The organism is Actinocatenispora comari (assembly GCF_017312725.1).
Taxonomy (GTDB): Bacteria; Actinomycetota; Actinomycetes; order Mycobacteriales; family Micromonosporaceae; genus Actinocatenispora; species Actinocatenispora comari.
Window position 1 is genome coordinate 1 of the sequence record NZ_BOPO01000077.1, and the last position, 56,996, is coordinate 56,996.

Annotated in this window: 53 protein-coding genes and 1 pseudogene (1 of these 54 running past the window's edge); 22 read left to right on the top strand and 32 right to left on the bottom strand. The window is 73.4% G+C overall.

Features of this window, described 5'->3' with window-relative positions:
- The 3 genes from NUM_RS20195 to NUM_RS20205 all read left to right on the top strand — a co-directional run.
- Nucleotides 1-199: PASTA domain-containing protein (locus NUM_RS20195; RefSeq protein WP_207126464.1), on the top strand; the 199-nt coding region annotated here is incomplete at its 5' end.
- Nucleotides 187-330, top strand: a complete 144-nt coding sequence (locus NUM_RS20200) for a hypothetical protein (RefSeq protein WP_207126465.1) — start codon at nt 187-189, stop codon at nt 328-330. The genes NUM_RS20195 and NUM_RS20200, both read left to right, overlap by 13 nt.
- Nucleotides 330-1,163: a deoxyribonuclease IV gene (locus NUM_RS20205; RefSeq protein ID WP_207126466.1), complete on the top strand. Its 834-nt coding sequence runs from the start codon at nt 330-332 to the stop codon at nt 1,161-1,163. The genes NUM_RS20200 and NUM_RS20205 overlap by 1 nt, the downstream gene beginning before the upstream one ends.
- A 45-nt stretch (nt 1,164-1,208) precedes the next feature.
- On the opposite strand, the gene NUM_RS20210 is transcribed toward NUM_RS20205, so the two are convergent.
- On the bottom strand, nt 1,209-2,066 hold the full coding sequence (locus NUM_RS20210; protein ID WP_207126467.1) for an oxidoreductase: 858 nt from the start codon (nt 2,064-2,066) through the stop codon (nt 1,209-1,211).
- Between the two features lie 11 nt (nt 2,067-2,077).
- Nucleotides 2,078-2,491 (bottom strand): winged helix-turn-helix transcriptional regulator, encoded by a 414-nt coding sequence (locus NUM_RS20215; RefSeq protein WP_225918720.1) that lies wholly within the window; start codon nt 2,489-2,491, stop codon nt 2,078-2,080.
- Between the two features lie 89 nt (nt 2,492-2,580).
- On the opposite strand from NUM_RS20215, the gene NUM_RS20220 reads away from it, so the two are divergent.
- Nucleotides 2,581-3,228, top strand: coding sequence for an NAD(P)-dependent oxidoreductase (locus NUM_RS20220; protein WP_207126469.1), 648 nt, complete (start codon nt 2,581-2,583; stop codon nt 3,226-3,228).
- Between the two features lie 108 nt (nt 3,229-3,336).
- Here the strand turns inward: NUM_RS20220 and NUM_RS20225 are convergent, their stop codons facing one another.
- The 5 genes from NUM_RS20225 to NUM_RS20245 form a co-directional block, all read right to left on the bottom strand.
- Nucleotides 3,337-4,242, bottom strand: coding sequence for an arylamine N-acetyltransferase family protein (locus tag NUM_RS20225; protein ID WP_207126470.1), 906 nt, complete (start codon nt 4,240-4,242; stop codon nt 3,337-3,339).
- A 97-nt stretch (nt 4,243-4,339) separates the two neighbouring features.
- Entirely contained in the window at nt 4,340-5,329 is a 990-nt protein-coding gene (locus tag NUM_RS20230) for a threonine aldolase family protein (RefSeq protein WP_207126471.1), read from the bottom strand.
- 93 nt (nt 5,330-5,422) lie between these two features.
- Nucleotides 5,423-5,644 carry a hypothetical protein gene (locus tag NUM_RS20235; RefSeq protein WP_207126472.1) on the bottom strand — a complete coding sequence of 74 codons (222 nt, stop codon included), beginning with the start codon at nt 5,642-5,644 and terminating at the stop codon, nt 5,423-5,425.
- A 38-nt stretch (nt 5,645-5,682) separates the two neighbouring features.
- Nucleotides 5,683-5,877, bottom strand: coding sequence for a DUF397 domain-containing protein (locus tag NUM_RS20240; RefSeq protein WP_207126473.1), 195 nt, complete (start codon nt 5,875-5,877; stop codon nt 5,683-5,685).
- 1 nt (nt 5,878) lies between these two features.
- A complete protein-coding gene (locus NUM_RS20245) occupies nt 5,879-6,697 on the bottom strand; it encodes a helix-turn-helix domain-containing protein (RefSeq protein ID WP_207126474.1) in 819 nt (272 codons plus the stop codon).
- A gap of 175 nt (nt 6,698-6,872) precedes the next feature.
- Here NUM_RS20245 and NUM_RS20250 point away from each other — a divergent pair, with 175 nt between their 5' ends.
- Nucleotides 6,873-7,163, top strand: coding sequence for a hypothetical protein (locus tag NUM_RS20250; protein ID WP_207126475.1), 291 nt, complete (start codon nt 6,873-6,875; stop codon nt 7,161-7,163).
- A gap of 8 nt (nt 7,164-7,171) precedes the next feature.
- On the opposite strand, the gene NUM_RS20255 is transcribed toward NUM_RS20250, so the two are convergent.
- Nucleotides 7,172-8,122: an alkaline phosphatase family protein gene (locus NUM_RS20255; protein WP_207126476.1), complete on the bottom strand. Its 951-nt coding sequence runs from the start codon at nt 8,120-8,122 to the stop codon at nt 7,172-7,174.
- Between the two features lie 102 nt (nt 8,123-8,224).
- Between NUM_RS20255 and NUM_RS20260 the strand changes: the two genes are divergently transcribed.
- Nucleotides 8,225-8,593 carry a hypothetical protein gene (locus tag NUM_RS20260; RefSeq protein WP_207126477.1) on the top strand — a complete coding sequence of 123 codons (369 nt, stop codon included), beginning with the start codon at nt 8,225-8,227 and terminating at the stop codon, nt 8,591-8,593.
- Here NUM_RS20260 and NUM_RS20265 read toward each other — a convergent pair.
- Complete coding sequence (locus NUM_RS20265; RefSeq protein ID WP_207126478.1) at nt 8,568-9,611, bottom strand: alkaline phosphatase family protein; 1,044 nt, start codon at nt 9,609-9,611, stop codon at nt 8,568-8,570. The genes NUM_RS20260 and NUM_RS20265 overlap by 26 nt on opposite strands.
- Nucleotides 9,612-9,838: 227 nt before the next feature.
- Entirely contained in the window at nt 9,839-11,242 is a 1,404-nt protein-coding gene (locus NUM_RS20270) for a class II 3-deoxy-7-phosphoheptulonate synthase (protein WP_207126479.1), read from the bottom strand.
- A gap of 210 nt (nt 11,243-11,452) precedes the next feature.
- Here NUM_RS20270 and NUM_RS20275 point away from each other — a divergent pair, with 210 nt between their 5' ends.
- Entirely contained in the window at nt 11,453-13,765 is a 2,313-nt protein-coding gene (locus NUM_RS20275) for an MFS transporter (RefSeq protein ID WP_207126480.1), read from the top strand.
- A gap of 83 nt (nt 13,766-13,848) precedes the next feature.
- On the opposite strand, the gene NUM_RS20280 is transcribed toward NUM_RS20275, so the two are convergent.
- The 8 genes from NUM_RS20280 to NUM_RS20315 form a co-directional block, all read right to left on the bottom strand.
- Nucleotides 13,849-14,751: a glycine betaine ABC transporter substrate-binding protein gene (locus NUM_RS20280; RefSeq protein ID WP_207126481.1), complete on the bottom strand. Its 903-nt coding sequence runs from the start codon at nt 14,749-14,751 to the stop codon at nt 13,849-13,851.
- Between the two features lie 133 nt (nt 14,752-14,884).
- On the bottom strand, nt 14,885-15,793 hold the full coding sequence (locus NUM_RS20285; RefSeq protein ID WP_207126482.1) for a glycine betaine ABC transporter substrate-binding protein: 909 nt from the start codon (nt 15,791-15,793) through the stop codon (nt 14,885-14,887).
- An 85-nt stretch (nt 15,794-15,878) separates the two neighbouring features.
- Nucleotides 15,879-16,841: an ABC transporter permease gene (locus NUM_RS20290; RefSeq protein WP_207126483.1), complete on the bottom strand. Its 963-nt coding sequence runs from the start codon at nt 16,839-16,841 to the stop codon at nt 15,879-15,881.
- Nucleotides 16,828-18,099 (bottom strand): quaternary amine ABC transporter ATP-binding protein, encoded by a 1,272-nt coding sequence (locus NUM_RS20295; protein ID WP_207126484.1) that lies wholly within the window; start codon nt 18,097-18,099, stop codon nt 16,828-16,830. Before NUM_RS20295 ends, NUM_RS20290 begins: the two co-directional genes overlap by 14 nt.
- 537 nt (nt 18,100-18,636) lie before the next feature.
- Nucleotides 18,637-19,452 carry a pyrroline-5-carboxylate reductase gene (gene proC, locus NUM_RS20300; protein ID WP_207126485.1) on the bottom strand — a complete coding sequence of 272 codons (816 nt, stop codon included), beginning with the start codon at nt 19,450-19,452 and terminating at the stop codon, nt 18,637-18,639.
- A gap of 336 nt (nt 19,453-19,788) precedes the next feature.
- Entirely contained in the window at nt 19,789-20,814 is a 1,026-nt protein-coding gene (locus NUM_RS20305; protein ID WP_207126486.1) for a 6-phosphofructokinase, read from the bottom strand.
- A gap of 320 nt (nt 20,815-21,134) precedes the next feature.
- Entirely contained in the window at nt 21,135-21,668 is a 534-nt protein-coding gene (locus NUM_RS20310) for a polyadenylate-specific 3'-exoribonuclease AS (protein ID WP_207126487.1), read from the bottom strand.
- A gap of 10 nt (nt 21,669-21,678) precedes the next feature.
- On the bottom strand, nt 21,679-22,857 hold the full coding sequence (locus tag NUM_RS20315) for a low temperature requirement protein A (RefSeq protein ID WP_207126488.1): 1,179 nt from the start codon (nt 22,855-22,857) through the stop codon (nt 21,679-21,681).
- A 247-nt stretch (nt 22,858-23,104) separates the two neighbouring features.
- On the opposite strand from NUM_RS20315, the gene NUM_RS20320 reads away from it, so the two are divergent.
- From NUM_RS20320 to NUM_RS20330, 3 genes are all read left to right on the top strand, one after another.
- Nucleotides 23,105-23,989 carry a DUF1028 domain-containing protein gene (locus NUM_RS20320; protein ID WP_207126489.1) on the top strand — a complete coding sequence of 295 codons (885 nt, stop codon included), beginning with the start codon at nt 23,105-23,107 and terminating at the stop codon, nt 23,987-23,989.
- Between the two features lie 80 nt (nt 23,990-24,069).
- A complete protein-coding gene (glpK, locus tag NUM_RS20325; protein WP_207126490.1) occupies nt 24,070-25,575 on the top strand; it encodes a glycerol kinase GlpK in 1,506 nt (501 codons plus the stop codon).
- 440 nt (nt 25,576-26,015) lie between these two features.
- On the top strand, nt 26,016-26,657 hold the full coding sequence (locus NUM_RS20330; RefSeq protein WP_207126576.1) for a Crp/Fnr family transcriptional regulator: 642 nt from the start codon (nt 26,016-26,018) through the stop codon (nt 26,655-26,657).
- A 59-nt stretch (nt 26,658-26,716) separates the two neighbouring features.
- On the opposite strand, the gene NUM_RS20335 is transcribed toward NUM_RS20330, so the two are convergent.
- Nucleotides 26,717-26,983: a hypothetical protein gene (locus NUM_RS20335; protein ID WP_207126491.1), complete on the bottom strand. Its 267-nt coding sequence runs from the start codon at nt 26,981-26,983 to the stop codon at nt 26,717-26,719.
- Between the two features lie 224 nt (nt 26,984-27,207).
- Between NUM_RS20335 and NUM_RS20340 the strand changes: the two genes are divergently transcribed.
- Nucleotides 27,208-30,771 (top strand): adenylate/guanylate cyclase domain-containing protein, encoded by a 3,564-nt coding sequence (locus NUM_RS20340; protein ID WP_207126492.1) that lies wholly within the window; start codon nt 27,208-27,210, stop codon nt 30,769-30,771.
- Between the two features lie 7 nt (nt 30,772-30,778).
- Here the strand turns inward: NUM_RS20340 and NUM_RS20345 are convergent, their stop codons facing one another.
- A complete protein-coding gene (locus NUM_RS20345; RefSeq protein ID WP_207126493.1) occupies nt 30,779-31,513 on the bottom strand; it encodes a lysophospholipid acyltransferase family protein in 735 nt (244 codons plus the stop codon).
- Nucleotides 31,514-31,737: 224 nt separating this feature from the next.
- Here NUM_RS20345 and NUM_RS38055 point away from each other — a divergent pair.
- Nucleotides 31,738-32,034: pseudogene (locus NUM_RS38055) on the top strand (DUF308 domain-containing protein); the annotation flags it as partial.
- Between the two features lie 763 nt (nt 32,035-32,797).
- Entirely contained in the window at nt 32,798-33,598 is an 801-nt protein-coding gene (locus NUM_RS20355; RefSeq protein WP_207126495.1) for a DUF4097 family beta strand repeat-containing protein, read from the top strand.
- 186 nt (nt 33,599-33,784) lie between these two features.
- Here the strand turns inward: NUM_RS20355 and NUM_RS20360 are convergent, their stop codons facing one another.
- Together NUM_RS20360 and NUM_RS20365 are read right to left on the bottom strand one after the other, a co-directional pair.
- The gene (locus tag NUM_RS20360; protein WP_207126496.1) at nt 33,785-34,498 is read right to left on the bottom strand and encodes an alpha/beta hydrolase; all 714 of its coding nucleotides are present in this window, start codon (nt 34,496-34,498) and stop codon (nt 33,785-33,787) included.
- A gap of 58 nt (nt 34,499-34,556) precedes the next feature.
- The gene (locus tag NUM_RS20365; RefSeq protein WP_225918722.1) at nt 34,557-35,951 is read right to left on the bottom strand and encodes a flavin-containing monooxygenase; all 1,395 of its coding nucleotides are present in this window, start codon (nt 35,949-35,951) and stop codon (nt 34,557-34,559) included.
- Nucleotides 35,952-36,130: 179 nt separating this feature from the next.
- On the opposite strand from NUM_RS20365, the gene NUM_RS20370 reads away from it, so the two are divergent.
- Both NUM_RS20370 and NUM_RS20375 read left to right on the top strand, forming a co-directional pair.
- The gene (locus tag NUM_RS20370) at nt 36,131-37,351 is read left to right on the top strand and encodes an ornithine cyclodeaminase, nickel-pincer nucleotide-dependent (protein WP_207126498.1); all 1,221 of its coding nucleotides are present in this window, start codon (nt 36,131-36,133) and stop codon (nt 37,349-37,351) included.
- A gap of 220 nt (nt 37,352-37,571) precedes the next feature.
- Nucleotides 37,572-37,853: a hypothetical protein gene (locus NUM_RS20375; RefSeq protein WP_207126499.1), complete on the top strand. Its 282-nt coding sequence runs from the start codon at nt 37,572-37,574 to the stop codon at nt 37,851-37,853.
- Between the two features lie 48 nt (nt 37,854-37,901).
- On the opposite strand, the gene NUM_RS20380 is transcribed toward NUM_RS20375, so the two are convergent.
- Together NUM_RS20380 and NUM_RS20385 are read right to left on the bottom strand one after the other, a co-directional pair.
- On the bottom strand, nt 37,902-38,177 hold the full coding sequence (locus tag NUM_RS20380; protein ID WP_207126500.1) for a DUF397 domain-containing protein: 276 nt from the start codon (nt 38,175-38,177) through the stop codon (nt 37,902-37,904).
- Nucleotides 38,174-39,064 carry a helix-turn-helix domain-containing protein gene (locus NUM_RS20385; protein ID WP_207126501.1) on the bottom strand — a complete coding sequence of 297 codons (891 nt, stop codon included), beginning with the start codon at nt 39,062-39,064 and terminating at the stop codon, nt 38,174-38,176. Before NUM_RS20385 ends, NUM_RS20380 begins: the two co-directional genes overlap by 4 nt.
- 178 nt (nt 39,065-39,242) lie before the next feature.
- Here NUM_RS20385 and NUM_RS20390 point away from each other — a divergent pair, with 178 nt between their 5' ends.
- Nucleotides 39,243-39,506 carry a hypothetical protein gene (locus tag NUM_RS20390; protein WP_207126502.1) on the top strand — a complete coding sequence of 88 codons (264 nt, stop codon included), beginning with the start codon at nt 39,243-39,245 and terminating at the stop codon, nt 39,504-39,506.
- A gap of 93 nt (nt 39,507-39,599) precedes the next feature.
- On the opposite strand, the gene NUM_RS20395 is transcribed toward NUM_RS20390, so the two are convergent.
- Nucleotides 39,600-40,193, bottom strand: a complete 594-nt coding sequence (locus tag NUM_RS20395) for a TetR/AcrR family transcriptional regulator C-terminal domain-containing protein (protein ID WP_207126503.1) — start codon at nt 40,191-40,193, stop codon at nt 39,600-39,602.
- 87 nt (nt 40,194-40,280) lie between these two features.
- On the opposite strand from NUM_RS20395, the gene NUM_RS20400 reads away from it, so the two are divergent.
- Both NUM_RS20400 and NUM_RS20405 read left to right on the top strand, forming a co-directional pair.
- Nucleotides 40,281-41,111: an alpha/beta fold hydrolase gene (locus NUM_RS20400; RefSeq protein ID WP_207126504.1), complete on the top strand. Its 831-nt coding sequence runs from the start codon at nt 40,281-40,283 to the stop codon at nt 41,109-41,111.
- Nucleotides 41,112-41,257: 146 nt separating this feature from the next.
- A complete protein-coding gene (locus NUM_RS20405) occupies nt 41,258-42,061 on the top strand; it encodes a ribosomal protein L7/L12 (protein WP_207126505.1) in 804 nt (267 codons plus the stop codon).
- Between the two features lie 12 nt (nt 42,062-42,073).
- On the opposite strand, the gene NUM_RS20410 is transcribed toward NUM_RS20405, so the two are convergent.
- Nucleotides 42,074-42,415, bottom strand: a complete 342-nt coding sequence (locus NUM_RS20410) for a DUF5713 family protein (protein WP_207126506.1) — start codon at nt 42,413-42,415, stop codon at nt 42,074-42,076.
- 48 nt (nt 42,416-42,463) lie between these two features.
- Nucleotides 42,464-43,348 carry a LysR family transcriptional regulator gene (locus tag NUM_RS20415; RefSeq protein WP_207126507.1) on the bottom strand — a complete coding sequence of 295 codons (885 nt, stop codon included), beginning with the start codon at nt 43,346-43,348 and terminating at the stop codon, nt 42,464-42,466.
- Nucleotides 43,349-43,419: 71 nt separating this feature from the next.
- Between NUM_RS20415 and NUM_RS20420 the strand changes: the two genes are divergently transcribed.
- Nucleotides 43,420-44,487 carry an alcohol dehydrogenase catalytic domain-containing protein gene (locus NUM_RS20420; protein ID WP_207126508.1) on the top strand — a complete coding sequence of 356 codons (1,068 nt, stop codon included), beginning with the start codon at nt 43,420-43,422 and terminating at the stop codon, nt 44,485-44,487.
- A 22-nt stretch (nt 44,488-44,509) separates the two neighbouring features.
- Here NUM_RS20420 and NUM_RS20425 read toward each other — a convergent pair whose 3' ends face one another.
- Nucleotides 44,510-46,252, bottom strand: coding sequence for a pyruvate dehydrogenase (locus NUM_RS20425; protein WP_207126509.1), 1,743 nt, complete (start codon nt 46,250-46,252; stop codon nt 44,510-44,512).
- 187 nt (nt 46,253-46,439) lie between these two features.
- On the opposite strand from NUM_RS20425, the gene tdh reads away from it, so the two are divergent.
- Both tdh and NUM_RS20435 read left to right on the top strand, forming a co-directional pair.
- Complete coding sequence (tdh, locus tag NUM_RS20430; RefSeq protein WP_207126510.1) at nt 46,440-47,480, top strand: L-threonine 3-dehydrogenase; 1,041 nt, start codon at nt 46,440-46,442, stop codon at nt 47,478-47,480.
- Nucleotides 47,481-47,538: 58 nt separating this feature from the next.
- Complete coding sequence (locus NUM_RS20435) at nt 47,539-48,723, top strand: glycine C-acetyltransferase (protein ID WP_207126511.1); 1,185 nt, start codon at nt 47,539-47,541, stop codon at nt 48,721-48,723.
- A gap of 432 nt (nt 48,724-49,155) precedes the next feature.
- On the opposite strand, the gene NUM_RS20440 is transcribed toward NUM_RS20435, so the two are convergent.
- The gene (locus tag NUM_RS20440; protein WP_207126512.1) at nt 49,156-50,340 is read right to left on the bottom strand and encodes an MFS transporter; all 1,185 of its coding nucleotides are present in this window, start codon (nt 50,338-50,340) and stop codon (nt 49,156-49,158) included.
- Between the two features lie 464 nt (nt 50,341-50,804).
- Here NUM_RS20440 and NUM_RS20445 point away from each other — a divergent pair, with 464 nt between their 5' ends.
- Nucleotides 50,805-51,704 carry a LysR family transcriptional regulator gene (locus NUM_RS20445; protein ID WP_207126513.1) on the top strand — a complete coding sequence of 300 codons (900 nt, stop codon included), beginning with the start codon at nt 50,805-50,807 and terminating at the stop codon, nt 51,702-51,704.
- Nucleotides 51,705-51,936: 232 nt separating this feature from the next.
- Here the strand turns inward: NUM_RS20445 and NUM_RS20450 are convergent, their stop codons facing one another.
- The 3 genes from NUM_RS20450 to NUM_RS20460 form a co-directional block, all read right to left on the bottom strand.
- Nucleotides 51,937-55,047 carry a WD40 repeat domain-containing protein gene (locus tag NUM_RS20450; protein ID WP_207126514.1) on the bottom strand — a complete coding sequence of 1,037 codons (3,111 nt, stop codon included), beginning with the start codon at nt 55,045-55,047 and terminating at the stop codon, nt 51,937-51,939.
- A 215-nt stretch (nt 55,048-55,262) separates the two neighbouring features.
- The gene (locus tag NUM_RS20455) at nt 55,263-56,108 is read right to left on the bottom strand and encodes an aminoglycoside phosphotransferase/kinase family protein (RefSeq protein ID WP_207126515.1); all 846 of its coding nucleotides are present in this window, start codon (nt 56,106-56,108) and stop codon (nt 55,263-55,265) included.
- Nucleotides 56,105-56,996: the 3' portion of an NAD(P)-dependent oxidoreductase gene (locus NUM_RS20460; RefSeq protein ID WP_207126516.1), read on the bottom strand. 62 nt of this gene lie beyond the right edge of the window; the window shows 892 of its 954 coding nt (coding positions 63-954); its start codon lies beyond the right edge, outside the window; it ends in the stop codon at nt 56,105-56,107. The genes NUM_RS20455 and NUM_RS20460 overlap by 4 nt, the downstream gene beginning before the upstream one ends.

Consider the following 56,996-nt stretch of genomic DNA (forward strand, 5'->3'; position numbering starts at 1 on the left):
CAGTTCCGGGCCGCCCAAGGTCGAGGTGCCGGACGTGACCGGGATGAAGTACGGCGAGGCGAAGAAGAAGCTGTCCGACGCCGGTTTCGAGGTGCGCGGGCTGGGCATCCCCACCGACGGCGCCACGGTGCGCAAGCAGACCCCGGACGGCGGCTCGCAGGAGCCGAAGGGCAGCACCATCACCCTGTGGGTGATCTGATGCGCCCCGACGCCACGACCCGCCTCGCCGCCACCCCGCGGCGGCTGCGGTTCGGCGCGGCCTCGTGGCAAGGTCGGTCCGCCGCCTCGTCGCGGTTGCGGTTCGGCGCCGAACCGCGGCGGGGGCACTGATGCGGTTCGGGGCACACGTCACGACCGGCGGCGCGCTCGCGACGGTGCCGTACCGGGCGGCCGAGATCGGCGCCGAGTGTGTGCAGATCTTCGTGGGCAACCCGCGCGGCTGGCGGTTCGTACCGCCGAGCGACGAGGCGATCGAGGGCTTCCGGAAGGGTTGCGCCGAGACCGGCGTCGAGCCGTTCGTGCACTGCATGTACCTGGTGAACTACGGCACCGCCGACGACGCGCTGCGGGAACGGTCGATCGCCGCGCTGGTCGCCACCATGCGGGTCGCCGACGAGCTGGGCGTCACCGGCGTGGTGACGCACCTCGGTTCGCACAAGGGCGCCGGCTTCGCCAGCGGGCTGGACCGGCTCTGCGACGGGCTTTCCGCCGGCCTCGCCGCGAGCCGGCACACCCTGCTGCTGCCGGAGAACTCGGCCGGGCAGGGCGACACGGTCGGCTCGATCGCCGAGCTGGGGGCGATCGTGCACCGGCTCGACGACGACCGGGTCGGCATCTGCCTGGACACCGCGCACCTGCTCGCGGCCGGCCACGAGATCCGTACCCGGGTCGGCCTGGACGCGCTGGCCGCCGAGTTCGATGCCGCGATCGGGCTGGACCGGCTGCGGGTGCTGCACCTCAACGACTCGAAGACCGACCTGGGCTCGCGGGTCGACCGGCACCAGAACATCGGCGACGGCCACATCGGCGCGGCCGGGTTCGCGCAGTTCGTGCACCACCCCGCGTTCGCCGACCTGCCCGGCCTCCTGGAGGTGCCGGGCCTGGCCGGCAAGGGACCCGACGCCGCGAACCTGGCCCGGCTGCGCGACCTGCCCCGCCCCTGAACCCGCCGACCCGCCAGGGCGACAGGCCGCCGGGGCATCAGGGCGTCAGGCGAGGCTGGCCAGGTCCTCGTCGGTCAACCGGAGGTCGGCGGCGGCGACGTTCTCGGCGAGGTGCGCGAGCGAACCGGTACCGGGAATCGGCAGGACGTTGGGCGAGCGGGCCAGCAGCCAGGCCAGCGCCACCTGCGGCACCGTGGCGCCGTGCCGGGCGGCGACCGCGTCCATGCGCTCCGCGGTGACCGGGCGGAAGCCGCCGACGGGAAAGAACGGCACGTACGCGATGCCGGCCTCGGCGCAGGTGTCGACGAGCGGATCGTCGTCCCGCACCGCCACGTTGTACATGTTCTGCACGCAGGCGATCGGCGCGATCGTCCGGGCCTCGGCGACCTGGTCGGCCGTCACGTTGGAGACGCCGAGATGCCGGATCAGCCCCTCGTCGCGCAGCGCGAGCAGCGTCTCCAGCGGCTTGCCGAGCGGGATGTCGGGGTGCCCGCGGTCGCCCAGCCGCAGGTTCACCACGTCCAGCCGGTCCACCCCGAGCGAGCGCAGGTTGGCCTCGACGCCGCGGCGCAGCCCGTCGGGCGTCAGGCCGCGCTGCTCCGACGGCGCCAGCCCGATGTCCGCCCCCTCCACCAGCGCGCCGACCTTGGTCACGATCACCAGATCGTCCGGGTACGGCGACAGCGCGGTCCGGATCAGCTCGTTCGCGGCGACGCCGTCGCGCGCGTAGTAGTTCGAGGTGTCGAGGTGGTCGACCCCGAGCTCCACGGCCCGCCGCAGCACCGCGAGCGCCGTGTCCCGGTCGGGCCGGTCGCCGCGCGGCCAACCGGTCAGCTTCATCGCCCCGTACCCGATCCGGCCGACCGCCAGGTCGCCGCCCATCATCCACCGCTCGGAACTCATGGTCACCAACCCTACGGCCGCTCCGCGGCGGCCGGTGGTGGACCGTCCGCGCCGTCGTAGGCGTCCTGCGACACCGAGACGTCGCCGAGGTGTGCGATCGACCACTCCTCCAGCGCGCGCAGCGGTTCCCGCAGGGTGCGGCCGGCCTCGGTGAGCGAGTACTCGACGCGGACCGGAACCTCGGGGTGCACGGTGCGGCGCACCAGCCCGTCCCGTTCGAGCCCGCGGAGCGTCTGGGTCAGCATCTTCTGCGAGATGCCCTCGATGCGCCGGCGCAGCTCCGAGAACCGGACGTCGCCATCGTGCAGGGCGCCCACGATGAGCACCGTCCACCGGTCGCCGATGCGGTCGAGGATGCGCCGGGACGGGCAGTCCGCGCGGTAGGGGTTGCCGTCGAGCACCGACTCGCTCCGGGTGGTTACCACGAGGTGCCTTCTTCCCATTGGAGAGTTGCGCTCTTACGGTAATCACAGGGCGTCGTCCGACGCCACCCGTCCGACCGAAAGGGCACCTCGTGTCTCGCATCACCGTCATCGGCGGTACCGGTTACGCCGGTTCGGCCATCGTCGCGGAGGCCGCCGGTCGCGGCCACCAGGTCACCGCGGTCAGCCGCTCGCGCCCCGCGGCGCGCATCCCGGACGTGACGTACGTCCAGGGCGACGCCACCGACCCCGCCACGCTCTCGGCATCCGTCGAGGGAGCGGACGTCGTCGTGGCCGCGATCGCCCCGCGCGGGGAGAAGGCCAGCACCTGGCGCGACGTGCACCGCGCCATCGCCCGGCTGGCCGACGCCGCCGGCGCACACCTGTACGTCGTCGGCGGCTACTCGTCGCTGCGCCCCGCGCCCGGAGCGGATCGCTTCGTCACCGACCTCAGCGGCGTCCCGGCGGAGCTCCAGGACGAGATCCGCGGCGGAGCGGCGTTCGTCATCGAGGACCTGCCGGCCATGCCCGCGACGCTCGACTGGGTCTTCGTCAGCCCGCCGCTCGGGTTCGGCGCGCACGCGCCCAGCGAGCGGCTCGGCCGGTACCGGCTCGGTGACGACGTCGCGGTCTCGCCCGCCGACGGTGGTGCGATCTCCGCCGCGGACTACGCCCTGGGGTTTGTCGACCTGATCGAGAAGGGCGACCAGCACCGGGCCCAGGTCAACCTCGCCCACTGACCGGCGCCCACCACCCGGAGTCCGGCCGGCGAGCCGCGGGACGGGCCCCGGGAGCGAGGGCGGCCGGCCGATCCGTGGCCCGTCGTCGTGCCAGGCGGACCGGTGGTGCTACCGGGCGTCCGGGCGGTCCGCCGGGCCAGGCAGACCGGACGCCGCCGGGGCCTCGCGGGACGCCCGCCAGGCCAGGTGCGCGGTACGGGTCCTCGCCCACAGCCGCTCCCGGGTGGCCGCGTCGAGGTCGCCGAGGTCCAGGCCGAACAGGCCGGTCATCGTGGCGTACCACTCCTCGGCGGTGGCGATCTCGCGGTCGGTGTCGCCGGTGGCGTCGGTGCGGCGCAGCACGCAGCCGCGCAGCACGTCGGCGCCGGCCGCGTCGCGCCGCTGGACGGTGAGGGTACGCACGAAGCCGGACTCCGGCGAGGTGGCGAACCACTCGTGGATGTCGGCGAAGTCGTCCGGCAGCCGGGCCGGAGCCGCGTCGAACTCGAACATCCGGAACGAGCCGCGCGGGTCGTGGGTGAACCGCCAGCCGGCGGCGGTCCGGTCGATCGTGTACGTGTACGGGCCCTGCCGGTAGCTGCCGGGACGCAGCGGCAGCGGCTCGTGGATGCCGTCGCCGAGGCCGACGTCGGCAAGGTAGGGCACGCCGTCGGCGACGACGGTGAGGGCGAGGTGGTGGTCCGGCTCGACCGGCCCGCCGGCCGTGTGCCGGACCGCGGCCCGGTGCCGGGTGACCGCGAACCCGAGGTGGTCGAGCAGCTCGGAGAAGGCGCCGTTGAGGTGGAAGCAGTACCCGCCGCGGCCGGCGGCGAGCCGGGCGACCGACTCGCCGGGGGCCAGTGGCGTCGCCCGGGGCACGTGGTGGTCGATGCACTCGTACGCGATGCGTTCGACGTGCGCCCGATGCAGCGCGGCGAGCGTGTCGTAGGTCGGCGGCAGCGCGACGCCGGCGAGACCGAGCCGGGCCAGGTAGCCGGCGAGGTCGGCGGTGCCCGTACCGGAGCGTGCGTCCATGTTCGGCCCTCCCAGGTGCTGCCAGCGGGTACCTGCCCCGCGAGTCACTGTGCCGTGCGCCCGGTCGGTCGGGGCGCACGGGACGCGACGAGTGGGGTCAGTCCGGAAGCAGGGCGGTGAGCACCTCGATGGTGCGGGTGACGTCGTCGTCGGTCACGTCGTAGTGGGTGACCAGCCGGACCGCGGTCGGCCCGATCGCGCCGAACCGGACGCCCTGCTTCTCGGCGGCGGCGGCCAGGTCCGGCCCGTTCGGTACCCGCAGCACCACGATGTTGGTGCGGACCTCGCCCGGCACGTGCGGCGCCAGCGCGTCGGCCAGCCGGGCCGCCTTCGCGTGATCGTCTGCCAGCCGGTCGACGTGGTGGGCCAGCGCGTACCGGCCGGCCGCGGCGAGGATGCCGACCTGCCGCATGCCGCCACCCAGCCGCTTGCGGATCAGCCGGGCGGCGGCGATGTGGTCCGCCGAGGACAGCAGCAGCGACCCGGCCGGGGCACCAAGCCCCTTGGACAGGCAGACCGACAGCGTGTCGAACAGCCGGCCGTACTCGGCGAGCGGGACGCCGTCCGCCACGTGCGCGTGCCAGATCCGCGCCCCGTCGCAGTGCAGCCCCAGCTCGTACCGGTCGGCCAGGTCCCGCATCGCCCGCAGCTGCGCGAGCGGCAGCACGGTACCGCCGCGCATGTTGTGGGTGTTCTCCACCGCCAGCGCCGCGGTCGGCACGCTGTACCCGCCGGGCGGCGAGACGAGCGGCTCGATGTCCGGCACCGACAGCTCCGGCCAGGTGCGGGTGGTGATCCCGCCGTACGCCGCGGCCGCGCCCATCTCGTACCGCGCGACGTGCGCCTGCACGTCGCACAGCAGCTCCTGGCCGGGCCGGACGAGCAGTTGCAGGCCGATCTGGTTGGCCATCGTGCCGGTCGGCGTCCACAGCGCCGCCTCGTGCCCGAACGCCTCGGCGACCTCGCGCTCCAGCGCGTTGACGGTCGGATCCTCGCCGTACACGTCGTCGCCGACCTCGGCGCTCGCCATCGCTTCCCGCATGCCCGGCGTCGGCCGGGTCACCGTGTCACTGCGCAGATCGATCACACCAGCGATCCTGCCACCGGCCGCCGTGCGCGCACAGGTCCGGGCGCCACCGGTACAGCCTGGTGGGATCGGTCGGCAACCTGGTGGGATCGGTCAGCGCCGGCGGTTGCGGTACCAGCGCATCGCCAGCCGGATCAGCACGAACGCGGCGATGATGATCACGACGGACCCCAGCCAGGGCACGTGCGTGTACTGCTGCAGGAACCCGCCGAGGAACCGGAACGCCAGGTGCCAGATCGCCAGCCGCACGATCAGTCGCACCAGCTCCGCGATGCCGCCGGCCGCCCGCATCCCCCCACCGATCGCCCAACCCATGCACCCAGCGTGCACCCGCCGTCGGCCCGGCGGCGACCTCAGCCGTCGAGCGTGCCGGTCCTGAGCGTCGCGGTGAAGGCGCGCCACGCGGCGGGGCCGAGGACGAGCACCGGCCCCTCCCGATCCTTCGAGTCCCGCACCCCCACCGCAGCCACCCCGAACGCCACCTCAACGCAGTCACTTTCGCTGCCACTGCGGCTCGACTTGAACCACCGTTGCGAGAGCGGATCCATCTCACTCCATCTGTTCGTACTCGACTGCGATCGACTGGATGAACCCGATCGTCTCGTCGGGACTCAGCGCGACTTTTTGGAGTGTAGACAGTGCTTCGACGTATGGATGGACGTCATTGGGCTGATCGAGGAAGACCCCGCCGCGCTTGTTCTCCAGATGCACGACGGTGGATGCCTTGGGAAAGGCCAGTACCAGGAAGGCGCCATCCAAGCCGGTGTGGGCGCCAAGACTGAACGGAACAGCCTGGATGGTGATGTTGGTTCGGGTCGCCTGTTTCAACAAGTGACTGAGCTGATCCGCCATCGTGGCTGCACCGCCGACCGGCCGGCGCAGCGCGGCCTCGTCGATGACCGCCACGTACTCGGGCGCTCCAGGCTTGGTCAGAGTCGTCTGACGACCAACCCGCATGGCGACCATCGACTCGATCGCATATTCGGGCAGTTCGGCGGAGCGAAGCAGTGCCCGCGCATAGTCAGGCGTCTGCAGCAGACCGGGAATGCGCACCGAGGGATGCGAGGCGATCAGGCTTGCGGTGTTCTCGAAAGCGATGAGGGCGGTGAGTTGGCTTCGTAGCCATGGGGATCCGCTCGTCTCCCACCAGCCGGGCTGGTCTACCTCGCGGGTGAGTTCGATGAGGCGGTCGCGTTCCTCGCCCTTGACGTCGTAGACGACCAACAGAGCGGAAACCTCATCGGTGGTCGTCTTGCGTTTGCCGGTCTCGATGCGGTTGACCGTGCTGTACGCCCAGCCCAGCCGCTCTGCGACTGCGCGCGTACTGAGCTTCGTTGCGGCACGAAGCTCGCGCAGTTCAGCGCCCAACGCCCGAGCCCGTACGCCCGGCGGACGACGCGGCATCTCTACACCCCGTTCCCGAAATGAGTCTGTCAAGTTTTACAACACGCGGCTATCCGACACAAGGAGAATCCTTGACCTTGTTGCTGCAACGCGATACCTTTCCGGTCGCCGAACGTGCACACACCGCGAGGAGAATGCGATGACCGACATCGTGGACGGGTTGAGGTTGGATCTGCCGTTTGGGGACGAGGGGCGGATGCGGGCGATCATGCGGGAGATGTCGGACGAGCTGGCACCGCGGCGGTTCGCGCTCTGGGAGGTGGCGCCGGGGTGGGCCGACGCGCGGCTCGTCGGCTGGGGTTACAGCGACGGCGAGGACACCACGCTGCGGCTGCCCCGCGAGTACCACTCGACGACGCTGGCACGGCTGCCGGCGCGGCTGCGGCGGCTACGGCTGGAACCGGTCTGGGTCGATCCCGCCACCGGCTGATCCGTCCGTCAGCGCCAGACGCCGGTCAGCGGGGCGCGGTGGGCGGCGGCGCCGAGCGGGGGCAGCCCGTACATGGCCTCCAGGGTGCGCAGCATCGTGTACTGGTCGACGCGGCCGCCGTAGTGCCCGGGGCGCACCGGCGCGCCGGTCAGGATGGTGGGGATGCGGTTCGCGCCGGTCCCCTCGTCCTCGTCGAACGTGACGATCAGCAGGCTGTCGTGGTGCTGCGCCCAGCTGGCGTACCCGCCGAGGTTGGCCGACAGCCACCGGTCGCCGGTGGACACCGAGCAGTTGTGCATGTCGCTGCACAGATCCGGGATCACGAAGCCGACCTGCGGCAGCTTCGCGTAGTCGGTCGGCAACGCGCGCAGCGGCAACTGGCTGCGCGCCGGTACGTTCGCGAAGTCGGTCCACGGCGCGTGCTTGCGGGCGTAGTTGCCGTTGCCGCACCCGGTGAACCCGGCCGACGGCAACCCCTCGGCGTACGAGGCGTAGCCGTGCCCGGCGGCCAGCAGCTGCGCGCCGAGGTTGTCGGCGTGGAACGTGTGCGGGCACGAGTCGTCGGTCACCCCGTGGGTAGCGCCGGCGAACAGCGCCAGGTAGTTCGGCTGGCTGGGGTGCGCGACGCCGTGCGAGTTCGTCAGCAGCGCGCCCCGCTTCGCGAGCAGGTTGAGATAGGGCGCCTGCGGGTTGCCCACGACGTTGTCGTAGCCCTTGTTCTCGAACAGCACGACCAGCACGTGCGCCGGCCGCGGCACCCCGCCGGAGCGCCCCGCCGACGGCGTGCCCGCCGCTGTCGGCCGCCCGCTGCCGGCACCCGGGGACGCGGCGCGGGACGAACCGGCGCCGCCCGGGGCGGCAGTGCCCCCGTCGTGGCCGCCGGACGGGCCGCAGCCGGCGAGCAGCGCCAGGCCGAGCACCGACGCCAGCAGTACCCGTACCCTCCGACCCGCCGTCACTCCCCCAGCCTGCCGCCCGGGCGTCGTTCCCGCCACCGCCCACCCCGGGGCGGGGACGCTCCGTCGCTGGCTGCTGTCGCCGGGCGCTGGTACAACCGGAACGTGGACGAATCGGCGGGCGGCGAGGCGAGCGTCGAGGTACGACGCTGGCAGTGGTTCGTCACGCCGGTGGCGGTGCTGCTGGCGCTCGCCTGGTACGCCGGGTTCGTCGCCGGCTACGTGGCGCTGGTCGCGGCGCAGACCCGGTCCGGCGAGCCGCTCGGCGCGCTGATCGCCGAGGGGCTGCCGCTGCTGCCGCCGATCGCCGGCGCGGTGCTCGGCGCCCGGGTCGCCCGGCGCCGACGGCTGCTGGTCGTGGTGTGCCACGCGGCGATCGGCGCGCTGCTCGCCCTCGCCGTCGTCACCGTCCTGCTGTACGGGATCGTCGCGTTCCTCGCGGCCGTGTTCAGTCACCAACCGCCCGCCGGGTGAGCGGCGGCTGCCGGAACACGTCGGTCAGCGGTCGCCGGTCGGCGGCGGCGCCGAGCGGGTGCAGCCCGTACATCGCCTCCAGGGTGCGCAGGATCGTGTAGTGGTCGACGTGTTCGGCGTAGCTGCCGGGCCGCACCGGCTGACCGACCAGGAACGTCGGGATCCGGTTGACCCGGGTGTCGTCGTCCTCGTCGAACGTCACCAGCAGCAGGCTGTCGTGCGTCCGCGCCCACCGGGCGTACGGATCGAGCGCGCGCCGGGCCCACCGGTCGCCGGTGGCCACCGAGCAGTAGTGCATGTTGTGGCACATGTTCGGCAGCACGAAGCTGACCGTCGGCAGCCTGCCGTAGTCGCGCGGGAACGCGCCGAACGGGCGCTGGGTGCTGGCGGGTACCGAGGTGAAGTCGGTCCACGGCGCGATCGCCCGGTCGTAGTGCGGCGCCGCGCAGCCGGTGAACCCGGTCGACGGCAGGCTCTCGGCGTACGAGGCGTAGCTGTCCCCCGCCGCCCGCAGCTGCGCGGCGAGGTTGTCCGCGTGGAACCGCTCGGGGCACGTGTCCCCGGTCACCCCGTGGGTACTGCCGGAGAACAGCGCCAGGTAGTTCGGCTGGCTCGGGTGCGCCACCCCGTACGACCGGGTCAGGTAGGCGCCGCGGTGCGCGAGCCCGGTGAGGTACGGCGCCTGGCGGCTGCCGATCACCGAGCTCGCCTTCTTGTTCTCGAACACCACGACCACCACGTGTTTCGGCCGCGGGGTGCGCCCGCCGACCGCCACCGGAGTCCCGCCGCTGCCCTCCACCGTGGTGGCGCCGCCGCGGTCGGCCGGATCGTCGTCCCGGGCGTGCGGCCCGTGCGGGGAGCCGTGCCAGCCGGTCAGCGCGTGCCAGCCCTTCTCGGCGAGCGGGTGACCCGGCGTCGGTCTGGTGCACCCGGCCAGCGCGAGCACCACGACCGCGAGCACCCCGAGCAGCCGCCACCGGGCCCGCCCCGCCCGCCCGGTCCGGTCACCGGCGCCCATGCTGCCTCCGTACGGGATGGGGCGCGCCCCGCCGGCGCGACACAGGCCCATCCCTTCGAGATCTAGCATCGGCCGGATCGGCCCAACCAGGCCGCGGCGCCACTCTTTGCCCGCCCCGAAGCTTGTTTAACCCCGCCGCACCGCCCCCTCACCTTCGCACCGGAACGGCAGCGATGGCCGTCACTCGTGCGACCGCCGGACGGGCGGGCCCGGCGCCGCGGGGAGCGTCAGCCGCGGAGCATCTCGGCGACGAGGAAGGCGAGCTCCAGGGACTGCTGGGTGTTGAGGCGCGGGTCGCAGGCCGTCTCGTACCGGGTGGGCAGGTGCAGCTCCTCCAGCGCCTGCGCGCCGCCGAGGCACTCGGTGACGTCCTCACCGGTGAGTTCGACGTGGATGCCACCCGGGTGGGTGCCCTGGCCGCGGTGCACCTCGAAGTAGCCGAGCACCTCGTCCACGATCCGGTCGAACTGCCGGGTCTTGTACCCGTTGGACGACTCGAACGTATTGCCGTGCATGGGATCGCACTGCCAGACCACCTTGGCGCCGGCCGCGGTGACCTTCTCCACGATGGGCGGCAACGCGTCCCGGACCCGGCCGTTGCCCATCCGGCTGATCATGGTGAGCCGGCCCGGGATGTTGTCCGGGTTGAGCCGCTCGGCCAGCTCGATCGCGGTCTCCGGGGTGGTGCTCGGACCGATCTTGACACCGATCGGGTTGGCGATGCGGGAGACGAAGTCGATGTGCGCGCCGTCCATCCGGCGGGTGCGCTCGCCGACCCAGACGAAGTGCCCGGACAGGTCGTACGCGGCGTCGCCGGCGACCCGGGTCAGCGCCCGCTCGTACTCCAGCACCAGCGCCTCGTGGCTGCCGTACAGGGTGACCTGGCGCAGCTCGTCGGCGTCGGACATGCCGCAGGCGTTCATGAACCGCAGCGCCCGGTCGATCTCCCGGCCGATCGCCTCGTACCGCTCGCCGGCGGCCGACGAGCGCACGAAGTCCTTGTTCCAGGTGTGCACCTGGTGCAGGTCGGCGAGGCCGCCGGACAGGTACGCCCGGAGCATGTTCATCGCCGCCGCGGCGTTGGCGTACGCCCGGATCATCCGCTGCGGGTCGGCCACCCGCGCCGCAGGCGTGGCGTCCAGCGAGTTGATCATGTCGCCGCGGTAGGCGGACAGGCCCAGCGCGTCGGTCTGCTTGGACCGCGGCTTGGCGTACTGCCCGGCCACCCGGCCGACCTTCACCACCGGCATGCTCGCGCCGTAGGTGAGCACGATCGCCATCTGCAGCAGGGTGCGCGCGTTGGCGAGCAGGTGCTGCTCGGTGTTGGAGACGAACGTCTCCGCGCAGTCGCCACCCTGCAGCAGGAACGCGCGGCCCTCGCACACCTCGGCCAGGCGCGACCGCAGCTGGTCCACCTCGTACGGCGCGACGACCGGCGGCACCGCCGACAGCACCTGGCTGACCTGGTCGACCTCCGCCTGGTCCGGCCAGCTGACGCCCTGGTCGCGGGGTAGCTCGCGCCAGGCGTCCAGTCCGAGCTTGGCCACCTCGTGCTCGTCGGCATCGCGGGTGGTCAGCATGCTGGTGGTGTCCAGGCCGGGGAAGCGCAGATCATGCCATTCTCGCTGCACGCCGACAGCCTACGGCGTGCCCCGCCCCGACAAGCCCCCAGGTGGCGGCCGTCCCACCAGCCGCCCGGCGCGCCCGCTGCGGCGTCCGGAGCCTGCCGGCTCGCTCCCGTCCCCTCGTTCGTGACGGGCGACACGTGCGTGCCGCCGCCCACCGCCGCGATTCGTATTGACAGTTCGAGCCTTTTGACATCTACTCGTTTTTGAGAGTTGATGTCAGTTTTGGAGGCGGACATGGTCCGGTACGGACGAGGGCGGCAGGGCGCGATCCTCGTCGCGCTCTGGCTCGCGGTACTGGTGGTCGGGCTGGACACGATGGTGCTCAGCGTCGCGCTGGCCACCCTGAGCAAGGACCTGGGCGCGAGCAACGCCCAGCTGCAGTGGGTCACCGACGCGTACACGCTGGCGCTCGCCGCCCTGCTGCTGCCGGTCGGCCTGCTCTCCGACCGGTACGGGCGGCGCACCGTGCTGCTCGCCGGCCTCGCGGTGTTCGGGCTGGCCTCGGCGGCCTGCGCCGAGGTCGACTCGCCGGCGCAGCTGATCGCGGCCCGCGCGGTGCTCGGGATCGGCGCCGCCGTGCTGCTGTCGGTACCGCTGTCGATCGTGCCGACCGTCTTCGGCGCGGCCGACAAGGCCGGTACGGCCGGCCGGGCGACCGGGCCGACCGGCGAGCGGCATCCAGCCACCGGTCCGACCGGCCCCGCCGGCGACCCGGCCGCCACCGGCAGGAAGGCCGGCCGGACGCTGCCGACCTCGACCGCGCTGGCGATCCTGGTGTCCGGGATGATGCTCGGGCTGCCGCTCGGGCCGCTGCTCGGCGGCTGGCTGCTCGGCCACTTCTGGTGGGGCTCGGTGTTCCTGATCAACGTGCCGATCGTGCTGGTCGCGATGATCGTGGTGGCGCTGACCATCCCGCAGTCGCGGGCGGTCACCCGCCGGCCCGACCTGCTCGGGGTGGTGCTGTCCACGCTCGGACTGGTCGCGCTGGTCTACGGCGTCATCGAGGGCCCGGAGCGCGGCTGGACCAGCCTGCCGGTACTGGTCGGGCTCGGTGCGGCGGTCCCGCTGCTGGCCGGGTTCGTCGCCTGGCAGGCGCGGGCGCGGCAGCCGCTGGTACGACTCGGCCTGTTCACCGACCGCCGCTTCTCGGTCGGTGTACTGGCGATGACGCTCGCCGGGTTCGCGCTGTTCGGCGTCGTGTTCGTGCTGCCGCAGTACGTGCAGGTGGTGCTCGGCACCGACGCGTTCGGCGCCGGAGTCCGGCTGCTGCCGCTGATCGCCGGGATGCTGGTGGCGGCGCCGGTCGGCGACCGGCTGTGCCGGCGGTTCGGTCGCCGGCTGCCGGTGGCCGGCGGCCTGCTGGTGGTCACCGCCGGGCTGGTGGTGCAGTCCCGCGTCGAGGTGTCCAGCGGGTACGAGCTGACCGCGGTGGCGATGCTGATCGAGGGGTTCGGCATCTCCCTGGCGCTGTCGCCGGCGATGGACTCGGCTCTCGCCACCTTCGGTACGGACGACGCCGCGACCGGTTCGTCGCTGGTCCAGGCGATCCGGCAGGTCGGTGCCGCGCTGAGCATCGCGATCCTGGGCAGCGTGCTCAACGCCGCGTACCGGGACCGGCTCGATCCGGCACTGACCGGGCTGCCGCCGGCGGCGGCGCACGCGGCCCGCGGGTCGGTCGGCGGGGCCGCGGAGGTGGCACACCGGATGGGCCCGGCCGGCGCGCCGCTGCGGGCCGCGGCCGACGGCGCGTTCGTGCACGGTATGTCGGTGATGCTGCTGGTGTGCGCCGCCGCCGCGGCGGTCAGTGCGGTGGCCGCCGCGCTGCTGCTGCCGAACCGGGACCGGCCGGTACCCGAAGCCACGACGACGCGGCCGGCCGGGCCCGGCCGGCGGCACTCGCCACCGGCAGGCAGCACAATGGACGGCATGAAGGCTGACGTACCGGCGGGGGCGCCGGGTCTGCGGGAGCGCAAGAAGCTCAAGACCCGGCGCACCATCCAGCACCACGCGCTGCGGCTGTTCGCCGAGCAGGGGTACGAGCAGACCACGGTGGAGCAGATCGCCGCCGCGGCCGAGGTCTCCCCCAGCACGTTCTTCCGGTACTACCCGACCAAGGAGGACGTGGTCCTCGCCGACGACTACGACCCGGTGTTCTACCAGGCGGTCCGGGACCGGCCGGCGGCGGAGAAGCCGCTGGTCGCGCTGCACAGCGCGATGATGGCGTTGATGCCGCAGTTCGCGGCGGAGGCCGGCGAGGACACCCGGCAGCGGCTGCGGCTGGTGCTGTCGGTACCGGCGCTGCGCGGCAAGATCATCCAGGGGGTCGCCGAGTCGACCCGGGCGATCGCCACCGCGCTGGCCGAGCGGGCCGGCCGGGACACCCCGCAGTACGCCGACGAGGCGGTCGCCGCCGCCTACATCGGGGTGGCGTCGGTGGCCGTGCTGCACTGGGCCGAGTCACCGGAGGACCTCGACCCGGCGAACCTGCTGGAGGAGGGCGTCGCCGCGCTGCTCGCCGGCTCCTGACAATCCACAGTGGACAGCCCAACCTGGACTGTCCACCGTGGCGCGATCGGGCAAGGTTCCGCCTGCCGGCCGCAATGGACCGGTCAGGCGGTCATCTTCTCGACGAAGTCGGCGTTGGCCCGCATCCAGTTGGTGACGCCGGCTTCGACGCTGGTTCCCTTGTTCAGGGCCGCGTTCTCCAGCGACGCCATCTGCGCGTCGGTCATCCGGAAGTTCTTCAACCAGCCGGCCAGCTCCCGGTGGCTGGACGCGAATCCCTTGTGCCCGTAGGTGTGCACCTTCTCCTTGGCGCCCATCAGGCCCTTCGGGTCCGTCAGGTCCTTCAGCTCGTACTGCGAGTACGCCCAGTGCGGCCGCCACAGCGTCACCACGATCGGCTTCTTCGAGGCGTACGCGCTCTTCAACGCGCTCAGCATCGCGGTCGTGGACGAGGTCTGCAGCGTGTAGTCGCTCAGCCCGTAGCCCTGGATGGTCTCCTTGGTGGCCTTCATCTCGCCCGCGCCCGGCTCGATCCCGACGATCTTGCCGCCGAACTCGGACCCCTTGCCCTTGAGGTCGGCGATGCTGTTCACGTCCTTGACGTACGCGGGGACGGTGATGTCCAGCGTCGCCTGGTCGTACCAGATGCCGAGATCCTCCAGCTGGCTGTGGTACTTGTCGATGTAGGCCTTGTGCGTCTTCGGCAGCCAGGCGTCCAGGTAGAGATCGAGGTCGCCCCCGGCCAGACCGGTGTACATCGGGCCGGCGTCACTGATGTTCCTGACCGTGACGTGGTAGCCCTTCTTCGCCAGCACCTGCCGCCAGAGCTCGGTGACCACCTGGTCGTCGGCCCAGCCCTGGACCACGCCGATGGTGACGTTCTTGGCGCCCTCCCCGGCGGCCGAGCCGCTGACCTCCTTGCTCTTGCCGCACGCCGCCAGCGTCGCCGACAGCGTCAACGCGACCGCGACACCCGCGACCACTCGGGCGAACGGTTTCCGTCGCACGTCGTTTCCTCCTGCCCGGCCGGTACCGGCGAACCGGTTCCGGAACCCGGATCGTCCACTGTGGACATGATGTCGGCCGGCCGATTGTGCAATGTCGACAATCGACCGGCCGAAAAAAGACCCGGTTGCCGCGTCAGGCGGTCATCTGCTTGACGAAGTCCTGGTTCTCGTTCATCCACTTGGTCACGCCGGCGCTGACGTTGTTGGACTGCTTGTTCAACGCCTCGTTCTCCAGCGACGCGAGCTGCGCGTCGGGCATCTTGAAGTTCTTCAGCCAGCCGGCCAGCTCCTTGTGGCTGGAGCTGAATCCCTTGTGCGCGTACGTGTGGATCTTCTCCTTGGCGCCCATCAGGCCCTTCGGGTCCTTCAGGTCCTTCAGCTTGTACGCGGAGTACGCCCAGTGCGGCCGCCACAGGGTGACCACGATCGGCTTCTTCGAGGCGTACGCGCTCTTCAACGCGCTCAGCATCGCCGTGGTCGACGAGGTCTGCAGCGTGTAGTCGCTCAGCCCGTAACCCTTGATCGCTTCCTTCGCGGCGGCGGTCAGTCCGGCGCCCGGCTCGATGCCGACGATCTTGCCGTCGACCTTGCTCGCCTTGCCCTTGAGGTCGGCGATGCTGTTGACGTCGGTCATGTACTGCGGGACGGTGATGTCCAGCGTGGCCTGGTCGTACCAGATGCCCAGGTCCTCCATCTGGCTGCCGTACTTGTCCACGTAGGTCTTGTGGGTCTTCGGCAGCCAGGTGTCCATGAACAGGTCCAGGTCACCGCCGGCGAGGCCGGTGAACGTCGGGCCGGCGTCGCTGATGTTCTTCAGCGTGACCTTGTAGCCCTTCTTCTCCAGCACCTGCTTCCACAGCTCGCTGACCACCTGGTCCTCGGCCCAGCCCTGCAGTACGCCGATGGTCACTTCCTTGGCGTTCCCGCTGGAGCCGGAGTCGCCGCTGACCTCCTTGCTCTTCCCGCACGCCGCCAGCGTCGCCGACAGCGTCAACGCGACCGCGACACCCGCGACCACTCGGGCGACCAGTTTCCGTCGCACCTGGAGTTCCTTTCTCTGGACCGGCCGCCTGCGGCCGGATCGGGCGGCGGTACCGGTTGATCGCCGGTACCGCCATCGGGATCTGTCAGGCATTCACCTTGGCCGCCTGGCCGGCGTCCGTGTTCGCGTTGCGGCCCTTCGCCTGCCGCCGCTTCAACGCCCGCGCCCGGCGGGCGAGCCGCGCCTCCGGCGCGGCGCGTTCGCCCAGTCCGGCGGTGAGCCGGTCCAGCACGATCGCGAGGATCACCACCGCCAGGCCGCTCTGGAACCCGCCGGCGACGTCGGTCTGCGACACCGCGCCCACCACGTCCTGACCGAGGCCGGGCGCCGAGAGCATGCCGGCGATCACGACCATCGACAGGGTCAGCATGATCACCTGGTTGACGCCGGCCATCATCGTGCCCAGCGACAGCGGCAGCTTGATCCGCAGCAGCACCTTCCACGGGGACGCGCCGAACGCCTCGCCGGCCTCGACCACCTCGTGGTTGACCTGGCGAATGCCCAGTTCGGTGAACCGCACGCCGGGCGGCATCGCGAACACGACGGTCGCCACCAGGCCCGGCGCCGGGCCCAGGCCGAGCAGGATGACCGCCGGGATCAGGTACACGAACTGCGGCATCGTCTGCATCAGGTCGAGGATCGGCTTGACGATCCTCGACACCCAGGCACTCTGCGCCGCCGCGATCCCGATGGGTATCGCGAGGATCAGCGACACCGCCGCCGCCACGATGACCAGTGCCAGCGTCTTCATCGCGTCGTCCCACAGCTGCATCGACACGATCAGCAGCGGGCCGAGCAGCGCGAAGATGGCGAACTTCCAGGTACGCAGCCACAGGCCGAGCAGGATGAAGATGAGGATCATGACCGGCCACGGCACCGCGATCAGCGCGTCCGACAGCCCGGAGACGACCGTCTCGACCACCGACTTGATGCCGTCGAACAGCACCCCGATGTTGAACTTCAGCCAGGTGACCAGATGGTCGGCCCAGCTGCCGATCGGGATCTGCGGAATCGACGGGCCGGAGGTGGCCAGGTTATGCAGAGACATCGGCATCCCCTTCCCGGTCGACGGACACGCTGGCGGTCGGGTCCAACCCGGGCGGCGGATCGTCCACCGGCTCGGTCTCCTCGCTGCCGTTGCCCAGCGCGGCGAGCAGCGTCACCCGCGGGATCACGCCGAGCAGCTTGCCGTCCTCGTCCACCACCGCCAGCGGTACCGGCGTCTCCGCGGCCGGCGCGAACAGGTCGGCGACCGGCGTGTCCGGGCCCACCCTGACGATGTCGTCGTCCAGCAGCGAACCGAGGCTCGACTCGCCGTGCCGCAGCGCCTCCGAGGTCGGCCCCTCCCGCACCACACCGGCGAGCTTGCGGTCGCGGGTGAGCACGAACAGGGCGCTGATCTGGTTCTCCCGCATCGTCTTGACCGCGGCGCGGGGGCCGCCGCCGACGCCGATGGTGGCGGCGGGCGGCTCCATGATCGAGCTGGCGGTCAGCACCCGGGTGCGGTCCACGTCGGCGACGAACTGCGCCACGTAGTCGTTCGCCGGGTCGGTCAGGATCTCCTCGGCAGTACCGATCTGCACGATCCGGCCGTCCCGCATCACCGCGATGTGGTCGCCGACCCGCATCGCCTCGTTCAGGTCGTGGGTGATGAACACGATCGTCTTGCCGAGCCGGCTCTGCAGCTCCAGCAGCTGGGTCTGCATGTCCCGCCGGATCAGCGGGTCCAGCGCGCTGAACGCCTCGTCCATCAGCAGCACGTCGGTACCGGCGGCGAACGCGCGGGCCAACCCGACCCGCTGCTGCATACCACCGGACAGCTGCGACGGGAGGCTCTCCTCCCACCCCTCCAGGCCGACCATGGCGAGCGCCTCGCGCGCCTTCTGCCGGCGCGCCGCGACCGGCTCGCCCTTGACCTCGAGCGGGTAGGCGGCGTTGTCCAGCACGGTGCGGTGCGGCAGCAGCGCGAAGTGCTGGAAGACCATGCTGACCTTGCGTTGGCGCAGTTCGCGGAGCTGCTTGGGCCGCATCTTGCTGATGTCGATGCCGTCGATCTCGACGGTGCCGGCGGTCGGCCGCCACAGCCCGTTGAGCATCCGGATCAGGGTCGACTTGCCCGAACCGGACAGCCCCATCACGACAAAGATCTCACCCGGCGCCACCTCGAACGACGCATCGATGACCGCGGCGGTGGCGCCCTGCGCGCGGACCTCCTCGCGGCTCGCCCCCGAAGACAGCGCCTTCGCGGCCTGCTCCGGTCGGCGACCGAACACCTTGTACACCGAGTCTGCGCGTACTGCTGGCACGATCTCCTCTTCGCTCGTCGGGTCGCACCGCGTCACCCTCCGAGCCGGAGCCGGCGGCTACACGGCGTAACCGATGTCAGGCGCGGGACCGGCCGGAACGGGTTCCGGACCGGCACTGTCACAGCCGCACGGCAGGCACCACGGACGGACCATCGACCCGCGTGCACGGCCGTGGCGCGCGTGTCCAACGGGGCCAACCCTATCGAAGGCTCGCCGGCTCGCATCCCGAGGATGTCACGCGGCGGTAAACCGGAGGGTCGATAGCCTGGTATTGGTGGGCAATTGTCCCGGTCCGGCCCCCGGGAACTCCGCCGCCATCCGTTACACCTATGTGATCTCCGCGGCAGATACTGCCGGGCGGTTCGCGACCCGCCGGGGCCCACCCGGCGCCCGCGCCGGCGTCACGGTCGCGACGCCCGACAGGGCCGGGTCGCCATCTGAAGTCGCTCACTCATTGCAACCGGCGAGCCGAGATCATCGAGCGAGCCCACCCGGTCGAGTGGTCACGCATTGCCACGATCGCGGGTAGTTGCACGGTCACGTGTAGTCGGCGGCGATTTCCCGGGCCCGGTCCCGGGCCGCCTCCAACGCCGCGATCAACGCCGCCCGTACCTTGTGGTCCTCCAGCTCCCGGATCGCGTTGATGGTGGTCCCCGCCGGCGACGTGACCGCCTCCCGCAGCTTGACCGGATGCTCACCGGAGTCGCGCAGCATCGCCGCCGAACCGATCACCGTCTGCAGGATCAGCTCGTACGCCACCTGCCGGGGCAGGCCGAGCAGGATGCCGGCGTCGGTCATCGCCTCCACCAGGTAGTAGATGTAGGCGGGGCCGGAGCCGGACAGCGCGGTCACCGCGTCCTGCTGCGACTCGGGCAGCCGGATGGTGCGCCCCAACGGCCGGAACATCTCCTCGGCCAGCGCGAGTTGCTCGGCGGTGGCGTGGGTGCCACCGGAGATCGCGGTCATCGCCTGATCGACCATCGCCGGCGTGTTCGACATGACCCGGATGACCGGGGTACCGGACGGCAGGTGCTTCTCGAAGAACGACGTCGGCAGGCCGGCGCAGATCGACACCACCACCACGTCGCGACCCACCTTCGGGCCCAGCGCGGCCAGCAACGCCGGCGCGTCCTGCGGCTTGACCGCGATCGTCAGCACGTCCGCCGACGCCGCCGCCTCGTCGTTGTCGACCACCCGCACGCCGTAGCGCACCGCGAGTTCCTCGGCTCGTTCCGGCCGGCGTGCCGTCGCGAGCAACCGGCCCGCCGGCCACCCGGCCCGCAGCAGCCCCGACAGCAACGTCTCGCCCATCTTGCCGGCCCCGACCACGGCGACCGTATGCTCCCCTGCCATCCCCCGACCCTACGTCCGCCCCCCACCACACCCCGCACTCGTCCCACGCCCCGGTGCCCCGACGCCGAAACCCGCTCGCACAGCTCCGAAGCAGCCAGGCGGCGTCCAACTCACCGCACCGGACCCCGACCTTCCGAGACGGCCAGGCGGCGTCCGGACCTCGTCCCCGCTCCCCCGACGGGGGATGGTCAAGGGGGCGAAGGCCCCCTTGACGGGGAGGGGCGTGGGGAGGGGCGAAGCCCCGCCCCACGTTCCCCCACGCGGGGTGAAGGCCGCGAACAGAGATGGCCTTTGCACCAACACCCCGGCACCGAGAACGCCCGGCAAAAGGCGTACTCAGCCGAAGAAGACCTCGGCCTCCGCGTACCGCTCCGGCGGCACCGTCTTGATCTTCGCCGTCGCCTCCGCCAGCGGCACCCGCACGATGTCGGTACCGCGCAGCGCCACCATCTGTCCCCAGTCCTTGTCGTGCACCGCGTCCACCGCGTGCAGCCCGAACCGCGTCGCCAGCACCCGGTCGTACGCGGTCGGGGTACCGCCCCGCTGGATGTGGCCCAGCACGACGGCGCGCGCCTCCTTGCCGGTGCGCTGCTCGATCGAGTCGGCCAGCCACTGACCGATGCCGCCCAGCCGCATGTGCCCGAACGAGTCGAGCCGGTCGGTCTGGGTCACCTCGCTCGCGTCCGCCGGCACCGCGCCCTCGGCGACCACGACGATCGGCGAGTACTGGGAACGGAACCGTTCCTCGATGTACTCGCAGACCTGGTCCAGGTCGAACGGGCGCTCCGGGGTGAGGATGACGTTGGCGCCGCCGGCCAGGCCGGAGTGCAGCGCGATCCAGCCGGCGTGCCGGCCCATCACCTCGACGACCACGGTGCGGTGGTGGCTCTCCGCGGTGGTGTGCAGCCGGTCGATCGCCTCGGTGGCGATGTTGACCGCGGTGTCGAAGCCGAACGTGTAGTCGGTGGCGCCCAGGTCGTTGTCGATGGTCTTCGGTACGCCGACCACCGGCAGCCCCTCGGCGTGCAGCTTCGCGGCGGCGCCGAGGGTGTCCTCGCCGCCGATCGCGATCAGCGCGTCCACGCCCAGCTCGGCCAGGTTGTCGCGGATCCGCCGGCCGCCGTCGTCCGACGCGTACGGGTTGGTCCGGGACGAGCCGAGGATGGTCCCGCCACGAGGCAAAATGCCGCGCACCTGCTCGACACCGAGCGGCATCGTGGCGTTCTCGAGCGGCCCACGCCAGCCGTCGCGGAAACCGAGGAACTCGTTCCCGTACACCTTCGTGCCCTTGCGGACGACCGCCCGGATCACGGCGTTCAGGCCGGGACAGTCGCCGCCGCCGGTGAGTACGCCGATGCGCATGATCGCTCACTCCTTCGTCACCAACGTGGCCGTGGCGCGGGGCATCGGCGTCGTTGCCGCCCCATGCCGGCCAGCCTAGGGTCTGCCCCGGCCGATGTGGGCACAACCGGGACAATCCAGTGCCGATCGGCCGACACCCACAGGGTCGAGGTGAGGCCACACATCCCGACCGCAACGGCATCCAGCACCGCCGACATCGGGTCGCGGGTTCCATACTTGCCGATGAAGCCCGCCGGCGACAGACCCGCCGAGCTGGGAGGTCGTCCCCAGCCCCCGCCGGTACCGCTCGGCCGGCCGCCGCGGACCTCAGGCGGCAGCGTTCAGCGCGGCGCCACCTCGGGTCGGGCGAGGGCGCTCATCGCCCGCCAGCGGGCCAGGCCGAGGCGCGCGTCGGCGAGCGCGTCGTGCCGGTCGCTGCCGTGGCCGGGCAGCTCCGGGCAGCCCAGCGACTCCCAGCGCTGCCGCAGCTCGTGCGTGAAGCGCGGGATCTCCCGGGGCAGCGCCGGCATCGCGCCCCACAGCTGCGCCACCGCGACATGGTCGTACGCGGCGAGCCAGGCCCACAGCTCGATCCGCTCGGCGCGGCCGGTGCGCAGCGGCTCGGTGAGGTAGTCGTACAGGTCGTCGCGGATCCGCTCGCGCGAGCGCCACGCCCTGTCCGCCGGCGACGGCAGCTTGTCCAGCACGTGCCGGCGCACCCAGTCGATCGCCTTGCCCGGGTCGAACTCGGTCGACACCGCATAGAACTCCCGGTCGTCCTCGTCGACCACGCCGACCGAGACCAGGTCGATGGTGCGCCCGTCCTCGATGAACTCGCAGTCGACGAAGTACCGGTGCACCCGCTCCGTCCCCATGCCCGGCACCCTACGCGCCGGTCGGTACCGCCCCGCCCGGCGCCGCGGGCGGGTCTGCCGGGCCCCGATCACCGGCCCCCGGGCGACGCGCCGCCTCCACCGCGAGCCCGGCCGCGACCAGTACGGCGAGGGCGGCGAGCTGCGCCACGACCCCGGCGTACCGGCCGACCGGCGCGGTGCCGAGCGCCAGCACCGCGAGGCAGCCACGCACCGCGACCGGCCCGGCGGACAGCACCCGGCGGAAGCAGACGTCGCCGGCCAGGTACCCGGCGACGCCGAGCGCGGTGACCGCGGCGACCGGCCAGCTCGGCCCGCCGTGCCCGAGGCCGATCGCCACCCCGGCCGACAGCAGCACGATGCCCAGCATCATCGGCACGTAGGAGTAGAAGAAGCCGTAGACGGCGAGCCGGGGACGCTCCGCGGGCTCGGCACGGCGCATCCGCGCCACGGCGGCGTCGACCGCCCCGGCGCCGAAGTACGCCCACCACAGCATCGCGAGCAGCGCCAACACCAGTACCGCCGTCGCGGTCAGCCGCAGATCGACCGGGTGGCCGGCGACGCCCTTGCCGATCGACACCACCGACTCGCCGAACGCCACGATCAGCAGCAGCCCGTGCCGCTCGACGAAGTGGTCGGGCTCGATCCGGAACTGCGAGTCACCGCCGACCACCCGGCCCAGGTGCGGCGTGACGATCTGCACCGCCAGCGCCACCGCCCACAACCACGGCCGTACCGACCCGGGCAGGAACCCGGCTGCCAGCACCAGCACCGCGGACAGCAGGTTGAACGGCGCGACCCGCAGGATCGCCCGCCACGCCTCGGTCAGCCCGAACAGCGCCAGGTGCACCAGCACCACGACCAGGTAGCCGAGCCCGAACGCGATCCCGCCCGACCCGGTGATCTGCGGCAACGCCAGCGCCATCACCAGGAAGCCGGCCATCGCGACGATCAGCAGCACCCGCCGGGCCGGGTCGGTGGGCGCGGCGGCGTTGGTGACCCAGGCGAACGCGCCGTACATCCACCACAGCACCCCGAACAGCAGCAGCACCCGCAGCACGCCGACCGGGCTCAGCTCGTGTTCGAGCAGGCCGGTGAGCTGGGTGAGGGTGAACACGAACACCAGGTCGAAGAACAGCTCCAGCGTCGAGACGCCCGCCGGCTGCGCCACCGCCCTCCGCAGCCGCACCATTCGCCCGTCCTCTCCCCCGTCATGCCCGCGCCGTGCCGCCCTGGCCCGGCCTGGGGAGGGTACCGGGGGTGCCACCGCCCGTTCGCTAAGGTCACCGGACCAGGACCAACGGTGCCGGCACGGCACCGAGACCAACGTGCCGGGCGGCACCGAGACCAGCGGTGCCGGGCGGCACCGAGACCAACGGTGCCGGGCCGGCACTGAGACGAGCGGTGCCGGCCCCGGCGCCGGGCGACGGAGGTGGCCGATGACGTTCTCGATCGTGGCCCGCGGTACCGACGGCTCCGGCCGGCCGGCGTACGGGGTGGCGGTGGCCAGCAAGTTCCTCGCCGTCGGCGCGGCGGTACCGGCGGCCGACCCGGTGGCGGGCGCGCTCGCCACCCAGTCGATGGCGAACCTCGCCTACCGGCCGCAGGGCCTCGCGCTGCTGCGGTCCGGTACCGCCGCGGCCGACGTGGTCGCCGGGCTCACCGCCGCCGACCCGCTGCGCGACGAACGGCAGCTCGGCGTGGTCGGCCCGACCGGCGACGGAGCGACCCACACCGGCGCGCACTGCCTGGACTGGGCCGGCGGTACCACCGGGGACGGGTTCGCCATCCAGGGCAACATCCTCGCCGGGCCGGGCGTGGTCGAGGCGATGCGGGTGGCGTACCTGGACTCGTCCGGGCCGCTGGCGGAGCGGCTGGTCGCGGCGCTGCGCGCCGGGGACGAGGCGGGCGGCGACCGGCGCGGCCGGCAGAGCGCCGCGCTGCTGGTCGCGGTGGCCAACGCCGGCTACGGCGCCGACCCGGCCGTGCCGTACCTGGGCGACACCGGCAGCCACCTCGCCGTCGACCTGCGGGTGGACGACCACCCCGCGCCGGTCGCCGAGCTGGCCCGGCTGCTCACCGCGCACCACCTCTACTTCGACCGGCCCGACCCGGCCAGCCTGCTGCCGCTGACCGGCCCGCTGGCCGACGAGGTACGCGCGCTGCTCGCCGGCCTGGGCCATGCGGCGAGCGGCGAACCGGCCCGCGGCCTGGACGACGCCCTGGCCGAGTGGGCCGGCATCGAGAACTACGAGGTGCGCCTGTCCCCCGGCCGCATCGACCCGCTCGTCCTGGACCGGCTGCGCGCCAGCGCACCCCGCTGATCATCAGGCTATGGTCCCGGGAAACGCTTGCCCGACAACACGAACCCCATGATCGACCGGGGTCGGCGGAGGAGGAAGTCGTGAGTGTGCTGGCGATCGACGCGGGTACCACCGGGGTGACCGCGCTGGTGGTGGACGGTGCCGGCGGCATCGCCGCGCGCGGGTACCAGGAGTTCCCGCAGCACTTCCCGCGGCCCGGTTGGGTGGAGCACGAGCCGGAGGAGATCTGGCTCGCCACCATCTCGGCGTGCAAGGCGGCGATCGACGGCGCGCGCGCCGCGGACGTGCCGGCGCCGACCGCGATCGGCATCACCAACCAGCGCGAGACCGTGGTGCTGTGGGACCGGCGTACGTTGCGGGCGCCGCGGCGAGCGATCGTCTGGCAGGACCGGCGTACCGCCGACATCTGCGCCGAGTTCTCCGACGCCGGGCACGGCGCCCGGGTCGGCGAGCTGACCGGGCTGCGGCTCGACCCGTACTTCTCGGCGACGAAGCTGACCTGGCTGGCCCGCAACGAGCCGGACACCTGGCGCGGGGTCACCGAGGGCCGGCTGGTGGTCGGCACCGTGGACGCGTACCTGGTGGCCCGGCTGACCGGCGGCCAGGTGCTCGCCACCGAGGTGTCCAACGCCAGCCGCACCCTGCTGTACGACACGTTCGGCGGCGGCTGGTCGGCCGAGCTGTGCGAGCTGTTCGGGGTGCCGGAGATCGCGCTGCCGGAGGTGGTCGGCTCGTCCGGAGTGCTCGGGCACACCGACCCGGGCGAGTTCCTCGGTCTGACGCTGCCGGTGGCCGGCATCGCCGGCGACCAGCAGGCCGCGCTGTTCGGCCAGGCGTGCTTCGACACCGGGGCAACGAAGTGCACGTACGGCACCGGGTCGTTCGTGCTGACCAACACCGGCGACACCCCGGTACGGTCCGAGCACGGGCTGCTCACCACGATCGCCTGGGACCTCGGCGACGGCCCGGTGTACGCGCTGGAGGGCTCCATCTTCGTCACCGGCGCGGCGGTGCAGTGGCTGCGCGACGGGCTGGGCATCATCGGCGCCGCGGCCGAGATCGAGGGGCTCGCGGCGACCGTGCCGGACACCCACGGCGTGGTGTTCGTCCCGGCGCTCACCGGCCTCGGCGCGCCCTACTGGGACCCGTCCGCGCGCGGCACCATCCTCGGCCTGACCCGCGGTACCACCCGCGCCCACCTGGCCCGCGCCACCCTCGCCGCGATCGCGTACGAGGTGCGCGACGTGCTCACGGTGATGGCCGCCGAGCTGGCCGGCGACGACCGGCCCACGGCCGAGGTGATCCCGGAGCTGTCCGTCGACGGCGGCGCGTCGGCCAACTCGCTGCTGTGCCAGCTGCAGGCCGACCAGCTCGCCCTGCCGGTACGCCGGCCGCGGGTCACCGAGACCACCGGGCTGGGCGCCGCGTTCCTGGCCGGGCTGGCCACCGGCGTCTGGTCGTCGACCGACGAGCTCGCCCGGACCTGGCAGCTCGACGCCCGCTTCACCCCGTCCGGCCGCACCGACGAGGACGGGTACCGGCTGTGGCGCGTCGCGGTCGACCGGGCCCGCGACTGGCCCGCCTGAAGCGTCCGGGGCGCGACCCGGCACCCCCTGGGCAACGAGGCGGGGCGGGACAGACACGGACGGCCCCGGTCACCGTCGAGACGGTGACCGGGGCCGTGACCGCGAACCGCGTCGGTCTCCACGCGGCCGACGCGGCGATGCCGTAGGCACGTCCGCAGGGATGCTCCCCCAAGATCCCGCGGACGTCGCTCGCCGCACGACAGCGCTGCCGCGCCAACCCCCGTGACCGGCGCGGTTCTCGCGGTCGTGAGTCAGCCTGCCAGCCGTTACCGGCGTGAACTGTCGCATGACCGATACCTCAGGTGTAGACAGCACGACAGTTGGACCGGATGCTTGTAGAACGCACACACGAGCAGTGACGGTCCGAATTCGGGCCGAGAGAGGCAGCGCGGGTGGACAGGCAGGGCACCGACTTCGACGACGCGATCACGAACGTCGAGATGTTCACCGACCTCGACCCCGAGGTTCGGCGCCGGATCGCGGCCGCGGCCGTGCCCCGCACGTACCGGAAGGGGCAGTTGCTGTTCGTCGAGGACGATCCCGGTGAGTCGCTGATCGTGGTGCGCTCCGGGGCGGTCGCGGTGTTTCGCACCTCGTCCTCGGGCGAGCGCGCGCTGCTGCACGTGGTGCGGCCGCCGGGGGTGCTCGGCGAGGTGGCGCTGCTCGACGGCGCGCCCCGGTCGGCCTCGGTGGAGGCGATCGAGCGGTGCAGCGCGCTGGCGCTGTCGCGCACCGCGTTCCTGGAGCTGGTGCACGCCAACCCGCGCATCCTGGACAGCGTGCTGAACTCGCTCGGCAGCCTGATCCGGCGACTGACCGAGCAGAACACCGACCACGTGTTCCTCGACCTGGCCGGCCGGGTGGCGAAGACGCTGGTGCGGCTGGCCGGCGACACCGCGGCACCGATGGTCACCGTCGAGTTGAACCAGAGCCAGCTCGCCGAGATGGCCGGCGGCTCCCGGCAGAGCGTCAACCAGGCGATCGGCACGTTCGCCGGTCGCGGCTGGCTGCGCACCGAGGGCCGCCGGATCGTCATCACCGACATCGGCGCGCTGCGACGCCGGGCCGGGATGAGCGGCTGACCGCGGCGCGCGGTCGCATCGACCCCGTCGCCCCGGACCGCGGTCGCCGCGCCGCTCGGTCAGCTGATGCCGGGCCAGCCGTTCGGCTGCACCACACCGGACTTGTCCGGCTCCGGCTCCGGCTGCTGCGGCTCGGTGGTGCCGGTGGTCTCGGTCGACTTCTCGTCGTCCGAGCGCGGCTCCTCGCGCTTCGGTGTCTCCTCGGTTGCCACGAATCCTCCTGCTTCGAGTTCGGCCAGCGTGACGTTGTCCACCTCGACCAGATCACCGGCACGATGCCGGGCCTCCCCCGGCCCGGTCCAGTCGGCCGCCAGCCGTACCAACACGTCAAACCTCCATCGACCGGCATGCGTGCCAGGCGTTCACAGTTGCTCTGATCGCCGCTGACCCTACTGACCAGCATCGACATCGCCTGCGCACTGTCGCCATTCCGACCGAGAAGGCAGCCTGAAGTATCGTGCAGTGGCGGTACGTCGACAGTGCCCGGACCTCGTCGCTTCGTTCGGTTGTCGAAGCGTGACAGCATGACTTGTCGTTGCCGGGTCACCGGGTGCCGGTCGGCCCGTCGAGCGTCGGAAGCTGGGAGGCCGCCATCCCCGTCTCATGTGCCCACTGCGGCCGCGTCGCCGGGCCGGACGACCGGTTCTGCGGAAGCTGCGGCACGGCGCTGAGCCGGCAGTGCCCCGGCTGTGGCCGCGCGGCCGACCCCGATCTCACGTTCTGCACCGGGTGCGGGCGCCGGCTCACCGAGACCGGTGCACCGGCGGCCGGCGGCGCGGTCGGATCGAGCGGCCGGGAGGACCGCCGCCGGGTCAGCGTGCTGTTCATCGACGTGGTCAGCTTCACCCGGTTCGTCGAGCGGGCCGACCCGGAGCAGGTCCGGCAGATGCAGAGCGGGTTCTTCAGCACCGTCCGGCAGATCGTCGGCCGCTACGGCGGGCTGGTGGAGAAGTACATCGGGGACGCGGTGATGGCGCTGTTCGGAGCGCCGATCGCGACCGAGACCGCGGTGCTCGGCTGCGTGTCGGCCGCGCTCGACCTGCAACGCACCCTCGCCGGGGCGGACGCGGGTACCGAGCCGTCGTTCAGCTTCCGGATCGGCATCGCGACCGGCGAGGCGCTGGTCGACACCGCCGCCGCCCGCGACGGCGGCCAGGCGATCGCCGCCGGCGACGTGCTCAACACCGCGTCCCGGTTGCAGTCCGCGGCGCCGATCGGCGGGGTGCTGGTCGACGGCCCGACGCACGCCGCCACCGCCGACGACTTCCGGTACGAGCGGCGCGATCCGGTGGTGCTGCGCGGCCACACCGAGCCGACCGAGGTGTGGGTGCCGGTCACCTCGCTGCGCCGGCGCACCACGGTGCGCGATCAGGAGTCGACCCCGCTGGTCAACCGGGTGCACGAGCTGCGGCTGCTCACCGGTGCGCTGGAGCGGATGGTGACCGACCGGCAGCCGCAGCTGGTCACGCTGTTCGGCCGGGCCGGCATCGGCAAGAGCCGGCTGGTCGCCGAGCTGCACCGGTACGCCGCCGCGCACGACGACGTGCGGATCCGGTGGCACACCGGCTTCTGCCCGCCGTTCGGCGAGAACGTTACCTACTCCGCGTTCGCCGACATCGTCAAGGCCGAGGCCGGCATCCTCGACTCCGACGACGCGGCCCGCGCCCGCGACCGGTTGCGCGCGGCGGTGTCCCGGCTGGTACCGCCGGTGGAGGCGGACCGGCTGACCAACGCGCTCGGCCCGCTGGTCGGGCTGCCCGGCGAGCAGTTGCTCGCCGAGGACACCGAGTCGGCGTGGCGGCGGTTCGTGGTGGCGCTCGCCTCCGAGCGCCCCACCGTACTGGTGGTCGAGGACCTGCACTGGGCCGACCAGACCATGGTCAGCTTCGTGGAGCGGCTCGGTTCGGCGATGCGCGACGTGCCGCTGCTGGTGCTCTGCACCTCCCGGCCGGAGCTGCTGGAGCACGAACCGGCCTGGGCGGTGGCGATCGCCGGCTCGCAGACGATCAGCCTGTCGTCGATGAACGACAAGCACATCGCCGACATGTACGCGGCGCTGTTCGGCAAGGCGACGTTCCCCACCGACATGCTCGGCCAGCTGGTGGAACTCGCCGGCGGCAACCCGCTGTACGCGCACGAGTACTTCCGGATGCTGCTGGAGCAGGGCACGCTGGCGCCGGCGATCGGCAGCCGGGACGGCGACGCGACGGCGTCGATCCCGGACAACGTGCACGCGGTGATCGCCAACCGGCTCGACCTGCTCGACGCGGCCGACCGGGCGGTGCTGCAGTCCGCGTCGGTGTTCGGGATGGTGTTCTGGCCGGACGCGGTGGCGAGCGCGCTGCGCCAGCCGCCGGCCGCGGTGGAGCGCGCGCTGCGCCGGCTGGAGCTGCGCGACCTGGTGCTGCAGCAGAACGAGAGCAGCCGCGAGCAGCAGACCGAGTACCGGTTCTCGCACGTGCTCATCCGCGACGTCTGCTACCAGCGGCTGCCCCGCACCGAGCGGGTGGCGCAGCATGCCCGGGCCGCGGACTGGCTGGAGGCGGCGGCCGACGCGACCGGCAGCCGCTCCTCCGACCTCGCCGAGGTGGTCGCGAACCACCGGTTCTCCGCGCACGAGATCGCCCGCACCCTCGGCATCCCGACCGCGCCGTACGCGCCGGGCGCCCGCCGCGCGCTGCACCACGCGGCCCGCCGGGCGTACGCGCTGCACGCGCCGGACATCGCCGCCGGCCACGTGGCGAAGGCGCTGCGGCTGTTCGGTGCCGACGAGGCGGACTCCGACGAGCGGCTGGAACTGGAGCTGTTCGCGGCCGAGCTGTCGTTCCTGCGCGGCGCGGACGAGTTCGTCGCCGGCGGCGGCATGGACCGGCTGGCCCGGCTGGTCGAGCGGCTGGACCGCAGCGGCAACGAGCAGGCCGCCGCGCAGGCCCTGACGGTACGCAGCCGGGTCGCGTTGATGACCGCCGACCGCACCGCCGCCGCCGGCGGGCTGGCCGAGGCGATCCGCCGGTTCGCCGGGCTGCCCGACTCCGAACCGAAGGCGAGCGCGTACGCGGATCTGGCCCGAATCCATCTGAGCAGCGCGGAGCTGCCGGCGGCGATCGAGTCGGCCGGCCGGGCCGCCGACATCGCGGCCCGGCTCGGGCTGATCGAGGTGCAGGCCAGCGCGATGATCTCGATCGGCGCGAGCCGCTACCTCGGCGGCGAGCCGGACGGGATGACGATCATGGAGCAGGCGCTGGAGACCTGCCGCCGGCTCAAGCTGCCGAGCCTGCGCCGGGCCACCCAGAACCTCGGCTCGGCGCTGCTGGAGGAGGGCGAGCTGGACCGGTCCCGGCAGCTGCTCGACGAGGGTGCGCTGGTGGAGGTCACCGACGGGCACAGCCTGACCACCAACTACGCGGCGGAGGGCAGCCGGGCGTTCCTGGCCGGTGACTGGGACAGCACCCTGGTCGCCAACGAGGCGCTGCGGGACAGCCCGTCCGGCGCCTGGGACCTGCAGTCCCGGCTGCAGAGCATCTGGCTGCGCGCGCTGCGCGGCGAGCGCGCCGACGACGACCACGAGGAACTGTCCGCGGCGCTGCGGATCGCCCGGGACAGCGGTTTCCCCCGGCTGGCCTGGACCGCGTTCGGGCACGGCGCGCTCTGCCTGGCGCTGCACGACCGGCCCGGCGAGGCGGCCGAGCTGCTCGCCGACCTGGCCGCCAGCTGGCGGCGGTACCAGACGGTGCCCAGCGGCGAGTGGGTGGCGGCGGCCGGGCATGCGGCGGCGCTGGCCGGTGCGACCGCGGCCGGCACGCTGCGCGACATGCTCGCCGAGGTGCCGCGCGGCACGCCGTGGACCCGGGCCGCCGCGGCATCCGCGGCCGGGGCGCTGGCGGCCGGTACCGATCACGCCGCCGCGGCGGCCCGGCACGTCGAGGCCGCGCAGCTGTACCGCCGGATCGGCACCCGCAGCGACGAGATCCTGTCGCTCGCGGTGGCGCTCGGGCACTACACCGCGGCCGGCGTCGCCGACCGGGCCGAGCAGTACCGGCGGGAGGTGCGGATGTTCGCCGCCGCCAACCAGGCGAGCCGGCTGCTGCGGCTCGGCGGGCAGCCCCCGGCGTGACGGTCGGTCAGGCGGCGGTGTGCGCGGGGGCCGGCTTCTCGGCCGCCGCCTCGCCCTGGGTCGGCTTGTCCGACTTCTTGACCTTCGCGGCGTAGACGTCCACGTACTCCTGACCGGACAGCTCCATCAGGTTGTACATGATCTCGTCGGTCACCGAGCGCTCCACGAACCGGTCACCGGCCATCCCGGCGTACCGGGAGAAGTCGAGCGGCGCGCCGATGCGCATGTGCACCCGCTTGTTGAGCCGGGGCAGCTTGGCGCCGGCCGGCTGGATCTCGTGGAAGTTGACCATCGCGCACGGGATGACCGGCACCCCGGACTCCAGCGCGAGCCGGGCCACGCCGGTCTTGCCGCGGTAGAGCTGGCCGTCCGGCGAGCGGGTGCCCTCCGGGTACATGCCCCACAGCTTGCCCTCTTCGAGGACCTGCTTGCCGGCGTCGAGCGCGGCGCGGGCGGCGCGCCCGCCGGCGCGATCGACCGGTACGCACCCGATCGTGGTGAAGAACAGCCGGCTCAGCCAGCCCTTGAGGCCCTTACCGGTGAAATACTCGCTCTTGGCCATGAACCGGATCGGCCGGTGCACCATCAGCGGCAGGAACACCGAGTCGATGAACGCCACGTGGTTGCTGGCGAGGATCGCCGGACCGGTCGCGGGGACGTGCTCGAGGCCTTCGACCTTCGGCCGCCACAGCACCCGCAACCACGGACCGATCAAGATCCATTTCAGCACCCAGTACAGCACGTGGGCCTCTCCGTTCGTCGACCTACGCAAGCAGCGTACGGAGCAGGGCGGGGAGCCGGCAACGTGGCCGGAGAAGTTCTCCGCCCTGTCCATGTCGCGATTGGGCCAGGTACCGTCGGTCTGTCGGGGCTGCGACGCCGACCGCGGTGTGGCGTTGCTCCCAGCAGGCGAAGCGAACGTGGCCTCGTGCGCGGTCACCGGCCGGCGGGAAGGTGGTGGTGGGCATGTCGAGCGCCGGTGGGCGTCGGCACGGTCGGCGGGACAACGGCCTGCACGCCGCCGAGTACGCGGTGGCCGGTGACGTCGACCCGCGGGTGGGCGAGCACCTGCTCGACGTGCTCGGCCTCGCCGGCATCGCGGCGTACCTGCAACCCACCGCCGACCTGCACCCGGTGACCCGGACCACGACCCTGCCCAGCCGCCCGATCGACCGGCTGTACGTCGATCGGGAACATCTGGACGAGGCCCGCGAATTCCTGGACAAACTGGGCCCCTCGGCGGCGCCGTCGGCGGCGATGGACCCGGCCGCCGGCGCGGCACCGGCCGGCTCCGGCGACCCGACCCGGCCCGGCGGGAGCGGCAGCGATCCGACCGCGCCGGAACCACCCCGGCCACCCACCGCCGAACCGACCAGGTCCGAGCTGAGCGACGACGACGTGCGGGACGCCTGGGCGGCGATCGTGGCCGAGTTCGACTCGCCGAGCGCCGCGCCGGTGCCGCCCTGGCCGGTGGCCGAGGACGTCGCGGACGAGCCCGACCCGGACGGCGCCGACGACGCCGGCCGGTCCGGCGCGCCGGCCGAGCCGCCGGCCGCGAAGCCGGGGGCCGGGCTGCGGCCGGCGACCACCTGGCGCTCCGACAGCCAGCGCCCCGACCTGCTCGACGAGCTCGACGCCGAGGAGGACGAGGGGTACGAGCCGCCGCCACCGCCGCCGATCCCCCGCCCCTCGCTGTACACCGCGATCGCCGTGCTGGCGATCGCGGGTGGTCTGGTGCTGTGCATCCGGCCGGAGCTGCTGTCCGGCATCGGCCTCAACGACCGCACCGGGATGGCGCTCGGGTTCTGCGTGCTGCTGGCCGGATTCGTGACCCTGGTGGTGCGGCTGCGCTCGGGTGACGACGAGGACTCCGACGACGACGACGGCGCGGTCGTCTGACACGGCGAACCCGACGGGTCGCCGGGGGGCAGGCCCCACCACCGACACGGCAGAGTGCCGGATGGGCCGCCGGGGGCCCGTCGCATAGCGTTCTCACCGACCAGCCCCCAGCGCAGAGGACAGCCCGATGCCCGCTCAGCCTGACCGCCAGCGCCGCCTGCTCATCCCCGCCGTGGCCTTCGTCGTCCTGCTGCTGGCGATCGGCTCCGCCGTCGCGTTCGGCCTGCGCCAGGCGCTGCACCCGGCGCACCGCGCCGACCACACCAGCACGTACCACAAGGTGACCCGGCTGTCGGTCGACACCAAGTCGGCGGACGTGCGGGTCCGGCGCGGTACCGGCTCGGCGGTGACGGTGGCGAGCCATCTGGAGTGGAGCTCGGACACGCCGAAGGTGACGTCGTCGGTGCACGCCGGCACCCTGTCCGTCGGCACCTCGCCCTGCCGCGGTACCCAGTTCGGCATCCAGATCTGCCGGATCCGGATCACCGTGACGGTGCCCGCCACCGTGCCGGCGTCGCTGCGCACCGACTCGGGCGACCTGACCGTCAGCGACCTGTCCGGGCCGGTCGACGCGCAGGCCGACAGCGGCGACGTCCGGGTGACCGGGCTGTCCGGCCCGCTCACGGTCAGGTCCGACTCCGGCAACGTCGAGGGCGACGAGCTGGCCTCGACGAAGGTGCGGTTCGACGCCGACTCCGGCGACGCGAAGCTGCGCTTCGTCACCGCGCCCTCGTCGGTGATCGGGAAGGCCGACTCGGGCAACGTCACGATCGAACTGCCGACCGCGCCCGGCGGGTACGACCTGGCGGTGCACGCCGACTCCGGCGACGTGCACCTGCCGCCGGAGGGTGTCCGGAAGAGCTCGCCCCGCAAGGTCCAGGCGGTGGCCGACTCGGGCGACGTCACCATCCGCTACGGCGCCGCCTGACCGCCGCCCGGCCGGGAGCCTGGTCCGGGCCCGGGCCGGACAGTCGAAGGCTCACCCACCACACGCTCCGGCCGGGGCCGGGCCGGCCGGAGCGCAGTCAGACTCCGGCCGGACCACGGGCAAGCTCCGGCCGGACCGCGGGCAGACTCCGGCCGGACCGCGGGCAGGCTCCGGCCGGAGTCGCGGTCAGGCTCCGGCCGGGACCGCGGGCAGGGCGGTGCCGAGCCACGCCAGGATCGGCGCCGGGTCGGGCAGCGCGCCGCCGGCCGCCGACAGCCACTCCGACTGCGCGCTGTAGCGCACCGCGAGCGCGCTGAGCGCCTTGTGCTCGCCGCCGTCCGCGGACGCGAACAGCAGCGGCGGCGAGACGGACGGCAGCCGCGGATCGCGGCCGAGCAACAGCGTGGCGCCGAGCCGGGGCCGGTTCAGCAGCGCACCGATGCCCGGCATCCGGCGGCCGGGCAGGCCGACCGGGTCGATCAGCACCGCGGCGGCGGCCGGGTACCGGTGCAGCGCGTGCGCCACCACCCAGGCGCCGGTACCGCGGCCGACCAGTATCGCCCGGCGCGGCAGCGCCACCGCCTCCTGCACCACGTCGTGTACCCACTCGCGCCGGGTCACCGCGAACCGTGGCCCCGGCCGTACCGTGGCGCCCAGGCCGCGCGGGCTGACCGCGGCGGCGAGGTGGCCGGCCTCGGCGGCGGCGCCGAGCCACGGCTGCAGCGCCGCGGCTCCGCCGGGATCGTGGATGTCGGCGACGAACAGGATCGGCGGCGCGTCCGTCTCCGCCGACGGCGCCGCCCGCAGCACCTGCCGGGTCGTCGGCCGCACCGGGCGGGCCCACTCCCATCGCCGCCACACCCGGGTCGGCGCGACCCGCGCCGTCACCTCGCCGCTCACTTCGTCCCCTCCCGTGCCGTACCGCTGACCAGATCCGCTCCGCCGCGTTCCCGCCGGTTCACGCCGACCGCTCCAGACTGGCCAGCGCCTGCCCGAGCGCGGCGAGGTACCGGTGGTGCCCGACGTCGAACCGGTGCCGGGCGGTCGCGGCCATCCGGGTCTGCAGGTACCGGCGGTCGAGGTCGCGCTCGGCCCGGCGCAGCAGCGCGTCGGCCCGGGCCGGCGACTCGATCCGGGACCGCAGCAGCCGGGCGATCAGCACCGTCTGCCAGTGCACCAGGCCGAACTGGCCGGAGTCCGGGTCGATCAGCCCGGCCACCGACAGCGTCGGCCGCTTCGGGTTGAGCAGCTGCAGGTAGAGCCGCGGCTTCTGCTCGTCGCCGCCGAGATGCTCCGGCGCCAGGAAGTCGAACCGCGGCCGGTACCCGGTGGCGAACACCACCAGCTGCGGGTCGGCGTCGCTGCCGTCGGTGAACAGCACCCGGTTGGAGGTGAACTCGGCGATCGACGGTTTGGGGATCACGTCGCCGTGCCCCAGGTGGTACACGAGCTGGCTGGTGACCACCGGATGCGCGGTGAACGGCCGGTGCGTCGGTCTGGACAGCCCGAACCGGGCCGGCCGGCCGGCGGTGAGTCGCAGCAGCGCCCGGTAGCCGAGCCGGCGCGCCCACAGCGGCAGCCGCAGCGCCCGGGTCAGGTCGTCGAGCTGGTCGGCGGGCCGCCCCAGCAGGTACTTGGGGGTCAGCCACTCGCCGTGCCGGGTGGAGTGCCAGGCGGTACCGGCCTGCTGGGCGGCGGCGACCGCGATGTCGCAGCCGGAGTTGCCGCCGCCGATCACCAGCACCCGCTTGCCGCGCAGCTGGGCCGGATCGGAGTACGCCGCGGAGTGGATGACCTCGCCGGTGAACGTCTCCTGCCCCGGGTACTCCGGCCGGTACGGGTGCCACAGGTGGCCGTTCGCCACCACCACCGCCGCGTACCGCAGGGTGCGGCTCGGCCCGCCGCCGGTGCCGCGCACGGTGATCTCCCAGCGGTGCCCGTCGGTCGCGGCGACCTCGACCACCTCGGTACCGAACCAGACGTGCTCGCGCAGGCCGAAGTGGTCGGCGTAGCGCTCCAGGTAGGCGAGCACCCGCCGGTGGTCCGGATAGTCCGGATAGGAGTCCGGCATCGGAAAGTCCGGGAACTGGGTGAACGGGCGGCTGGACACCATGTGCAGGCCGAGGTACATCGGGCTGCGGTCGGCGCCGACGTCCCACCCGCCGCCGACCCCGGTCTCCCGCTCGTAGCAGTCGACCTCGAAGCCGTGCTCGCGCAGGTTCTTCACTGCGGCGAGCCCGGACGACCCGGCACCGATCACGCACACCGCGTCGCCCCGGTCGTACACGCTGCGCCCGGCTGGTCCGGCCGGCTCGGTGGATCGGTCCTCGTCGATGCCGCCACCGTCGGTCACGCTTGCATCCTCCTTGCCGGTCTCCGGTTGTCCCCCGCACGCTGACAGCGCAGCGTGATGAATACTCGCGAGCATTGGGCGAGTTGTCCACCCCCTCCCCCGGCGGCCGGCGCCGGCCGTGGCCTACCTTGCAGGGAGGCGCACCAGCAACGGGGCTGGCGGCAGTCGTGGGGGTGGGCATGCACGAGACCGAGACCGTCGAGGTCCGCGGACACATCCTGGATTCGGGCGTACTGGCGCGCATCCTCGACGACGTCCTGGAGTACGGCGGGGACTACCGGATCGAGCAGCTGGACGTGGGCCGGCAGCATTCGGACGAGTCCACGGCGCGGCTGCAGATCGGCGCCGACGACGCCGAGCAGCTGTCCCGGATCCTGATGCGGCTGCAGACCCACGGGGTGAACACCGTCGCGCCGGGCGAGGCGGTGCTGCGGCCGGCGCCGGCCGACGGGGTGTTCCCGGACGACTTCTACTCCACCACCAACCTGGTCACCCAGGTGCACACCGGCAGCCGCTGGCTGACCGTGGACAACCCGGAGATGGACTGCGGCATCGTGGTCGCCGCGGACGGCTCCAGCGCGCACACCCTGCCGGTGTCCGACGTGCACGCCGGCGAGCGCGTCGTCTGCGGCGCCGACGGGGTACGGGTGCTGCGCCCGCCGGCGGAGTCCCGGGACGGCGACGGCTTCGGGTTCATGTCCTCCGCGGTGTCCAGCGAGAAGCCGCAGGCGCTGCTGGTACGCCAGATCGCCGACCAGATGCGCGCGGTGAAGGAACGCGGCGAGAAGGTGCTGTGGGTGTGCGGCCCGGCGATGGTGCACACCGGCGCGGCGCCGGCGATGGTGTCGCTGGTCGAGGCCGGCTACGTGGACGTGCTGTTCGCCGGGAACGCGCTGGCCGCGCACGACATCGAGTCCGCCATCTTCGGGACCTCGCTCGGCGTCGACCTGGCCAAGGGCCGCGGCGTACCGCACGGGCACGAGCACCACATCCGCGCGATCAACAAGATCCGGGCCGCCGGTTCGATCGCGAAGGCGGTCTCGTCCGGCGTGCTGACCAGCGGCATCATGCATGCCCTGGTGGCCAACGACAAGCGGTTCGTGCTGGTCGGCTCGGTCCGCGACGACGGCCCGCTGCCGGACGTGTACAGCGACGTGATCGACGGCCAGCGGGCGATGCGGGCCGAACTGCCCGGCGTCGGCTTCTGCATCATGGTCGCGACGATGCTGCACTCGATCGCCACCGGGAACATCCTGCCGGCGTCGATCCCGCTGGTGTGCGTGGACATCAACCCGGCGACGGTGACCAAGCTGGCCGACCGGGGCAGCGCCCAGGCCGCCGGCATCGTCACCGACATCGGCCTGTTCACCGAGCAGCTCGCCGAGGAACTCGCCGGCTGAGCGCCGCCGGCCGACCTCGGCCGGCGGACCGCGACGCCGGCCCACCGCGACGCCACCGCGCCCGTCCCGGCGGCCGCGGCGTGGCGTAGCGCACTCGGGCGACGCGCCGGGAAACCGTTCGGTTGCGCTTCGGCGGCGGGTAACCTCACCGACGGCGAGCCGTGGGGCGGTGGGGGCACCGTCGAGTCACCCGGACGCCACGTCGACGGAGGTGGTCGCGATGCCGGTCGTACCGGCCTCGCCAGGACACGCGCCGAGCACCCCGGCCCGCCGGGACCGGGGTTATGAGCTCTTCCGGCTGTGGTGCGAGCTGACCGGCCGATCGCCGCGGGAGGTGCCGGTCGACGAGGTCGCCGCGTTCCTCGGCCGGCCCGAGGTGCGGGCGCTGTCCCGGGTGCCCGCCGAGGTGCTGCGGGACGCGGCCGGCGCGGCCCGCCGCGGCACGTCGCTGCCGGTCGAACGCTGGCTCGCCACCGTCCGCATCGTCCGCCCGCACGCCTGACCGGTCAACGCGGCCGATCCGTGGCGCGCCGGCCGGCGCGCCACGGTCTCAGCGCGGTTCGCGGTGCTCCGCGGTCACCAGCCCGAGAAACGCCTGCCACGCCGCCGGGTGTACCGCGAGAGCCGGCCCCTGCCAGTCCTTGGAGTCCCGCACCCCCACGACCCCAATGCCCTCAGCCACCTCGACGCAGTTCGTGCTTCCGTTGCTCCTGCTCGATTTGCGCCAAGTGACGTCCACCAGGTTGGTCGCCACCTCGACGCACGTAGTGCTCCCGTTGCTCCGGGAGGACTTGCGCCAGATCGCGCCGGTCAGGTCACTGGTCATTCCTGCTCGAACCTCCTCGCCGCATCATCGATCACGTCTCTTGAAGCGTCGCCGTCCAGGCATCGATCGGCAAGATCTGTGAAGGTTTCTGCGTACGGCTCGACTTCCTTGCTGCTGTCCATGAAGAGGTGCCCCGCCGGCTGGTCAACGTAGACCGTGGTCGGGGCCTTCGCGAGTCGCGGGTTGCGGGAGAAGTCGAGAATCTCGAATCGGCCGGTCTCCAGACCAAGATGCATACCTGCATCCATGGGCACGATCCTGATGTCGACGTTGGGCAGGATCGATAGATCGACTAATCGATGCAGTTGCTTGGCCATGACATCGCGGCCGCCGATGGGGCGTCGGATAAGGGCCTCGTCCAGAACGAAGTCGAATCTCGCCGCCGGCGGGGTGCGGCGTGCGAGGAGCCGTTGTCGATGCTGGCGAACCTTCGCCCGCTGCTTCACCTCCGAGTTGCTCAGGCGACGGCGGGAACCGATCACAACAGCGGCGTAGTCCTCGGTTTGCAGCAAACCAGGCACCAGCTCACCGTCGTACCAGCGGATGCGGGTGGCATAGGTTTCGAGTTCGATGTACATCTCGAAGTTGGCGGGCATCGCGTCTCGGTAGGCGCTGAACCAGCTGGTGAGTTTGGTGGCCTTGGCGAGGCCGACGAGGACGTCGACGGTTTCCGGGTCGGCGCCGTAGGTGCGGGCCAGCACCTCGACGTCGCCGGGTTTGTAGCGGGCGCGCGGGTTGCCGTTCTCCAGCCGCCACAGCGTCGAGCGGGAGAGGCCGGACTCGGCCAGCGCTTCGGCCACGTCCAGGCAGGACTGCTCGCGCAGCAGCTTGAGCTGCTGTCCCAGCAGCAGCCGCGGCACGTAACTGCCGCCCGGCTCGTCGGCCATCGCTCACCCCGTTGTGTGTCACCGTGAAACATCGCGCGTCGGCCGCATGAAACGTGCGCCGACACCGGAGAAACAATTCTTTCCGCAGGCCCGACAATACCGTCCGTTCGCATTGTCGGCCGTCCCGAGCAGGCCTAACGTCGGCCCCGTCCAGCAGGTACCAGGGAGGCGGAAAGCGATGTCGGACAAGGGAATCGAGCACTGGCTCGATCGGATCGGACGCCTGACGACGGTGCAGCTGTCGGTGGAGGGAGAATTGCAGGAAGCACTGTGGTACGCGCACCATGCCGGCGCGGATCTGCCGACGTTGGCGCGTGCCGCCGAACGCACCGAGGAGCAGGTCGCCGAGGCCATTGCCGAGGTCGATCCGGCGGAGTTGGGCGACCCGGACGAGCCGGCGGTCGAATGGCTCTACTCCCGCGGTGGCGCCATCTACGCCTGACTCGGCCTGCCCCGGCCGGCTCGACGCGTCGGGCCGGCCGGGTGGCCAGGCGGTCAGGCGGCCGGACCGCCAAGCGGCCGGGCGGCCGGGCGATCAGGCGGTGGTAGCCGCGGCGGCGCGGATGCCGGTGAGGATCATGCCGAGGCCGGTCGTGAACGCGGTGTCGTGGTCGGGCCTGGCCGGTACCCACTCGGCCAGCAGCGGACGGCCGGCGAGGGTCGGCGGCGACTCCGGCTCCGGCGACTGTTCCTGCAGCACGTACCCGGTCACGTAGCTCATCACGGTGTCGCCGGCCAGCGCCGCCACGGCGAGCGGCACCCCGGCGTCCCGGGCGGCCCGCAGGCCGCGTTCCGCGGCGTCGAGCGAGCCGGGGCTGGCGGGCGCGTACCCGGCCACGATGCGGGCGCCGTCGCGGTGCGCCAGCAACGCGGCCCGCAGCCGGTGCGCCGCGGTCGCGAGCTGGTCGGTCCAGTCGTCGCCGGCCGGCGGCGGGGCCCGGTGCGCCTCCGCGACGATGCGGTCGGCGAGCGTCGTGAGCAGCTCGTTCTTGTCCTTGACGTGCCAGTAGAGCGCGCCGACGCGGACGCCGAGCCGGTCGGCCAGCCGCCGGGTGGTCAGGGCGTCCAGACCCACCTCGTCCAGCAGTGCCAGCGCGGCGTCGATCACGTCGTCCCTGCGTAGCCGCATGCGGTGGCCCTCCTCGGTTGCGTACTTGAACATAGCTCAAGTACGCTCGGCGACAGAACTTGAGCGATGTTCAAGAAGGGAGACGGGATGGCTGCCACCAGTCAGCTGTGCGCCGCGGACGGCACCACGATCGCCTGGCACAGCCTCGGTACCGGACCGGGCCTGGTGCTGGTGTCCGGCGCGATGCTCGCGGGCGCCGACTACACCGCGCTCGCCGAGCTGCTCGCCGACCGGTACACCGTGCACCTGCTCGACCGCCGGGGCCGCGGCGGTTCCGGGCCGCAGGGCGACGGGTACGGGATGCACACCGAGTGCGCCGACCTGGCCGCGGTGCTGCGCGCCACCGGCGCCCGGCAGGTGTTCGGGCACAGCTACGGCGGGCTGGTCGCGGTGCAGACCGCGCTGCGCGAGCCGGCGCTGGTGGACCGGCTGGCGCTGTTCGAACCGGCCGTCTCGATCGACGGATCGCTGCCCCGGTGGTTCCTGCCCGAGTTCCGGGCCGCGATCGACCGCGGCCACTGGGCCCGCGCGATGACCCTGCTGCTGCGCGGGCTGCGGCTGGGCGGCCCGTTCGACCGGCTGCCGCTGCCGGTGGCGACCGCGGTGGCCGGGCTGCTGCTGCGCACCGCGGGACGGTCGATGCGGCAGGCGTTGCCGACCGTACCGGCCGAGGTCGCCGCCGGGATCGCGCTGGACGGCCCGGCCGACCGGTACGCATCGGTGTCGACGCCGACGCTGCTGCTCACCGGCGAGCGCGGCCCGGGCTACCTGACCACCGCCGCCGCCGCGCTGGCGACCGCGATGCCCGCCGCCCGGCACGTCGTCCTGCCCGGCGTCGACCACGGTGCACCGCAGCAGGCACCCCGCCTCGTCGCCGACGCGCTGGCACCGTTCCTCGCCGAACCGGCCCAGGTCTGAGCCACCCCGCAGCCGCTCGGCCGGCGACCCGGATCCGAGCCGGTTCCCCTCCCTGCCCTTGGACCCGCATCGGTGCGCCGCCGGAGACACCGCCCGCGCCACCGTCCTCGACCGCGGGGGCGGCGGACGGTCGCTACGCTGCGGCCATGAGTGGTACCGAGGTGGTCGTGCTGGTGGCCGTCGGGGTCGTGCTCGTCGTCGTGCTGCTGGTGGTGCTCGCCCGGCGCGGCCGGGCGCCGGTGCTCGGTGACGTGTCCGGGGCCGGTACGCGGGCGGGTTCGGGGTGGTCCGCCACGCCCGCCGGGGCCGCGGCGCTGCCGGACGCCGGTACGGTGCCCGGGGTCGACGAGCTGCTGGCCCGCAACGACCGGATCGGCGCCGTCAAGGCGTACCGGGACGCGACCGGGGCGAGCCTGCGCGACGCGACCGACGCGGTACTGAACCGGCACCGGGGCCGGCCGACCCCCGGCAGCGGCCCCGGCCAGCCCGACCTGTCCGAGGTGCGGCAGCTGCTTCACGCCGGGCGCAAGATCGAGGCGATCAAGGTGTACCGGCAGCTGACCGGCGTCGGCCTGCGCGAGGCCAAGGAGACCGTCGAGCGCCTCGCCGCCACCGGGCAGCTCCCGGCTCCGACGCGGGGGCCGGACCCGGCGCAGGACCTGTCGGAGGTGCGGCAGCTGCTCTACGCCGGGCGCAAGATCGAGGCGATCAAGGTGTACCGGCAGCTGACCGGCGTCGGCCTGCGCGAGGCCAAGGAGACCGTCGAGCGCCTCGCCGCCACCGGGCAGCTCCCGGCTCCGACGCGGGGGCCGGACCCGGCGCAGGACCTGTCGGAGGTGCGGCAGCTGCTCTACGCCGGGCGCAAGATCGAGGCGATCAAGGTGTACCGGCAGCTGACCGGGGTCGGCCTGCGCGAGGCCAAGGCCGCCGTCGAGCGCGGCACCTGGTAGCGCGGTCCCGGTTCACCACTCCCGGGTGGCGATCAGCTCCTCCGCGTCGGCATCCGGGAAGTCGTACGCCGACGCGACGAACCAGAACTCCTCCCCGATCGCCTCGCGCGCGGTGGTCTCAAGCTCCGATCCGGCCGCCTCGAACTCGGCCTCCAGCGCGTTGAACTCGTCGGTCGCGGCGTGCGTCAGGACGTACAGCGCCGTGAGGTCCGACGGCCGCTCGGCCTCGATCCGCTCGCACAGCCGGACCAGGATCGCCCGGCCGCGGTCGACGACGTGGTCCGGGAAGTACGGGTCCGCGTACAGCGGCCGCAGGAAAGCGCGTCCCAGGATCTGCTGGTTCGTGAGCGGCATGGCGTCCCCATCCCGAAGCGGCACCGACCCGCCGATCATGCCGCACGCCTACTCGCGGAGCAGCGGGAGGATCGCCGCGACCGCGGGGCTGGGCGTACCGGGTGGGCGTACCGCGAGCAGCCGGCGCCGCTGTTCCGGGCCGTCGGTGACCGACAGCAGCCGGACGCCGTCCGGGATCAGCGGCGCCAGGTTCGCCGGTACCGTCGTCAGGCCGCAGCCGGCGGCGACCAGGCTGAGCTTCGCCAGCCAGTCCCGGGTCGAGTGCACCACCCGGGCGCGGCCCGGCAGCGCCGGCCAGACGCCGAGCAGCGGCTCGTGCGCCGGCGACGGGCTCGCGATCCACTCCGCGTCGGCGAGCTCGGCCAGGCTCACCTGATCGCGCCCGGCGAACCGGCCGGCGGCCGGCGCGGCCACCAGCAGCGTGCTCTCCCGCAGCGTGGTGGTCACCAGCCGGGGCAGCTCGTCGTCCGGCGGATCGTACGGCGGTCGCGCGCTGATCAGCGCCAGGTCGAGCGAGCCGGACCGGACCGCCCGTACCAGCGCGGGCGTGGTCCCCTCGCGGGTGGTGACGACGACGTCCGCGCGCCGCCGAGCGGCGGTGAGCAGTCGCGGCAGCAGCGACGCGCCGGCGCTGACGTACACCCCGAGGCGGACCCGGCGCGGTTCCGGCCGGCCGGCGGTCAGCTCGCGCGCCGCGTCGTCGACCTCGTCCAGGATGACCCGGGCATGGCGCAGCAACGCCAGCCCGGCCCGGGTGAGCGGTGCCCTGCTGTCACCGCGCTCCACCAGCCGGGCCCCGGCGGCCCGTTCCAGCGCGGCGAGCTGGCGGGAGGCACCCGACTGGGTGTAGCCGAGTTCGGTCGCGGCTGCCGTCAGCGTGCCGCGCTCGGCGACCGCGCGCAGCAGCCGCAGCCCCACGATCGAGATGTCCATGATGATTCGTCATGGTAGTGATGACGAACTGGCGTTGGCATCATGCCCACCACGGTGCCTACCGTGCAGGCATGCAAGCAGCGATTCTCGAACGGTTCGGCCAGCCCCTGTCCATCACCGAGGCACCGGACCCGCAGGTGGGTACCGGCGAGATCGTCGTCGACGTGCTGGCGGCGCCGGTGTTGCCCTATGCCGCCGAGGTGTTCAGCGGCGAACGCAACTACTCCCTGGAACCCCCGGTGATCCCGGGCGCCGGCGGGGTCGGCCGGGTGCGCGCGGTCGGGCCGGACTCGACCCGGCTGGCGGTCGGCGACATCGTCTGGTGCGACTCCACGGTGCGCTCCCGGGACGACGCGGTCACCCCCGACATCACCCTGCAGGGCCTGACCGCCCGCGGCGACGGCGGCCTGCGGCTGGCCCGGCACTTCCACCACGGCTCGTTCGCCGAGCGGATGGCCGTGCCCACCGAGAACGCCACCCCGCTCGGACCGGTACCGCCGGCCGAGGCGTACCGGTGGGTGTCGCTCGGCGTCCACCTGGTGCCGTACGGCGGGTTGCGGGCCGGCGGGCTGCGCCCCGGGGAGACGGTGCTGATCAGCGGCGCGACCGGCAACTTCGGCAGCGCCGGCGTCGCGGTCGCGGTGGCCATGGGCGCCCGGCGGGTCGTCGCGCCCGGCCGCAACGAGGCGGTACTGGCGCAGCTGCGGCAGCGGTTCGGCGACCGGGTCGCCCCGGTCCCGCTGACCGGAGATCCGGCTGCCGACGACGCGGCGGTACGGGCGGCGGCCGGGGCGCCGATCGACCTGGTCCTCGACCTCCTGTCGCCGGCCGCACCGGCGAGCGCCGCGCGGGCCGCCGCGATGACCGTCCGCGAGCACGGGCGGGTGGTGTTGATGGGCGGCGTCGGCGACGAGCTGCGGCTGCCCTACCCGTGGCTGATGCACAACTCGGTCACCGTGCGCGGCCAGTGGATGTACCCGCGAGTCGCCGTCCGGGAGCTGGTCGGCCTGGTGCACGCCGGGCTGCTCGACCTGAGCCGGAACGAGGTCACGACGTTCCCGCTGGACGCCGCCCGGCAGGCGGTCGAGCACGCCGCCGCCCACGCCGCACCCTTCCAGCGCACCGCCATCACCCCCTGACCGGTCGACGCGGCGGCGCCGGTCAGGGCCGGGGGATGTTGCGGAGGTTGCTGCGGGCCATGGCGAGGGCCTTGCCGACGCCGCCGGTCAGCACGGTCCGCGACATCGACAGGGCGAAGCCGCTGACCTGCTCGCCGGTGATCTTCGGTGGCAGCGACAGCGCGTTCGGGTCGGTGACCAGGTCGACCAGGGCCGGGCCGGGCGCGTTCAGCGCCTCGCGCAACGCATCCCGTACGTCCGAGGGCTCGGTGACGCGGATGCCGGTGGCGCCGGCGGCGCGGGCGATCGCCGCGAAGTCCGGGTTGCGGTACGAGGTGCCGTGCGCGGGCAGGCCGGAGACCAGCATCTCCAGCTCGACCATGCCCAGCGACGAGTTGTCGAACAGCACCACCTTCACCGGCAGCTCGTACTGCAGCAGGGTCAGGAAGTCGCCCATCAGCATGGAGAAGCCGCCGTCGCCGCACAGCGCGACGACCTGCCGGCGGCGGTCGAGCAGTTGGGCACCGATCGCCTGCGGCAGGGCGTTCGCCATCGAACCGTGGCTGAACGAGCCGATGATGCGGCGCCGCCCGTTCGGGGTCAGGTAGCGGGCGGCCCACACGTTGCACATCCCGGTGTCCACGGTGAACACCGCGTCCGCCGCGGCCACGTCGTCGAGCTGGTCCGCCACGTACTCGGGGTGGATCGGCCTGTGGGTCGTGACGTTCCTGGTGTAGGAGCCGACGACGCCGGACAGCAGGTCGGCGTGCCGGCGCAGCATCCGGTCCAGGAACGCGCGGTCCGGCTTGGCGTCGACCATCGGCAGCAGGCAGTCGATGGTCTGCGCCACGTCGCCCCAGACGCCGAGGTCCATCGTCGAGCGCCGGCCCAGGTGCTCGGCCGCCACGTCGACCTGCACGATCCGGGTGTCCCTGGGCATGAACGCGTCGTACGGGAAGTCGGTGCCGAGCAGGATCAGCAGGTCGCAGCCGTGCATCGCGTCGTAGCAGGCGCCGTAGCCGAGCAGCCCGGACATGCCCACGTCGTACGGGTTGTCGTACTGGATGAACTCCTTGCCGCGCAACGCGTGCCCGACCGGCGCGGACAGCTTCTCGGCCAGCTGCATCACCTGCCGGTGCGCGTCGGCGCAGCCGCTGCCGCAGAACAGGGTGACCCGGCGCGCCTCGTTCACCAGCTTCGCGAACGCGGCCAGGTCGGCGTCGGTGGGCCGGACGTGCGGGCGGTCGGCGACGATGGCGTGCTCGTACGAGTGGGACGGCGCCTCGGCGGCGGCGATGTCACCGGGCAGCGACACGACGGCGACGCCGCGCCGGCCGACCGCGTGCTGGATCGCGATCTGCAGGGTGCGCGGCATCTGCCCGGGGTCGGAGATCAGCTCGCAGTAGTGGCTGCACTCGACGAACAGCCGGTCCGGGTGCGTCTCCTGGAAGTAGCCGGTACCGATCTGGCTGGACGGGATGTGCGAGGCGAGCGCCAGCACCGGGGCGTAGCTGCGGTGCGCGTCGTACAGCCCGTTGATCAGGTGCAGGTTGCCCGGACCGCAGGAGCCGGCACAGGCGGCGAGGCGCCCGGACAGCTGCGCCTCGGCGCCGGCGGCGAACGCGCCGACCTCCTCGTGCCGTACCTGGATCCACTCGATGCCGTCGGTGCGCCGTACCGCGTCCACGATCGGGTTGAGGCTGTCGCCGACCACCCCGTACAACCGGCGCACCCCGGCCGACGCGAGCACCCCGACGAACTGGTCGGCCACCGTCCGTTTCGCCATGAACCGACGCTAACGGCCCCGCGGGCCCGGTGCAGCGAAACCGCCGCCGGACCTGCCAACCACGGCATCCCGATCGGCGCGGCCGGGGCGACGCGGGACGAACGGGGCGGGTTGTGAAGATCGGCTAACAAGGGCGTTCAGCAACGTTCGATGGACGCGGGCCCGGTTCGCGACGCACTCTGTTGGGGTGAAAGCGCTGGTCAAGGCGGCTCCGGGGGCGGGGCTGCAGCTGCTCGAGGTGCCCGAGCCGACGGTCGGGCCGACCGATGTCAAGATCCGCGTGCTGCGCACCGGGCTGTGCGGTACCGACCTGCACATCGAGGCGTGGGACGACTGGGCCAAGGCGTCCGTCGACCCGCCGCTGGTGGTCGGGCACGAGTTCGCCGGCGAGGTCGTCGAGGTCGGCCCGTCGGTGACCGCCGTGTCGGTCGGTGACCTGGTCTCCGGCGAGGGGCACCTGGTGTGCGGCCGGTGCCGCAACTGCCGGGCCGGCCGGCGCCACCTGTGCATCCGTACCGTCGGGTTGGGCGTGCAGCGCGACGGGGCGTTCGCCCAGTTCCTGACGCTGCCGGAGAGCAACGTCTGGGTGCACGGCCGCGGCGACATCGACCTGGACGTGGCGGCGATCTTCGACCCGTTCGGCAACGCGGTGCACACCGCGATGGCGTTCGAGGTGTTCGGCGAGGACGTGCTGATCACCGGCGCCGGCCCGATCGGCATCATGGCCGCCGCGGTGGTCCGGCACGCCGGCGCCCGGCACGTGGTCATCACCGACGTCTCCGAGTACCGGCTGCGGCTGGCCGAGAAGGTCGGCGTCAGCCTGGCGCTGGACGTGTCGACCACGCCGATCGAGCGGGCCCAGGCGATGCTCGGCATGCGGGAGGGCTTCGACGTCGGGCTGGAGATGTCCGGCCAGCCGTCGGCGCTGCGCGAGATGATCGCGAACATGACGCACGGCGGCCGGATCGCGATGCTCGGCCTGCCGTCGAGCGAGATCGCCGTCGACTGGAACAAGGTGGTCACGCACATGCTGACCATCAAGGGCATCTACGGCCGGGAGATGTTCGAGACCTGGTACCGGATGTCGGTGCTGCTGGAGCGCGGCCTGGACCTGTCCCCGGTGATCACCGGCCGGTACGGCTACACCCAGTACGAGCAGGCCTTCGCCGAGGCGCGCTCCGGCAACTGCGGCAAGATCGTGCTGGACTGGACCCGCGAGACCAGCTAGCGACCGGCGACACGGCCGGGACGGTCCACTGTGGGCAGACCACTCGGAAGGGGTGCTGATGTTCGACCGGATGCGCGAGGACCTGGCCGCGACGCTGCAACAGATCCGCGCCGACGGGCTGTACAAGGACGAGCGGGTGATCACCAGCCCGCAGGACTCCGGCATCACCGTCGCGGACGGCAGCTCGGTGATCAACTTCTGCGCGAACAACTACCTCGGCCTGGCCGACCACCCGGCGCTGATCGCCGCGGCCAAGAACGCGCTGGACGAGCGCGGCTTCGGGATGGCGTCAGTCCGGTTCATCTGCGGTACCCAGGACATCCACAAGCAGCTGGAGCGCAAGCTGTCGGAGTTCCTCGGCACCGACGACACGATCCTCTACAGCTCGTGCTTCGACGCGAACGGCGGCGTGTTCGAGACGCTGCTGTCCGACGCCGACGCGGTCATCTCCGACGAGCTGAACCACGCGAGCATCATCGACGGCATCCGGCTGTGCAAGGCGCGCCGGCTGCGCTACAAGAACCGGGACATGGCCGACCTGGAGCAGCAGCTCAAGGACTCCGCCGACGCGCGGTACCGGCTGATCGTCACCGACGGCGTCTTCTCGATGGACGGCTACTACGCGCCGCTCGCCGAGATCTGCGCGCTGGCGGAGCGGTACGACGCGCTGGTGATGGTCGACGACTCGCACGCGGTCGGATTCGTCGGCCCGAACGGCCGGGGCACCCCCGAGCGGGCCGGCGTGCAGGACAAGGTCGACATCGTCACCGGCACCCTGGGCAAGGCGCTCGGCGGCGCGTCCGGCGGGTACGTGTCGGCCCGCGCCGAGATCGTCGAACTGCTGCGGCAGCGTTCCCGGCCGTACCTGTTCTCCAACTCGGTCGCCCCGTCGATCGTGGCCGCGGCGCTCGCCACTCTGGAGCTGCTGGAGTCGTCCGGCGACCTGCGCGAGAAACTGACCGCGAACACCGAGCTGTTCCGCGCCGAGATGACCGCGGCCGGCTTCGACCTGCTGCCCGGCGAGCACGCGATCGTACCGGTGATGATCGGCGACGCGGCCCGTGCGGCGAAGCTCGCCGACCTGCTGCTGGCCCGCGGCATCTACGTGATCGGCTTCTCCTTCCCGGTGGTACCGCGGGGCAAGGCGCGCATCCGCGTCCAGCTGTCCGCGGCGCACTCCACCGAGGAGGTCAAGCGCGCCGTCGCCGCGTTCGTCGACGCCCGCGCCGAACTCGACGCCTGACCGGGGAGCTCGTCGGCCGTCCACAGCCCTCCCGGTTGTCCACAGCCGACGCGCTCGACCGGGACCCGCCCGGTTTCCCGACTAGACTGGGCTGCGGGGGATCCCCCAGGGAGCGGTGGGCTGGCGGTTTCGCCACGTCTTTGCGGTCGAGCACGTTGTCGCCGTCGAGCAGGCCGTCGAAGTCGAGCACTGTTGCAGCCGCGCAAGCCGTCGAAGTCGACCGAGCGCCGCAGCCGACCAGGCCGTTGCAGCCGACCCGGCCGTTGCAGCCGACCGGGCCGTTGCAGCCGAGCAGGTCGTTGCAGTCGGCAAGCCGTCACGGTCGGGCAGGCCGTTGCAGCCGACCCGGCCGTTGCAGCCGACCGGGGCCGTTGCAGTCGACCGGGCCGTTGCAGTCGAACAAGCGTTGCGGTCGGACGAGCCGCCGAACCGTCACCCTCGGGCAGGTGCGGGCAGCAGCCGGCGCAGCACGGTGAGCGCGGCGAGGATCGCGGTGGCGGCGCCGGCCAGGAACGCGGCGACCGGACCGTACCGGTCGACCAGGGTGCCGGACAGCGCCGCGCCCACCGCGTTGCCGATGCCGAACGCGGTGACCAGCCAGGTGAACGCCTCGGTCACGGTGCCGGCCGGCGCCAACCGCTCGACCAGGGCGAACGCGCAGGTCAGCACGGCCGGCAGGGACAGCCCGGCGAGTACCGACAGGCCGATCGTGCCGCCCAGGCCGGGTTGCGCGGCGAGCGGCAGGTAGCCGACCGCGAGCAGCACCGCGACCACCCGCAGCCGGGCGGACAGGTCCCGCGCCGCCGGTACCAGCGTGTAGCCGACGCCGCCGAGCAGCGCGCCGAGCCCGTTCGCGGCGATGAACCAGCCGGCCAGCGACCGGCCGCCGACGTGCTCGGCGTAGGCGGTGGCGCCGACGGAGAACGTACCGATGGTGAATCCGGTCAGCAGCAGCGAGACCAGCAGCCGTACCAGCCGGCCGGAGCGCAGCGGTCCGGCCGGGTGCCGCGCCTCGGTGCGCTCCCCCCGCCAGGTCCGGGACTGCGGCGCCGAGGCGAACGCGGCCACCCCGAGCACGCCGAGCCCGGCGGCGACCAGTACCCCACCGGCCGGCCCGACCAGCCGGACCGCGCCCAGCACCAGCAGCGGGCCCAGCACGAACAGGATCTCCTGCGCCGCCGCGTCCAGCGAGTACGCGGCGTGCAGCCGTTCGGCCGGCACCACCCGGGGCCACAGCACCCGCAGGCACGACTCCAGCGGCGGGGTGGCGACCCCGGCCAGCAGGATCGCGACGATCGCGAGCGCACCGTCGACCGGTACGACGGCGAGCGCGGCGAACCCGGCCCCGGCGGCGAGCGCGGCGACCAGCAGCACCGGTGGCTGCCGGGAGCGGTCGATGACGCGGCCGAGGAGCGGGCCGCCGACCGCGCTGCCGGCGGCGTACAGGCCGGACAGCAGCCCGGCCAGCGCGTAGTCGCCGCCGCGGCCGCGGACCAGCAGCAGCACCGCGAGCGCGGCCATGCCGGTCGGCAGCCGGCCGAGCAGCGACGAGCCGAGCAGCCGTACGGCGGGGCGACGGGACAGCACCGCCAGGGTGGGCGCGAGCGGGCTGCTCATCGGCCCTGCTCCCCCGCCGGAAACCCGGCTCGGCACCCGGGCTGCGGCTGGGGCGGCTCGCTCGATGCCGGCACCACCGCCCGGCGGCACCGGCTCGACCCGGGTGCGCCGGGATCGGGGGCGGCGGGATCGGAACAGGGTAGCGAGAAGCGGAACATCGACCCTCCAGTACGGCCAACGCGATGGTCAACGACATTTCGGGCGCGGCAGGTGGCGCCGGTGGCGCCGTTCGCCAGGTGAGTGCCCGATGTCCCTGATCAGGGCGCGAAGTCGGACCGGCTGTGGTCCTCGCCGTACAGCGGCAACGGAGGTGTCACCCAACCGTCGACCGCGATCATGTCCGGGATCATAGGCACCGCCACGTCCCCGCGCCAACGAGATCCACGGCACCCCGCGGTCCGCTCGCCACGGCACGGTACGGGGGCGGCGGCCGGTCGCGGCGGGCGGCGAGGCACCATGGGCGCGTGATCGATCCTCGGCGGCTGCGGGTGCTGCGCGCGCTGGCCGACCACGGCACGGTGACCGCGGCGGCGCAGGCGCTCTACCTGACCCCCAGCGCGGTCAGCCAGCAGCTCGCCGCGCTGGAGAGCGAGGCCGGCCAGCCGCTGCTGGAGCGCCGCGGCCGGCGGGTCCGGCTGACCGCCGCCGGGGTGATCCTCGCCGAGCACGCCACCGAGGTACTCGCCCGGTTGGAGCAGGCCGAGTCGGCCCTCGCCGCGCACGCGGCCGGCGCCGCCGGCACCATCACCGTCGGCGCGTTCGCCACCGCGATCGCCGGTGTGCTGGCCCCGGCGATCGCCGAGCTCGCCGAGACCCACCCGGAGATCGACGTGCGGGTACGCGACGCCGAGGGCGACGCGAGCCTCGGCCTGCTGCTCGACGGGGGCATCGACCTCGCCGTCGCGGTCGAGTACCGCGGGGCCCCGCCGGCCGACGACCCGCGGCTGCGCCGGATCCCGCTGTACGCCGAGCCGTTCGACGCGGTACTGCCGAGCGGGCACTGGCTCGCCAAGCACACCGAGGTGGCGCTGCACGATCTTGCCCCGGACGACTGGATCAGCCCGTCACCGGGCAACCCGTGCCACGACGTCGTCGCCCTGGCCTGCGAGTACGCCGGGTTCACGGCTCGGGTCCGGCACCGCTCGGACGACTTCCGGGCGGTCGTCGCGCTGGCCGCGGCCGGTGCCGGCGTGGCGCTGGTACCGCGGTCGGCGCTGGATCCGGTCGACGGTGCGGTGGTGCGCCCGGTCGCCGGTACGCCGCCGACCCGGCGGGTGTTCGCCGCGCACCGGCGCGGCGCCGAGTCGCACCCGCTGCTCACCATCACGCTGGACACGATCCGCCGCGCCACCGCCACCCGCTGACCCGCCGCACCGGCGGCAGCACCGCTCGGCCCGCCGGCCTGGCCAGGCCGGACGGCACCACGCGGTCCCCCGACCCGCTCCGGTCACCGGCGCGGTACGGATCAGCGCAGGATCATCGCGGCACGGATCAGCGCGACACAGGTCAACGCGGCACAGGTCAACGCGGCACAGGTCAACGCGGCACGGGCCAACGCGGCACGGGCCAACGCGGCACAGATCCGCGCTGGACGGGTCAGCGCGGGTCGGGGCGGACGTCCAGGGCGAGGTAGCCGCCGGCGCAGCCGACCAGCAGGCGGGAGCCGCGGGCGGCGAGCGACCAGATCCGGGTGTCCAGCGACAGCGTGGACAGGCACCGGTCGTCGACCGGGTCCCAGATCCGCAGCACCCCGTGCCGGTCGCCGGCGGCCACCAGGCAGCGGCCGTCGTCGGTACGCAGCACGGCGAGGTCGACGCGCGAGTCGTCGTCGCCGCCCGACAGCCGCCCGACCGCGCGGCCGTCGACCGGGTCGTACAGCCGGATCTCGCCGCTGCTGCCGCCCGCCGCGAGCCGTGGCCCGGCCGGGGTCGGCACCGCGACCAGCTGGGCCGCGTCGGCGAACGGCACCGGCAGCGGGCGCCCGACGGCCCGGCCGGTGTTCGGGTCGTACAGCTGCAGGAGGCGGTCCCGGTGGCGGGCCGCGACGAGGGACCTGCCGTCGGGCAGTCGGACCACCGCGAGCGGACCGCAGAGACCGTCGCTCAGCGGACGGTCGGACCCGTCCGCGGGATCCCACAGCCACGCGCCGGCCGGGTTGTAGTGACCGGCGGCGGCGCCGACGACGACCCGGCCGTCGGCCAGCGGCACCGCGGTCAGGTGGTCCGAGGCGCCCTGGTGGCCGGTGATGCGGCGGCCGGACAACCCGTCGCCGGACGGCTCCCACAGCCACACCGTCCGGTCGTCACCACCGCTGGCGAGCAGCGCGCGACCGTCCGCGCGCGCGACCGTGGTGAGTGCCAGGACCGGCCCGGCGTGGCCGGTGGCCGGTTCGCCGACGGGGGCGCCCGTCGCCGCGTCCCACAGCCGTACGGTGCCGTCGGCGCCGGCGCTCGCCAGGTAGCTGGCGCCGGCCGGGCCGGGCAGCACGGCGAGCGCCTGCACCACGTCGGTGTGGCCCGCCAGCGGCTTGCCGACCGGCCCGCCGGCCACCGGGTCCCAGCGCACGATCGTGCGGCCGCCGGCAACGGCGAGCACCGTACGCCCGTCGGCGAGCGGCAGCGTGGCGAGCGCGGTCACCTTGCCCCGCGCCGCGATCGGACCACAGTCGACCGGGGAGCCGGTGCCGGCGTCGAAGACCTGGACCGTGCGGTCCTGGCCGCCGGCCGCGACCAGCGACCGCCCGTCGTGCCGGAACCCGGTCAGCGCGCGGACCCCCGTCGCGGGCAGCGTCGGCGCGTCGGAGCCGTCCGGGTTCCAGCACCAGACGTGGTCGGGGCGACTCGCGACCGCCAGCGTCGCGCCGCCCTCGGCGCGCGGCACCACCGCCAGCGCCGCCACGTTGTCGGTCTCGATCGGCTCGATCAGCCGCTTCCCGGACACCGGATCGACCAGGTGCAGCTCGCCGGCGCCCCGCCAGGACGAGGTGCCGACGGCGAGCGCGACCCGGCCGTCGCCGAGCGGGAGCCAGGCCGACGCGGACAGCCGCCCACGGTAACCGGTGGCGGACGCCGGCCCGAGCGGCGCACCGTCCGGGTCCCAGCCGAGCAGCTGGCTGTCGCCGCTGACCAGCATCGGAGCGCCGGTCGGCAACACGCCGGCCGCAAGGGCACCGACCGGACCGGCGTGCGCGGGTGGAGTCGCCGCGACCCGGTCGCCGGTCACCGGATCGAACAGCAGCACCGCGCCGTGCCGGTCGCCGGTCGCCACCAGCTCCCGGCCGTCGGCCAACCGCACCGCGGCGAGGGCCCCGGCCTGCTCACCGGCGGCCAGCAGCGGCGTGCCCACCGGCGACCCGGTGTCGGCGTCGCGCAGCCGCAGCCCGTCGTCGTCGGTGGCGGCGAGCACCCGGCCGTCCGGCAGCTCGACCAGCGCGACCTGGGGCAGCGACGGGCCGGCGGTGGTCGCGGCCGGGTCGGCCGGATCGGTGTCCCACAGCCGGAGCGCGTCCCCCTCGTCGATCGTCGCGAGCACCGTCCGGCCGCCGGGCAGCGGCAGTGCGGCCATCGACCAGACCCGGGGATCGACGGTGGGCAGCCGGCTGCCGGTGGACTCCGGCGCGCCCGGGTCGAACAGCCACAGGCCACCGGAGTCGGCCACCGCGAGCGCGGTCGACCCGTCCGGGCGGGACAGCGCCGCCATCGCCGTCACGTACCCGTCGGTCAGCCGGAGCGGCTCGCCGAACCGCTCCCGCTCGCCCGGTGCCCACAGCGAGATCTCCTGCTGCCACGCGGTGGCCAGCAGCAGCCGATCGCCGAGCGGGACCGTACTGGCCACCTGCACGCCGTCGAGGTCGCCGAACCCGGCTCCGGACAGCTCGACCACCGACAGCCTCGACGTGCGGGCCCAGGTGATCGCGAGCAGCGGGCCACCGTCGGGCTGCGGCCACGGCACGATCGCGGAGACCTTGCCGGAGTTCCACGGCCCCCGGGTCACCTCGGCCAGCTGGGTGCCGGTCGGCGACCAGACCAGGACCGCGCCGTCCTTGTCGCCGGTCGCGAGCGCCGGCCGACCGTCCGGCAGCGTCAGCCAGCACACCGCCGTGACCGCCTTGTCGACCCCGGCCATCCAGGTGTCGAGCACCGCACCGGTACGCGGGTCGCACACCCGCACCGACCGGCCGCTGGCGATCGCCAGCCGCGGGACCCCGTCCGGGCCGACCTCGGCCGCCACGGCGGTCACCGCGCCGCGGCCGCGGATCGTCGCGGTCACCGTGCCGGTCGCCGGGTCCCACAGGTGCAGCGCCCGTCGCTGCGCCTGGTAGGCCAGCAGCGCGCGGCCGTCCGGCAGCGGCACGGTCGCGGTCAGCCAGTCGTCACAGCCGGTCGCCACGGTGACGTGCGTCGGCCGGGGTGGCACGTCGGCCCACCGCAACCGGAACCCCGCGGCCTCCTCGCCGCGGGGCGGCACGCCGTGCCGGACCCGGGCCAGCTCCAGCAGCAGCCCGCGCTCGTGCGAGGCGGCCGAGCGCAGCTGGTGGGCCACGCTGAGCACCGCGGCCACCTCGCCCGGCAGCGCGTTCCACCGCACACCGCTGGACAGCACCGCCGCGACGACCTGGTCCGGCTCGGCGGCGGCGCGCGCCACCACCTGCCGCCAGTCACCGGTCCGTACCGCCGCCGTCACCGCATCGACCATCGTCTCCGCCACGCGGCCTTTGTAACAGACGGCTACGACACGGCCGGGCGGCCGACGACTCCGCCGTCGAACTCCCCGACTGTCCACTATGGACGTCAGGGGTGATACGGAGCTCCGCCGCGGCGGCCCCCGGGATTTCGGCGGCGGGCCACCGGCAGCAGCCGGTTCCGAGCACCCCGGCGAGCCGCCCGCTCACGCTGGTCGCGGCTCCGCCGCGAGCCCGCTCGTCAGTCGGCCCGCAGCTCCCCGGCCAGCCGGGCGAACTGGTCGCGGGCCGAGCGCTCCAGCGCGACCTCGCCGTACCGGTGGCCCCACACCGCCAGGAACACCGCCCGTACCGCGGCGCAGCGCAGCAGCATCGCGCGATCGACCGCACCGAGCGCCCGGCCGTACCCGGCGAGGAAGGCCGCCGCGAGCTCCGGATCGTCGCGCCACGGCCCGACCGCGAGCCGGGTCAGGTCGGCGACCCAGACGTCCCGGCCGGACCACTCGAAGTCGATCACGGTGAACCGGTCTCCCCCGGCGCCGTCGACCGGTGCCAGCAACCAGTTTCGCGGCGTGTAGTCGCCGTGACAGGGCACCCGGTGGGGCACCGGCAGGTCCGCGAGGTCGAGCACGGCCGCCCGGACGGCCGCCAGCGAGGGCGCCGGCAGCAGTTCTGCGGCCGCCGGCGCCCACCGGTCGAACTCGGCCAGCCGTACCGTGGCGAACTCCGGCCACGGCTCCGGTTCGGCCGCCTCGTGCAGCCGGCGCACCGCACCGGCCCGCCGCTGTACCGGCGGGGTCAGCCCGCGCGACCAGTCGGGCCCGCCGCGGACGGCCGACAGCAGCAACGTCCCGGTGGCGTCGTCGGCGAACCGCAGCCGCGGCGCCCGCTCACCGAGCGCCGGCACCCACCGCCGGTAGGCGTCGCGTTCGGCGCGGTAGCGGTCCCGGTCGCGGTGTTGCTTGCCCACCCAGCGCGCGCCGCGCGCATCGCGTACCAGCAGCACCGTCGCGCCGCCGTGCGCCCACGACCGGTCCGCCTCCACGGTGCAGTCGCCGAGCACCCGCCGCAGCAGCGCCAGCATCACTCTCCAGAGTGGACGGACAGGTCGTCGAGCACCCGGGTCAGCTCGGTCAGCCGGGCGCGCTGCACCTCCGGGAGGCTGAACGCGCCGCCGCGGTGCGGGCTGAGCACCACGTTCGGCAGCTGGTGGAACGGGAAGCGGGACGCGGCGACCCCGGTGCGCGGGCCGTCCCCGGACGCCTCGGACCACCACACGTCCAGCCCGGCGGCCAACCTGCCGGTCAGCAACCGTTGGTACAGCGCGGCCTCGTCCACCACGGCGGCGCGCGCCACGTTCACCAGCACGGCCGGATCGGGCAGCAGCGCCAGCTCGGGCGCGCCGATCAGGCCGGTCGTACGGGCCGACAGCGGTACCGCGAGCACCACGACGCGGGAGCGGCGCAGCAGGTCGGGCAGCCGGCGCGGCGGGTGGATCAGCGCGACACCGTCGCCGCTGGTACCGCGGGCGCCGGCGCGGATCGCGTTGACCCGCAGGTCCAGCGCGGCCAGAGCGCGGGCCACCCGGCGACCGACCTGGCCGTACCCGACGACCGTCGCGGTGTGGCCGGCGAGCACCATCGTCGGTTCCGGCGGGACGAACCGCGGGGTCCAGTCGCCGTCGCGCATCGCCCGGTCGGCGGGTACCAGCGCCCGCGCCGCGGCGAGCACCAGCCCCAGCGCGAGCTCGGCGGTCGGGCCGGCGGTGTGGTGCAGGGTGCGTACCGCGATGCCGGGCCGGTCGGCGAGCCGTTCGGCGGTCTGCGCCGGGATCCCGGCGAACGGCACCACCAGCGTGCGCAGCGCGGGGCTCGCGGACAGCAGCGCCTCGTCCGGCCGGCCGGCGACGAGCACCGAGTACCGGGCGTCCGCGGGCGGCGCGCCGTCGGTGAACCGCCAGTCCGGCCGCTCCCGG

Coding starts and splice junctions, on each gene's coding strand:
- NUM_RS20425 (WP_207126509.1), bottom strand. CDS start 46,252: ATGGCGAAACGGACGGTGGCCGACCAGTTCGTCGGGGTGCTCGCGTCG.
- NUM_RS20435 (WP_207126511.1), top strand. CDS start 47,539: ATGTTCGACCGGATGCGCGAGGACCTGGCCGCGACGCTGCAACAGATC.
- NUM_RS20315 (WP_207126488.1), bottom strand. CDS start 22,857: ATGGTGCGGCTGCGGAGGGCGGTGGCGCAGCCGGCGGGCGTCTCGACG.
- NUM_RS20330 (WP_207126576.1), top strand. CDS start 26,016: ATGTTCACCGACCTCGACCCCGAGGTTCGGCGCCGGATCGCGGCCGCG.
- NUM_RS20225 (WP_207126470.1), bottom strand. CDS start 4,242: ATGGACGCACGCTCCGGTACGGGCACCGCCGACCTCGCCGGCTACCTG.
- NUM_RS20240 (WP_207126473.1), bottom strand. CDS start 5,877: ATGGATCCGCTCTCGCAACGGTGGTTCAAGTCGAGCCGCAGTGGCAGC.
- NUM_RS20355 (WP_207126495.1), top strand. CDS start 32,798: ATGCCCGCTCAGCCTGACCGCCAGCGCCGCCTGCTCATCCCCGCCGTG.
- NUM_RS20395 (WP_207126503.1), bottom strand. CDS start 40,193: ATGCGGCTACGCAGGGACGACGTGATCGACGCCGCGCTGGCACTGCTG.
- NUM_RS20420 (WP_207126508.1), top strand. CDS start 43,420: ATGCAAGCAGCGATTCTCGAACGGTTCGGCCAGCCCCTGTCCATCACC.
- NUM_RS20390 (WP_207126502.1), top strand. CDS start 39,243: ATGTCGGACAAGGGAATCGAGCACTGGCTCGATCGGATCGGACGCCTG.
- NUM_RS20410 (WP_207126506.1), bottom strand. CDS start 42,415: ATGCCGCTCACGAACCAGCAGATCCTGGGACGCGCTTTCCTGCGGCCG.
- NUM_RS20210 (WP_207126467.1), bottom strand. CDS start 2,066: ATGAGTTCCGAGCGGTGGATGATGGGCGGCGACCTGGCGGTCGGCCGG.
- NUM_RS20385 (WP_207126501.1), bottom strand. CDS start 39,064: ATGGCCGACGAGCCGGGCGGCAGTTACGTGCCGCGGCTGCTGCTGGGA.
- NUM_RS20310 (WP_207126487.1), bottom strand. CDS start 21,668: ATGGGGACGGAGCGGGTGCACCGGTACTTCGTCGACTGCGAGTTCATC.
- NUM_RS20305 (WP_207126486.1), bottom strand. CDS start 20,814: ATGCGCATCGGCGTACTCACCGGCGGCGGCGACTGTCCCGGCCTGAAC.
- NUM_RS20375 (WP_207126499.1), top strand. CDS start 37,572: ATGCCGGTCGTACCGGCCTCGCCAGGACACGCGCCGAGCACCCCGGCC.
- NUM_RS20415 (WP_207126507.1), bottom strand. CDS start 43,348: ATGGACATCTCGATCGTGGGGCTGCGGCTGCTGCGCGCGGTCGCCGAG.
- proC (WP_207126485.1), bottom strand. CDS start 19,452: ATGGCAGGGGAGCATACGGTCGCCGTGGTCGGGGCCGGCAAGATGGGC.
- NUM_RS20320 (WP_207126489.1), top strand. CDS start 23,105: ATGACGTTCTCGATCGTGGCCCGCGGTACCGACGGCTCCGGCCGGCCG.
- NUM_RS20205 (WP_207126466.1), top strand. CDS start 330: ATGCGGTTCGGGGCACACGTCACGACCGGCGGCGCGCTCGCGACGGTG.
- NUM_RS20405 (WP_207126505.1), top strand. CDS start 41,258: ATGAGTGGTACCGAGGTGGTCGTGCTGGTGGCCGTCGGGGTCGTGCTC.
- NUM_RS20275 (WP_207126480.1), top strand. CDS start 11,453: ATGTCAGTTTTGGAGGCGGACATGGTCCGGTACGGACGAGGGCGGCAG.
- NUM_RS20400 (WP_207126504.1), top strand. CDS start 40,281: ATGGCTGCCACCAGTCAGCTGTGCGCCGCGGACGGCACCACGATCGCC.
- NUM_RS20290 (WP_207126483.1), bottom strand. CDS start 16,841: ATGTCTCTGCATAACCTGGCCACCTCCGGCCCGTCGATTCCGCAGATC.
- NUM_RS20265 (WP_207126478.1), bottom strand. CDS start 9,611: ATGGGCGCCGGTGACCGGACCGGGCGGGCGGGGCGGGCCCGGTGGCGG.
- NUM_RS20250 (WP_207126475.1), top strand. CDS start 6,873: ATGACCGACATCGTGGACGGGTTGAGGTTGGATCTGCCGTTTGGGGAC.
- NUM_RS20380 (WP_207126500.1), bottom strand. CDS start 38,177: ATGACCAGTGACCTGACCGGCGCGATCTGGCGCAAGTCCTCCCGGAGC.
- NUM_RS20440 (WP_207126512.1), bottom strand. CDS start 50,340: ATGAGCAGCCCGCTCGCGCCCACCCTGGCGGTGCTGTCCCGTCGCCCC.
- NUM_RS20370 (WP_207126498.1), top strand. CDS start 36,131: ATGCACGAGACCGAGACCGTCGAGGTCCGCGGACACATCCTGGATTCG.
- NUM_RS20235 (WP_207126472.1), bottom strand. CDS start 5,644: ATGGGTTGGGCGATCGGTGGGGGGATGCGGGCGGCCGGCGGCATCGCG.